Here is a 44,437-nt window from a genome sequence, read left to right on the forward strand (position 1 = left end):
GCAGGCCGTCCTGGCGACCACCGCTTGACACAGGGCTACTCATGCCGGCACTCCGCTTCGCTTCGTGCCGCCATGAGGCACCACCGCACCGAGTCGATGATTCACTCGCTGACGCTCGCTCATGCCGGCACTCCGCTTCGCGTCACGCCGGCGCGGCCGCCGGTCGTCCGGGCGGCGGCGATCATCTCGGTGGTGGAACGCCCGTCGAGGTACGGCACCACCACGGTGTTGCCGCCCCAGCGGCGCAGCATCTCCGCCTCGGGCAGGGCGTCGTCGTCGCCACCGCCGGTGGCGTAGTCCCCGCCCTTGACCCAGATGTCCGGGCGCAGCCAGGACAGCACCGCCGCCGGAGTCGACTCGTCGAAGATCATGACCGCGTCGACGCAGCTGAGCGCGGCCAGCAGCCGGCTGCGGTCGTCCTGCCGGATCACCGGCCGGTCCGGTCCCTTCAGTCCGCTGACGCTGGCGTCGGAGTTGAGGCACACCACCAGGCAGTCGCCGAGTTGCCGGGCGGCCTGGAGGGTCGCCAGGTGACCGGCGTGCAGCAGGTCGAAGCAGCCGCCGGTGGCGACCACGGTGCCCCCGGCGGCGCGGACCTGGGCCACCACGGTCGCGGCCGCGGCCACCCCGACCCGGTCGCCGGCCGCCGCGGCGTGCACCGCCTGCGGGGCCCGGCGCACCGGCGACGGCAGCGCCGTCGCCACGCCCCCGTCCGCCACGTACGCCGACGCCTCGGCCACCGCCTCCTGCACCGCCTCGGAGACCAGCGCGCCGCGGGCCAGGGCAAGGCTTGCGGTGGCGGCGAAGCGGTCCCCCGCACCGCAGGTGTCCCCCTCGGCGGCGACCGGGGCGGGCACCATCAGCGGGGTCGAGCCGGCGTGGCTGAGCAACGCGCCGTCGGCGCCCAGCGTCACCGCGACCGCGCCCGCCCGCCACCGGTGCCGTAGGCGCTGCGCGCCCTGGGTGGCGGTGGCCAGCCGGGTGGCGCCGGTGGGCGCCTCGACCAGGTCCCGCACCTCCGCCTCGTTCGGGGTGGCCAGGTGCACCCCGGGCACCGCTGCCGGCCCGCGCGGGTGCGGGTCCCAGACCACCGGGGCCCGGGTCGCCGCCAGGGCCGCCCGCAGCGCGGGCTGCCGCGCCACCCCCCGGCCGTAGTCGCTGACCAGCACCACCGACGCCCGGTCGATCGCGCGCAGCACCGCCTCGGCCGGCTCCCCCGGCTCGCCGGCACCACCGCCCCGGTCGTGCCGCAGCAGCACCCGGCCGCCGGCCCGCAGCCGGATCTTCTCCGGGGTGGCCCCGGTCAGGCGCAGCGGATACACCTGCACCCCGGCGGCGGCCAGCAGCACGCCCAGCCGGGCCCCGCCCGCGTCGTCGGCCAGCGCGGTGACCAGTACCACCTCGGCGCCCTGTGCCGCCGCGAAAACGGCGGCGAGCCCGGCGCCGCCGGGCCGGTCGACGTGCGCGGTCTCGTCGAGCACCGGCACCGGCGAGTCCGGACAGAGCCGGTTGACCACGCCCTCGACGTCCCGGTCGAGCAGGGTGTCGCCGACCACCACCACGGGTCCCGTCACGGTTGCCTCCTCACGCCTCGACCGGGCGGCCGGCGCCGCCGTCCAGCACCACCTCGACGCCGGCCCGCACCGGGCCCGCGGCCGGCACCGGTGGTTCGAGGTACTCCGGCATCGCCTGTTCGACGTACTCACAGAGCAGGTGGCTGGAGACCAGGTGCAGCTCCTGGACGACCTGGCTGTCCGGGGAGTCCACGGCGAGCGCCTCGTGGCAGGCGTCCGCGAGGGGGTTCGGGGCGGGGCCGGTGAAGGCCCAGCACCGCAGCCCGGCCTCCCGCCCGGCCCGCGCGGCGGCGAGCAGGTTGCCGCTGCCGCCGCTGGTGGACAGCAGCAGCAGTACGTCGTCGGGGCGTCCGTGGGCGCGGACCTGGCGGGCGAAGACCTCCTGGTAGCCGTAGTCGTTGCCGATCGCGGTCAGCGCGGAGGTCTCGGCGTGCAGGGCGATCGCGGACAGCGGCTGGCGGTCGTCGCGCAGCTTGCCGACCAGCTCGGCGGTGAGGTGCTGCGCCTCGGCGGCGCTGCCGCCGTTGCCGGCGACCAGCAGCCGGCCACCGGCGGTGAGCCGCCGGGCCAGCGTCGCACCCCAGCGGGCGAGCAACGGCTCGCACCGCCGGTACGGCGGCAGCGCCGCGGCCAGGTGCGCCAGGTGCGCGTCGAGCGGGGTGCCCGCCGGCATCAGGCCACCACCCGGGTGGGCCGGCGCACGGCGGCCACCTCGTCGTAGACCTCCGCGAGGCGTTCCGCGGTGACCGTCCAGGAGTAGTGCTGGCGGGCCCGGGCCCGGGCCGCGCCCGCGTACGCGAACCGGCGGATCCGGTCGTCGAGCAGGCGCCGCAGCGCTTCGCCCAACGCCCGCGGATCCCGGGCCGGCACCAGGTCCCCGGTCACCCCGTCGACCACCGTGTCACGCAGCCCGCCGACGGCGGTGGCCACCACGGGCACCCCGCAGGCCATCGCCTCCAGCGGGGTGAGGCCGAACGGCTCGTACCAGGGTGCGGCGACCAGGATGTCCGCCGAGCGGTACCAACGACCCATCTCCTCCCTGGGTACCGCACCGACCAGACGGACCCGGTCGGCCACCCCGCAGCTGCCGGCCAGGGCGCGCAGTCGGCGGGCGTACGGGTCGGCCTCCAGCAGGCCGGCCGGTGGCCCACCCACCGCCACGCACTCGGCGTCGGGCACGTGTGCCATGGCCCGCACCACGGTCTGGAAGCCCTTGCGTTCGACCAGCCGGCCCACGGTGAGGATCCGGGCGTGGCCGGGTTCCCGTTCGGTGGCCGGACCCAGCGGGGCGAACGTGTTCAGGTTCACCCCGGACGGGATGACGGTGATCCGGGACCGGGGCACCCCCATCCGGACCAGTTCGCCGACCTCGTCGCGGCACTGGGCGATCACCCGGTCGACCGACCGGCCCAACTGGAGTTCGTAGCCGACCCGCCGGGCCGGGCTGGTGTCCTGCACACCCTGGTAGCGGCGCTTCACCGTGCCGAGCGCGTGGTACGTCTGCACCACCGGTATCCCGGTCTGCCGGCTGGCCTCCAGCGCGGCCAGCCCACTCATCCAGAAGTGCGCGTGGATCACCTCGGGGGCCCAGTCCCCGCCCCGCCAGCGGTCGACCAGCCACGCGCTGAACGGTCGCATGTGCGGCAGCAGCGCGTCCTTGGCCACCGGCTCGGCCGGCCCGGCCGGGACGTGCACCACGTCGTAGCCGTCCGGGCTGCGTACGGTCACCGGCAGGTCGACCGCGTCGCGGCGGGTGTAGACCCGCACGTCGTGCCCGGCGGCGGCGAGCGCGGCGGAGAGTTCCGCGACGTGCGTGTTCTGGCCGCCGGCGTCCTCCCCGCCGAGGATGGCGAGCGGGCTGGCGTGCTCCGAGATCATCGCTATCCGCATACTTCCTCCTCCAGGAGCCGGTCCCAGTCGGCGAGGAAACGGTCGAGGCCGTAGCGTTCGCGGGCGGCGGCGCGGGCCTCGACGCCCACCCGCCGCGCCCACTCCGGTTCCGCGACGAACCGGCCGGCGGCCTCCAGCAGGGTGTCGACCCGGGTGGACAGGGCACCCGCGCCCGGCGGCACCGCCGTCACCGCCTCGGTGGTGGCCAGCGCCACCACCGGCATCCCGATGGCCATCGCCTCGATCAGGCTCAGCCCGAGCGAGGTCCACCGGCACAGGTGCAGGTACGCCCGGCGGCGCGCCAGCTCGGCGTGCATCCGGTGCTGTGGCACGTCGTCGTGGCTGATCAGCCGGTCGGCAGGCAGGCCGAGCTGCTCGGCGAGCCCGGCCACCTTCAGGCCGAAGACGTCCAGCGGGGCGATCTCGGCGAACCGGGGCAGCAGGTCGGTGCCGGTGACCCGCCACCGGCGCACCGGCTCGTTGATCACGACGGCGAGGCGGTCCAGCTCACCGGTGTACGCCGCCGCCGGCGGCACGATGCCGTGATCGACCACGGTGGTCCGGGTCGAGCCGGTGTCCCAGAAGAGCTCGTTGAAGGCGGTCACGTGGGCGATGAGCAGGTCGTCCCGGTCGGCCATCGGGTGGCGGCTGTGCGGGACGTTCCCGTCCTTCGGGGTGTTGTGCTCCACGTAGATCGCCGGCACGTCCCGGCCCGGCCGGCGGCCGAGCCACTCGGTGGCCAGGTCGACCTCCTCGGGGCGTTGCAGGATCACCACGTCGACGTCGGCACCGCGCAGCTGCTCGGGGCTCACCTCGGCCGCGCTGTCCGGCCAGGTGTAGGTGCGGGCCCGGCCGAGGCCGTACGGACCCCGGTCCGGGGTGGCCGGGACCAGGTAGCGGTGCTTGCCGTGCACGAACGAGGTGGTCCACGAGCCGTGCACGTGCCAGAGCAGGACGTTCATCGGCCCCTCCCGCCGCTGGTGGCCACCGCCGGCGCCGCCCGCGACGCCGCGCCGACCAGGGCGACCGGGCGGTGCGGCGACACCCGGTCCGGTGGTACGCCCAGCAGCCGCAGGGCGTCCACGACGGCACCCGGCTCGACCCCACTCAGGCAGGGATGGCCGGGCACCGGGCAGCTCGCGGCGCGGGTGTCGCGGCAGGCGGCGCTGGCGTCACCGAGGCGTACCGTCGGCACCCGCCAGGGGCACCACTGCCCGAACGGGACGGTGGGGGCGAAGAGGCTGACCACCGGCACGCCGTACGCGGCGGCCAGGTGCGCCGGGCCGGTGTTGCCGACCACCACGGCACTGGCACCCGCGACGACGGCGGCCAGCTCGGCCAGTCCGGTCCGGCCGCCGAGGTCCCGGGCGTACCGGCCGGCGACCTGGGCGGTGAGGTCACGCTCCTGCGGGCCGCCGGTGACCACCACCCGGTGACCGGCGACGGCCAACACCCGGACGATCCGCTCGGCCAGCTCGGGCGGGCAGCCCCGGGCCGGTGCGGCCGACCCGGGGTGCAGCACCACGTATCCCGGCTCGCCGGCCTCGGATGGGGGTGGCGGTACCGGACGCAATCGCAGGTGCGGCTCGTCGGTCTGGGGCAGCGGGTAGCCGGCGGCGGCGGCCAGCGACAGGGCGCGTTCGGCCTCCGGGACACCGGACGGCACCCGATGCCGCACGTCGAGCAGCGTCCCCGGGTAGTCGTCGCTGATCGCCGCGATCCGCGCGACGCCGGCCATCCGCAGCAGCAGGGCCAGCGGCAGCGGCGACTGGTGGAAGGAGGTGAAGATGACCGCCTCGTCGGCGGCGACGGCCGCGAGCCGGGTGATCAGGGCGGCCATCTCGGCGGGGTCGACCGGTGCGGGGGCCGGGTCGATCCACGGCAGCCGGTGCTCGACGACCTCGTCGACGCCGGGCAGCAGCTCGGCGGCGGCCCGGCCCCGGGGGCCGCAGAGCAGCACCACCCGGTCCGCCCCGGCCGCCACCGCCCGGATGCCCGGGCCGGTCACCAGCACGTCCCCGGCCGAGTCCGACCGCACCACCAGGACGGTCCGGCCCCGCCCGGCGCGGTCGCCGTCGGGGCCGGGACGGGCGGCCGCGGAGCCGACACCGGCAATGTCAAACCCGGCCGGCGCGGCGCCGTAACTGGTCGTGGCCGGCGGCCGCAGCGACTCCTGGCGGCGCAGGATCTCCGCGACCGCCGAGGGCAGGTCGGCCGCCACCCAGGGAGCGGCGGCGATCTCCTGCGCTCGGGTCACCGGCGTCGGCACCAGGATTCCCGCGGCACCGGCGGCCAGCGCCGCCGTGACGTCCCGGCCGATGTCACCGATCAGCGCGCAGCGGGCGGGCACGGTGCCCAGCGCGTGGGCGGCGGCGTGCACCAGACCCGGTGCCGGCTTGCGGCAGGCGCAGCCGTCCCCGTCGTCGTGCGGGCACACCTGCCAGGAGTCGAACGGGCCCAGCAGGGCCTCGATCCGGCGGTGCACCCGGTGCAGCTGCGTCTCGGTGAACAGGCCCCGGGCCAGCCCGGACTGGTTGGTCACCACGGCGAGCTTCAACCCGGCCGCCCGCAGCCGGTCCAGCGCGGCGCGAGCGCCCGGCATCGGTCGTACCTTGTCCGGATCGCCGTTGTACGGCACGTCCTCGACCAGGGTGCCGTCCCGGTCAAGCAGGACCGCGTCGAACAGGGCCGGACCCGCTCCGGCCCGGTCGGCACCGGCCAGCACCCCGGCTGACCTGCGCTGATCCGGCTCCCCATGGTCCTTTCGCACGGGCGGCGGGTTCCCTGCGCCCCGGGGAGTAAACGTCGGCTGCGACGCGGTGGACGACCGCGTGCGCCAGCGGCACCACGCCGCCGCGCGGTGGCCTTACCCACGCCCCCGGAGAAGCTAACCCTGAGCCGGTCGGGGTGCCTGGTCAGGGAGCCATTTCGCCCCGGAAGGGACAACTAGTTACCCTTCAAGAGACCTGTCCGCTGACCGAGGATGTCCCCCATGATCGAACCCGTCCAGTTGCCCTCGCCGTGGCGGGACGCGCGCGTGACCGTCGTGGTGCCGACCTACAACGAGGCGGGCAACCTGCCGGTGTTGGTCGAGCGGCTCCTCGCCCTGCCGCTGCCCGGCCTGAAGGTGCTGGTCGCCGACGACAACTCCCCGGACGGCACCGGCGAGGTCGCGGACAAGCTCGCGATAGAGCATCCCGAGCGGATCGAGGTGGTGCACCGGCCGGGCAAGGAGGGCCTCGGCCGGGCGTACGTGGACGGGATCAGCCGGGCGCTCGACGGCGGGGCCGAGTACGTGGCCCAGATGGACGCCGACCTGTCCCACCCGCCGGAGGCGTTGCCGGGCATGCTCGGCGCCCTGCTGTCCACCCAGGCCGGTGTGGTGATCGGATCGCGGTACGTGCCCGGCGGCGAGCTGGACGAGAACTGGCCGCTGTACCGGCGGGCGCTCAGCGGCTGGGCGAACCTCTACGTGCACACGCTGCTGCGGGTGCGGATCCGGGACCTGACCGCCGGCTTCAAGATCTGGCGGGCCGACGCGCTGCGGGACATCGGGCTGGAGCGGGTCCAGTCCAACGGCTACAGCTTCCAGGTCGAGATGCACTACCTCGCCACCAAGCTGGGGCACACCATTCTCGAGGTGCCGATCCGGTTCGAGGAGCGGCGGGACGGCGACTCGAAGATGACCACCGCCACCAAGATCGAAAGCGCGTTGATGCCGTTCAAGCTGCGCACCCGGCACCGCAACATCGAGCGCTGACCCGGGGCCCGGCTGAGCCGGTGCAACCCGGCGCCGTCATCCGAGGACGCTACCCACGGGCAAGCGGGCGAAACGTTTGTCCGGCCCCGGCCGGGGCATCCAGCGCCCCATGTACACGGTTGCGCAACTGATCGGTGGGGTGTGGGGCGCCGGCGGGGAGGCCGGCGAACTGGTGGTGCACGACCCGGCCGACGGCAGCCGGGTGACCAGCGCGCCGGTGGCGACGGCCGACGAGGTCGGCAAAGCCGTGGCGGCGGCGCGCGGGGTCGCGACGGAATGGGCGACGACCGCCCCGGCCGAGCGGGCCGCCGCGCTGCACCGCGCGGCCGACGCGTTGGCCGAGGCCGCCGACGACCTCGCCCACGCCACCACCGCTGAGATGGGCAAGCCCCTGGGCGACGCCCGGGGTGGCGTCGAGGCCGGCATCGCGACCCTGCGACAGTACGCCGAACTCGCCCCGGCCCGGGGTGGCCGCACCCTGCACGGCGATCCCGCCGCGATCGACTTCATGACGCCGCAGCCGCGTGGCGTGGTCGCCGTCATCACTCCGTGGAACGACCCGGTCGCCGTCTCGTGCGGGCTGCTCGGCGCGGCCCTGGTCACCGGAAACGTGGTGCTGCACAAGCCCAGCGAGCGCACCCCGGCGACCGGGTGGTTGCTGGCCCGCGCGTTCGACGCCGCGCTGCCGGCGGGAGTGCTGTCGCTGCTGACCGGCGGCCCGGAGACCGGCGCGGCGCTCGCCGCCGCCGAGGTGGACGTGGTGGCGCACGTCGGATCCACCCCCACCGGCCGGGCGATCGCCGCGGCCACCGCCGGCTCCGGCGCGAAGGTGCTGCTGGAAAACGGCGGCAGCGACCCGCTGGTCGTGGACGCCGGCGTCGACCCGGTCTGGGCCGCCGGCCAGGCGGCCCAGGGCGCGTTCGCCAACGCGGGGCAGATCTGCGTCGCGGTGGAGCGGATCTACGTCCACCGGGACATCGCCGAGGACTTCGTGGACGCGCTGGTCGAGCGGGCCCGAGCGCTGCGTACCGGGCCCGGGCGGGACCCGGACACCGAACTCGGCCCACTGGTCGACCGGCGCCATCGCGACCAGGTGCACGGGCAGGTGACCGCCGCGGTGGCCGAGGGCGCGCGGATCCGCACCGGCGGGACGCTTCCGGACGGGCCGGGCTCCTTCTACCCCGCCACGGTGGTGGACGACTGCCGGCACGACATGGCGCTGGTCCGCGAGGAGACCTTCGGTCCGGTCGCGCCGGTGGTGGTGGTCGACTCGTTCAGCGAGGCGCTGCGCTGTGCGGCCGACTCGCCGTACGGGTTGGCCGCGACCGTGCTGACCGGGTCGATGAGCCACGCGCAGCGGGCCTGGCGGGAACTGCCGGTCGGCACCGTCAAGGTGAACTCGGTCTTCGGCGGCGCCCCGGCCGGGGCCGCCCATCCGCGCCGGGGCAGCGGTCAGGGCTTCGGTTACGGACCGGAACTGCTCGACGAGTTCACCGCCACCAAGGCGGTGCACATCGAGGCGCCCGGCGGTCGGCACTGGTGAGCTGATTGCGAGGGTCTGAGTGTCCGGTGAAGAACCAGGTCCGGGTGGTAGATCTGGTCAGGGCTTGAGGAATCCGCATCCGTCTTGAGGCGTCGCTCGGACACTGGGCATGGCCTGGCATCCCGCACCGGCCGTCGTCAACCCGCACCGGTCAGCACCACCTGGCCTGGCTCTTCGCGGCGCTCAAGCGGCCTGGACGGAGCGGATCGAGTTGCCGAAGACGATTCGGTCGATGGCGCTGGTCGCTTCCTTGCCGGGGTTGGTCGAGGCGCCGAGGGTGAGCAGCAGAGGGACGAAGTGGTCGGCGGTGGGGTGGGCGATCCGTGCGCCGGGCGCCTTGAGCCGGTAGTTGAGCAGGGCGTCGATGTCTCCGCGGGTGATGGCGTCGTCGGCCCACTCGTCGAAGGCGGTGATGTGTCCGGCCAGGCCGGGGTTGCGGAAGATCTCGAAGCTGTGGGTCATGAACCCGGAGCCGATGACGAGGATCCCCTCCTCGCGCAACGGGCGCAGGCGCTCGCCGAGTCTGAGCAGGGCGGTCGGGTCGAGGCTGGGCATGCTCAACTGGACGACGGGGACGTCGGCGGCCGGGTACATCGCCATCAGCGGGATGAACGCGCCGTGGTCGAGGCCACGGTCGACGTGCTGATGCAGGGGTGTGGTGTCGGCGAGCGTCCCGGCGACCTGGTGCGCGAGTGCCGTGGCCTGCGGCGTGCGGTACTGCAGGGTGTAGTAGCGGGGATGGAAGCCGCCGAAGTCGTAGTACAGCGGGGTGCCGGCCGACGAGGCGGAGATCGCCAGAGGTGCGTTCTCCCAGTGTGCCGACACCACGACGATCGCGCGTGGCTTGGGCATGGACTGGCTCCAGGCGAACAGGTCGGCGAGCCAGCGGGGGTCGTCGAGGGTCGGCGGAGCGCCGTGGCTGACGAACAGCGCCGGGAGGGGTCCGTCCGAGGGTTCCCAGGCGCGCTGGGCGCGCGCCTGGGCAAGCACCTCGGCGAGGAGGTCGTCGTACGCGCCGGCGGGGATTGGGGGGTTGAACGGGTCCGTCATTGACGTCTCCTCGCGGTATTCGGGTCGGATCGGCGGTCAGAAGGACTGCGGGCCCAACCGCATGATCGCGACGAAGGCGGCCAGGGCAAACAGGAGGACGTTGACGACGATCGCCTGCGATTCCTTGCGGCGCGCGTGGACGGCTGCGGCGAGCAGCATGGTCACGGCGAGGCCGGTCGCGGCCAGCGGGGTCAGGATGGGGGCGATGTGGAGGGCGGCGGGGAGGATCAGGCCCAGCGCGCCGAGGATCTCGACGATGCCGATCAGCTTCACGGTGCCGGCGGAGAAGTCGTCGACCCAGGGCATGTTGGCCGTGAGCTTCTCCTTCGGCTGGGTGGCCTTCATCAGGCCGGCCATGAAGAACAATGCGGCCAGGATGCCGGCGATGATCCACAGGGTGACGTTCACGGGGTGCTCGCTTTCGAGTTGAACTTGAACGTTCAACAACGTAACGCGATGAACTTGAAGCGTCAAGTTCTCAACCGTAGGCTGGTCTCATGAGCACCGAAGAGCCCCGGGTCCGCTGGCTGTCGAGCGAAGAGCGGGCGGCATGGCTGGCCGTGGCCGCGCTCATCGTCAAACTGCCCAGCGCGCTCGATGCCCAGCTGCAGGAGGACGAAGGGCTGAGCTTCTTCGAGTACATGGTTCTGGCGGTGCTGTCCGAGCAGGCCGACCGGACGCTGCAGATGACCGACATCGCCTCGGCCGCCTCGGCGTCGCTGTCCCGGCTTTCCCACACGGTCAAGCGGCTCGAAGCGCAAGGCCTCGTTCGCCGCGACCGCTTGCCCGGTCCAGGGCGGCGCACCACCGCGACCCTGACCGACCTCGGATACCGTAAGGTCGCACGGAGCGCACCGTCACACGTACAGCGGGTCCGGGAGCTGCTCATCGACGCCATCTCGCCCGAGCAGCTCCGAACACTGCGCGACATCGGCGATCGGGTCCTCGAACGGATCGATCCAGACCGCTATTGCCCCACGGTCGACCAAGCCTAAGCGCACACTAAGAACCAGGTCAGGCCCACTGGACCATCGCGGCGCGGTGCTCTGGGTGACGCTCGTGGTCGCGTGCCGACGGGAGCTGATGCGCCCGCCCCCGGCGTGTACGCCGGGGGCGGGGCCGTCGGGGAGCCGCTGACTCAGTCGCCGCGGGCCCTGCGGGTCTGCTTGTCGTTGGCCTTCTGGATGGCCTTGACCAGTTCCGGCTTGGTCATGCTCGACCGCACCGGCACGTCCAACTTGCGGGCCACTTCCATCAGGTGCTCCTTGGGGGCGTTCGCGTCCACCCCGCCGGCGGTGGGTGCCCGTCGGGCCGGGCCGCCGCCCGCGGCCTGCTGGTCGCTCGGGCCCGTGCGGCCCTTCGGCTCCCAGTGGTCGCCCACCTTCTCGAACTGGTGTTTGACGGCGGCGAACGCGGTGCGGTGCGCCCGCTCCCCCTCGCCGTACGTCTCCACCGCGGAATCGTGTGTCTTCTCCCAGGTGCGCTGGGCCTTCTCCGGGGAGCGCCGCAGCGTGCTGGGCAGTACCTCGCGCCCGGGCATCTCGATCCTCCTCCGTTGCGAGCGTTCCGGTTGGCCTTCCCCGACAGGCCGGCGGCAAACGGCCAGCCGGTTTGCCGCCGGTCGGCGCAGGGTACCGGCCGAGCCGTACGCACCGGAGCTGCGCAGCGGGAGGCGGCGATGACGACGAATCCGGACGCCCCGTCCGCCGGCCCGCCGGTGTCGCCGCTGCCCCGCCGGATCCGCCAGTTGCGCTGGCCGACCTGGCGCGGCGTGCTGGTCCGCGGCGGTCGCAACTACCTGCGGGACAACTGCACGGACTCCGCCGCCGCGCTCACCTACTACGGGGTGCTGGCGCTTTTCCCGTCCATCGTCGTGGTGGTCTCCCTGGTCGGTCTCGTCTCCGACGGCGAACGCACCGTGGACACGGTGCTGGACCTGGCCCGGGAGATCGGCGCCGGTTCCGTGGTGGCCAACGAGGGCTTCGTCGACGTGGTCCGGGGGGTGGTGGACCAGCGCAGCTCGGCCGGGGTCCTGCTGAGCTTCGGCCTGCTCGGTGCGCTCTGGTCGGCCTCGAACTTCATCGCGTCGTTCACCCGGGCCGCGAACGCGATCTACGGGGTGGCCGAGGGCCGGCCGGTGTGGAAGCTGCGCCCGTTGCAGATCGGGCTCGCGGCGCTGTCGCTGGTCCTGCTCGCCACGGTCGCCACCGGCCTGATCGTCAGCGGCCCGGTCGCGGACGCGGTCGGCGACTGGCTGGGAGCCGGTGGCGCGACCCGGACGGCGTGGACCGTGACCAAGTGGCCGGCGCTGGCCTTGATCGCGATGCTGCTGTTGTCGCTGTTGTACTGGGCCGCGCCGAACGTCCGCCAGCCCCGGTTCCGCTGGCTCACCCCCGGCGGTGCGGTGGCCTTGGCCGCCTGGGCGCTGGCCTCCTTCGGATTCGGCCTGTTTGTGGCGAACTTCGGCTCGTACGACGCCACCTACGGCAGCCTCGGCGCGGTGATCGCGTTCCTGGTCTGGCTCTACCTGTCCAATTCCGCGCTCATCCTCGGTGTCCAGATCAACGCCGAACTCCAGCGCGGCCGGGTGCTCCAGTCGGGCGTCAGCGACCCCGACGAACCGGTGCTGCCACCCCGGTCACCCGCCGGTTCGTGACGGCTTGCCGGGTTTACCGCCCGGCCCGCCGGGTAGCGCACAGGGCATGGACCGCGGCAACAGCAAGCACGCACCGAGAGTCGACGAGCAGATGGACCAGGAGGTCAGCGGCCTCGTGCAGGGGCCGGGGACCGGCGGCTCGCGGGTCGACGAGTCCCGGGTGCCGGAACCCGCGGGAGAGGACCAGCCGGAGGCCACCACCGCTCCGGCCGGTGACCTGCGCAGCGGCTCTCCCCAGGGCATGACCTCCGAGGACGTCGAGGCCCGCAGCCGGCTCGGACGGTTCATCACGATGACCGCCCTGCCCGGTGACCGGGACACGCTGCTCGCCAACGCGCGCGACAACCAGGCGCCGGCCGACGTGCTCGCCGCGTTGGAGCGCCTGCCGGAGGGCACCCGCTACCAGACGGTGTCCGAGGTGTGGGCGGCGCTCGGCCACAAGAACGAGACCACGCGCTGGTGAGGCTGGCCGCGTCCGGTCCGCCGCCCACGCCGGCCGCAGGAAAGGATGCTGATGAGTGGCGTTACCGAGCATGTCGACGTGGCCGTCCCGGTGCGGACCGCGTACGACCAGTGGACGCAGTTCGAGGAGTTCCCCCACTTCATGGAGGGTGTGGAACAGGTTCGCCAGCTCTCCGACACGATGACCCACTGGACCGTCGAGATCGCCGGGGTGAAGCGCGAGTTCGACGCCGAGATCACCGAACAGCTGCCCGACGAGCGGGTCGCCTGGCGCTCGACCGGCGGCACCCAGCACGCCGGGGTGGTGACGTTTCACCGGCTCGACGAGCACAGCAGCCGGGTCAGCCTCCAACTGGAGTTCGACCCGCACGGCGTGATCGAGCAGGCCGGCGACAAGCTCGGCGTGGTCGACCGCCGGGCAAAGGGCGACCTGCAACGGTTCAAGCAGTTCATCGAGCGGCGCGGGCAGGAGACCGGCGCCTGGCGGGGCAAGGTCGACCGGCCGCAGCCCTGATCCGTACCCGAGCCTGATGACGGCCGCCGGGACACCGGCGGCCGTGCCGTTTGCGGCGATCGGGCCGGGGTACCGCGATGACATGACCGACGACAGGGTGTGGCGGGACGAGGAACGGATCCCGCTGGAGGAGTTGGAGCGGGCCATCGCACGGTCGACGCTCGACGGGCAGGCCGACGACGCCACCGGCAACGACGCCGGCGAGGAGGCCGCCTTCGGGCACGGTCCCGAGGCGGCCGACCGCGGCGGAGAGATCCCCGGCACCGGCCGCGAACCTACCGACCGGGATCGCGCCTACCGCCCCTCCACCACCGGCCGCACCGGCCCCGACACGCTCTAGCCCGGCCCCGCATCCCGCAGTGGGTGGCTGGATGGGTGGGAAATTCGGACAGGTCAGCCAGAATCGGCCGTTCGGCTGACGGCAATGCCGGTGTCCCGAGCAAGACTTTCCGAATGCATCAGGGCTCCGGCTTCCTCACCACGCGTCAGCGTCGCCTGGCATGGCTCGGTTTCCTCCTCGCCGCCGCCCAGGCGCCGGTCTCCGCCAGGCTGGTCGCGGACAGCTCCTGGCTGTTCAGCCTCGTCGTCGCGCTGATGGTGGCGACCGTGATCATCGCCGACGACGCGGCGCGCCGTCGCCCCGCCGGCGCCCCCACCTCCGAATAGGGCCGCTGTCCAAGCCCCGTCGAGCACCAGGTCGGCGTGGTGCGGGCCGTACCCGGGTGGGTGGTTTCCGCCACTCGGTCCCCACTACCCGGTCCGCGCCGACTCGATCCTCACGGGCAACGCCCGGACGACCAGCGGAGGATCCCCGGACCAGCCGACCAGCCGAGGTCACGGCCGGTACGCGTTGGCTAGATTCGTTCTTCATGCGCGTGCCGCCAGATCGGGTCCCCGCCCCCACCGCCGTCGACTCGACGCGATCGACCCTCGTCGCGCTGGCCAACGCCGTGGGTCTCGACGGGCTCGCCGCCGCCAACGCCGAGCCGGGCCTGCTCGCGGTGGTCGACCAGCACGCCGCCGCGGTGCGGGAGAGCCTGCACGGCGACCAGCGTCCGCTGACCGCCGCGGCCCTCGCCGGCTACGCCGAGGGGGTGCGTTCCGCCGCCGGTGAACACGGCTGGTCGCCGCCCACCAGCCCGGTGGACTGGTCGGAGGCGGACTGGGTGCTGGTACGCCTGCTCGCGGTCTGCGCGCTGACCGCCGTGCTGGGCACGCCGGCCCCGCAGCCGCCCACGCTGTGACGTGGACGGGTGCCCGCCGGCGGCGGGCACCCGTCCTCTCGTCGCGCGGATCCGACCGGCCGTCTCGTCACGGACGGAACTGCTCGTTCTCGTCGCCCGTGTTCCCGGACTGGTAGGTGCCCCGTCCCCCGGCCATCGCCTGGGTACGCTCGGCACCCGCCCGGTCGGCCATCTGCCGCTGCATGTCGCCGCGACCGGCCGCGGCGCCCTGCCGCTGATCGCGGACCGTCCGCGACTCCTCGGCCATCCGGTTGAGCCAGCCCTCCCAGCGGTTCTGCATGGGCCGGACCAGACCACCACCGACGCCGACGACCAGGATGCCGGCCACCGTGGCGAGCACCGCGATCAGCACGGGAGTGGTGACAGTGGTGGCGATGCCCACCTGGTTCAGCGCGGCGATCACACCAAGCGCGATGACGAAGACCGCCGCCAGGTCGGCCAGGACCTTGCCGTACGACAGGCCGCCCAGCGCCCCGCTGACGATGTCCCGGATGGCGTTGGCGATAGCGAAGGCGATCACCACGATGACGATCGCCACGAAGGCTCGCGGCAGCCAGGCCACCACACCCGCGATCAGGTTGCTGATCGCGTTGGGACCCCATACCCCGAAGGCGAACTGCAGCGTGAACAGCAGCACGGCGTAGTACGCCAGTTTCGCCAAGATGTCACTGGCGTCGTATCTCGTCCGTTCCAGCGCGCGCTTGATGCCACCCCGTTCGACCGCGCGGTCGAACCCCACCCGTTCCAGGGCCGCGTCCACGATCTTCAGCACCGCTCTGGCGATGAGCCATCCGACCACGAGGATCGCGATGAACGCGATGGCCCTCGGCACGAACAGCAGCACCGACCTCCACATGTCGGCCACGGCGGTACCGATGTTGACCTGCGTGGCCGCGAGGGTTTCCGGCATGATGTCCCTCCTGTCGCATGGACTGCCCCGCGCGCTTACCCCAACGCCCGGGTGGCACGCCGCGCCGGTCGCCTGCTTTTTTCCGACAGACCGCCCCAGAGGCGGCGATCGACCACACCAACCGGACACCACGGTGAACCTTGGTCGACGCCGCACTAGGCTGCGGTCATGCCAGGAACGGTCGGGCGAGTCCCCACGCCAGCAGGCCCCGTCCCGGGTGCACCGGTGCCGGACGCCGCGACCGCGGTCGGCCACCACGAGTGGGACGGCACCACGCTCGGCCCGCACGAGTCCTGGGATCCGGCCGTCCGGGCGGCCGTCGAGCTCGTGCTCGCCTCGCCCGCGCCGATGGCGCTCCACCTCGGCGACGAGCTACTGCTGCTCTACAACGACGCGTACGCCGAGCTGATCGGCGACCGGCATCCACAGGCCGTCGGGCGACCCGCCACCGAGGTCTTCGCCGAGGTCTGGCGGATGCCGGGCGTCGGTGAGGTCGTCGAGCACGCGTACCGCACCGGTCAACCGTTCCTGGAGAAGGAGGTCTCGCTCCCGCTCGGCCACGACGCGGGCGGGCTCGAACCGGCCGTCTACACCCGGGCCTGCTCCCCGGTCCGGGACAGCCTCGGCCGGATCGTCGGCGTGCTGTCCGTGGTCGCCGAGACCAGTCCGGCGACCCGGCAGTTGCAGGGGCTCAGCGAGTTCGCCGCGGCGCTGTCCGGCACGCTCACCCTGGACGACGTGGCGCGGGTCGCGCTGCGCTACGCGATCACGTCGTTCGACGCCGACCGGGTCTCCTTCGCCGTCGACGAGGGCGGCAGCGGCGGCGGCTGGCGGCTGGTCCGGCGGGTCCGGGGCGAACTGGTGGACGAGGCGGACGAGCGACTGCCCCCGCTGTGGCGGCGCGGGCCGGCCGACTGGCCACCCCCGGCGGTGATCAGCGCGCGCAGCGGACGGGCCACTTTCCTCGACGACGGCCAGCCGCTGCGAGAGATCGCCGTCGACCGGCACGATCAGCGGATCCGTGCCCTGGCGGCGGTACCGCTACGGGCATCCGTGGTCCGGGGCGGCCTGACCGTCGGCTTCCGGTCCGCGCACGCCTGGTCCGCGCCGGAGCGGGCGCTGCTGGCTGCCTCGGCGGAACTGATCGGGCAGGCAACAGAGCGGGCCCGCCGGTTCGAGACCCAGCACGGCACCGCCCAGCTGTTGCAGCGCAGCATGCTGCCGGAGAACCTGCCGGGCCTGCCTCGGCTGCGCATCGCGGCGCGCTACGACCCGGGCGTCGACGGCAACGCCGCGGGCGGCGACTTCTACGACGCGTTCGTGCTGCCCACCGGCGACCTGGGCGTGGTGCTCGGCGACGTCGCCGGGCACGACGTGCAGGCCGCCGCCCGGATGGGTCAGGTCCGGGCCGCCCTGCGGGCGCTGGCGCTCAACGACCCCCGGCCCGACCAGGTGCTCATCGGGCTCGACCGCCTGGTGACCAGCCTGGGCGCCGAGGCCGGCACGCACGAGCTGTTCGTCACCGTGGTGTTCGGCGTCATCGACATCGACCGGGAGCAGCTCACGCTGGCCAGCGCCGGCCACCCGGCGCCGCTGGTCCGTCGCTGTGCGCCGACCGGCGAACCGAGGGCCGAGTACGTCCAGGTACCGCTCGGCGCGCCGCTGGGCGTCGGCTACCGCCCCGCCACGCGTACCGTCGCGTTCACGCCCGGCGACACGTTGCTGCTGTTCAGCGACGGCGTGGTGGAGCGCCGGCGGCAGGGGTTGTCGCACGGCCTGGCCCGCCTGGCGGAGTCGGTGGCCGCGGCGCACAGCGGCGACCCCCGGGCGTTGTGCGCCGTGGCCACGGCCGCGGTGAGCGGTGCGACCGAGGACGACGTGGCCGTGCTGGCCGTCGAGTACGCGCTACGGCCGAGCCGGTCGGCACGGATGGAGGTGCCCGCCGAGCCGACCGCGCCGAGCCGGGTCCGGCACTGGATGACCGCCCAGCTCACCGAGTGGCGGGTGGCCGAGTCGGTGATCGGCGCAGCCGTGCTGTGCACCAGCGAGCTGACCACCAACGCCCTGCTGCACGCCGGCACGGCGGCCCGGGTGGAGATCGACCTGAGTCCCGAGCGCCTGCTCGTGTCGGTCGCCGACACGGGTTCCCGTGGCACGGTCACCCGGGCCCGTACGGACACCCTGAGCAGCCGGGGCCGTGGGCTGGGCCTGATCGAGGAGTTGACCGACGCGTGGGGCACCGACCCCACGGTGCGGGGCTCGACGGTCTGGTTCGAGATCCTGACCCCGCCAGCCTGAGCGGTCAGGCCAGCCGGCGGGCCAGGGCCCGCCCGAGGTCACGGCCGGAACGCCACGCGGTCTGCACCCGGGGCTCGCCGAACGCGTCCCCGGCCAGCCCGATCCCGTCGTCGTCGAGATGGAAGCCGGCGTCCGATCGGGAGGTGGGCTTGGCGTACGTCCACCGGTGCACGTGCACGTGGTCGGCCCGGTCGGGCAGGGCGAGCAGGTCGCGTACGGCCGCCTCGACGGCCGGTGCGGCCGCGGTGGGCTGGGCGAGATGCCCGGCGGCGAACTCCGGTGTGGTGTGCGCGACCAGGACGGCAGCGCCGTCGCCGCGCCGGTCCCCGTCGTCGCAGATCAGACTGAGCAGCGGGTGGTCGTTGACGAAGGCGCCCCGGAAGGCGGTCCACCGCCGGGTGGGGAACCGCAGCACCGCCGCCAGCGTCGGCGACCACCGCTGCTGGCGCACCGTCTCGGTGGCGGCGGCGAGGGCCGGGTCGAGCAGCAGTGCGGCCTGCGGCCCGGGCATGGCCAGCACGACGGCCGCGCACTTGCGGCCGTCCACCGCCGGCCCCGGCTCGATCCCGAGCACCAGCCGGTTCACCACCACGGGCAGGTCCCGGGCCAGGTGCTCGACGAGCGAACGCAGCCCGCGGGGTGCGGCCCAGCGCATCGGGCCGGGCATCTCGCGCCGGCCACCGTCGCCGTACGCGACGAAGGTGTCCGTCCACTCGCGGGCCAGCCCGGCGGCCTGCCAGCCGCGTACCACCTCGGCGAAGTCCGGATCACTCACCGTCAGGTAGGCGGCGCCCAGGTCGGCGGGGCGGCTGTCGAAGCGCTTGCTGGCCATCCGGCCGCCGGTCACCCGCCCTCGTTCCCGGATCTCCACCGGTACGCCGGCGCGCCACAGCTCCCCGGCGCACGCCACGCCGGCGATCCCGGCACCGACCACCACCACACCCGCCCGGTCCAGACCCATCCGATGATCGTATGCGCCGCGCCCGCCCGGTCCCCGGTGCCGGCCCGCCGGGACGGCGTGTTGCATCGAGGCGGATAGTTCCGGAAGGTCTTCACAATCCCGCAACCGGCCCGTACCTTGGCGGACATGTGGGAGCGCTTCCACGCATATTTTTCGATGGCTACGAGGAGCAGACCATGAGAACCCGAAGCACGTTGGCCGTGGTCGGCGCCGCGGCGACGGCGCTGACCGTGGCCGCCACCGTCGGCGTGGGCGCGCTGCGGCCGGCGCCCGCCGCGGCCGCCGACTCCGCCTTCTACGTCGATCCGGCGACCAACGCCGCCCGGTGGGTGGCGGCCAACCCCGGCGACCCACGAACCGCCGTGATCCGGGACCGGATCGCCAACGTCCCGCAGGGCCGCTGGTTCACCACCACCAACACCTCGACCGTACGCGCCGAGGTGAACGCCCTGGTCACCGCAGCAGCCGCGGCGGGCAAGGTACCGATCATCGTCGTCTACAACATCCCCAACCGGGACTGCAGCGGCGCCAGCAGCGGCGGCGCGCCCAACCACGCGACCTATCGCCAGTGGGTCGACCAGGTCGCGGCCGGCCTGGCGGGCCGCCCGGCCACCATCGTCCTGGAGCCCGACGTGCTCCCGATCATGACCAACTGCCAGAACGCCAGCCAGCAGGCCGAGACGAGGGCGTCGATGGCGTACGCCGGAAAGGCGCTCAAGGCCGGCTCCGCCGCGGCCCGGGTCTACTTCGACATCGGGCACTCGGCCTGGCTCTCCGCCGGCGAGGCCGCCGCCCGGCTGACCGCGGCGGACATCGCCAACAGCGCCGACGGCATCTCGCTGAACGTGTCGAACTACCGGCGCTCCGCCGACGAGATCGGGTACGCCAAGTCGATCATCGCGGCGACCGGCATCTCCCGGCTGAGGGCGGTCATCGACACCAGCCGCAACGGCAACGGTCCCGCCGGCTCCGAGTGGTGCGACCCGCCGGGGCGGGCGATCGGCACGCCGAGCACCACCGCCACCGGCGATCCATCCATCGACGCCTTCCTCTGGGTGAAGCTGCCCGGCGAGGCGGACGGGTGCATCGCCGGAGCGGGCCAGTTCGTGCCCCAACGGGCGTACGACCTGGCCGTCGCGGCCGGCCCGGTGCCCACCACCGCTCCGCCGACGACCACCCCGCCCACCACCACACCGCCCACCACCACCCCACCGACGACCACCCCGCCCACCACCACGCCACCGACGACCACCCCGCCCACCGGCGGCTGCACGGTGACGTACACCCCGAACGTGTGGACCGGTGGCTTCACCGCCGAGATCCGGGTGACCAACCGCGGCGCCGCCCTCAACGGCTGGCGGCTCACCTTCACCGTCGGCTCCGGGGTACGCCTGACCAACGGCTGGAACGGCGAGTGGAGCCAGTCCGGCGACCGGATCGAGGTCCGCAACGTCGCCTGGAACGGCAGTCTGCCCAGCGGCGGCACGCTCAGCGTCGGCTTCCAGGGCACCTGGACGGGCACCAGCCTGCCGGCACCCGGCGGCTTCGCCCTCAACGGCATCACCTGCGCCTGATCGGCCCGTAGGGGCCCTTGCCACCGCCCGCTGCCGGGCGCGGGGGCAGGGGCCCTACGGGTGGCGACCGCTGGGCACCTGCTCGCCCGGTGACGGGCGCGGCTCGCGGGGCGGCCGGGTCGGGTGAGCGCGAGGTGACCGTCGATCGGCTCGGGATGCGGTGGGCGCGTTATCGCCGCCGTGCGGCGGGAACGCGATCACCGACGAAGGAGGAGACCCATGACCACACAGTCGAGTCCCTCGGCCTGGCAGCCGGGCGTGACGGGCGGCGGCACCCTCCCGTCGGGCCCCGGCGGTCGAACCGCGGCACCCAGTGGTGACGGGCACGGCCCGCAGGCCGGCCCACCGACCGTGACGATCGGTTCGTACCCGGACTATCCGTCGGCTCAGCGGCTGGTGGACTATCTGGCGGACAACCGGTTCCCGGTGGAACGGACCGCCATCGTCGGCACGAACCTGACCCTGGTGGAAACCGTGCTGGGCCGGATGACCACCGGGCGCGCGGCCCTGATCGGTGCCGGTACGGGTGCCTGGTTCGGTCTGTTCATCGGCCTGCTGTTCGGCATCTTCACCATCGCGAACTGGGTCGCGGTGATCCTGGCCGGCCTGGTCATCGGTGCCGTCTGGGGCGCGGTCTTCGGCGCCATCGCGCACGCGATGACGGGCGGTCGGCGGGACTTCACCTCCGCCAGTTCGCTGCGCGCCAGTCAGTACGCGGTGATCGTGGACGCGGACGTGGCCGAACAGGCCCGTCAACTACTGGGCCGGCTGCACCTCGGCGGCCGTACGCCGCAGACCGCGGCCTGACCCGCCGCAGCCCCACGGGCGGTCCCGCCAGGCGGGGCCGCCCGTTGCCGCACGTCTCGGGCAAGGCGAGGCCGACCGGTGCGGGGCAGACGTTCAGTCGGTGGCGAGACGGGCGTGCAGGTGCTCGTCGTAACGGCGGCCGTCGCCGTACCGGTGCGACTGCCGCAGGGTGCCCTCGGCCAGGTAGCCGGCCCGCTCGGCGACCCGACAGGAGGCCGGGTTGGCCACCGCGTGGCACAGTTCGATCCGGTCCAGCCGGAGTTCGACGAACGCCCACGCCGTGAGCCGGACGACCGCCGCCGAGGCGAGCCCGCGGCCCCGGGCGGCGGGCACCGTCCAGTAGCCGATCGAGGCGTCGCCCTCTTGGATCCGGTGCAGCGACACCGAACCGAGCAGCGTGTCCACGTCGGCCGGGTCGACCACCGCCAGCGAGACGTGGCCGCCGCCCGACCAGTCGGCACGCCGCCACACCCAGCGCCGGGCCGCCTGGAGGTCGAGCGCGTCGCCCTGCGGATTCCACTGGGCGATCGCCGGATCGTGGGACGCGTCGAGCACGGCGGGGGCGTCCGCGTCCCGCCAGGGGCGCAACAGCAGGCCGGGGCCGGTGAGTTCCACGACGGGAAAGTCTGGCACAGCCCGTCCAGGCTCGGCTCCGGCCGCGCACCGCGCCGGTTCCCCAGCCCGACCGGTGCACATCCTTCAAAGCTTCATCATCGGCCCCGGACACTGTCAGGAGCCGCCTGTGAGCTGGACCATCGAGTCGTTGTTCAAATTTTGAATACAGTGCTACCATGAGCGCATGACCGAGAGCCTGGACAGCGCCCGCCTGACCGCCTGGCGGGCCTACATCGAGGCCAGCCAGCGGTTGTTCACCCGACTGGAGGAGGATCTGCGCGTCGCCAGCGGGCTGAGCTTCGCCGACTACCACGTGCTGGTGCTGCTCTCCGAGGCACCGGGGCAACGACTGCGGATGGGCGAGCTGGCCGGCCGGTTGGTCTTCTCGCCCAGCCGACTGACGTACCAGGTCTCGTCCATGCAGCGACGCGGCCTGGTCGCCCGGCAGCCCTGTCCGGAGGACGGGCGGGGCAACGAGGCGGTGCTCACCGCCGCCGGGCTGCTGGCCCTGCGCGAGGCCGCACCGCACCACCTGCACTCGGTACGCACACACCTGATGGACGACCTCGACGACGCCGAGGTCGCCTGCCTGACCATGATCTTCACCCGGCTCGGTCGGCGGCTGCAGGGGGTCGACGACACCAACGCCGCCCTCGCCACCGCCCCCAGTGACAGTTGAAGGAGCCCCGATGCCCGCCATCACCGTCGACAACGTCCTCGTCCTGCCCCGGCTGCCGCGGCTCGACGAGTCCACCACGTTCCGGCCGGTCCGCCGGCTGACCACCGCGCCCAGCGGCTACGAGGGCGAGGGCTTCCCGGTGCGCCGGGCCTTCGCCGGGGTGCCGATGAGTGAGCTGGACCCGTTCATCCATCTGGACCAGATGGGCGAGGTCGACTACGCCCCCGGCGAGCCGAAGGGCACCTCGTGGCATCCGCACCGGGGCTTCGAGACCGTCACCTACATCATCGACGGGATCTTCGACCACCAGGACAGCCACGGCGGCGGGGGCACGATCACCAACGGCGACACCCAGTGGATGACGGCCGGCAGCGGCCTGCTGCACATCGAGGCACCGCCGGAGCATCTGGTGGTCAGCGGTGGCCTGTTCCACGGCACGCAGCTGTGGGTCAACCTGCCCAAGGCGGCCAAGATGAACCCGCCGAAGTACCAGGACATCCGCGGCAACCAGGCGGCGCTGCTCACCACGCCCGACGGCGGCGCGCTGATCCGGGTGATCGCCGGCGAGATCGCCGGGCACCAGGGGCCGGGTGCCACGCACACCCCGATCGCCGTCACCCACGTGACGGTCGAGCCCGGGGCGCAGGTCGACCTGCCCTGGCAGCCGGACTTCAACGCCCTGGTCTACGTGCTGGCCGGCCGTGGCACGGTCGGCAAGGATCAGCGCCCGGTGCACACCGGTCAGCTCGCCGTGCACGGGCCGGGCGACGCCCTGCGCTTCGCGGCCGACGCCCGCCAGGACAGCCACACCCCCGCCTTGGAGCTCTACATCATGGGCGGCCAGCCGATCCGGGAGCCGGTGGCGCACTACGGTCCATTCGTGATGAACACCCGGGACGAACTGATCCAGGCGTTCGAGGACTTCCAGGCCGGTCGGCTCGGGGTGATCCCGGCGAAGCGGCTGCCGCACACCGACGGTCAGGGCCCGCGCCCCTGATCGGCGCGACGGCCTCACGTGTGGGGGCGCCCCGGTGCGACCGGGGCGCCCCCACGGGCACCTCAGGAGACGGCGAATATGCCGGCCACGCCGAGGATGACCATCACCAATACGGCCAACAGCGCCCCTCGCTCACCCTCCACCGCCTGTTCACGGCGCTCGGTCACGAAGTTCGTCGTCTCGCCGGGCATGGTGGAGCCTCCTCGCTGATCGGCTAGGGGATCGGGAAGGCGGGAACGTCGAACGCTGTGGTCTCACCGCATCGGAACGTGTGCCAACCCGGTGTCTGTGTTACCCATCTCGACCAGCGGAAACCTCGCCGAGCCACGGATTTCACGAAACCCGGGCAGCTCCCCGGCGGAGCGGACGTCAGCGGGCTACCGGGTGGTCCACGACCCTGACGGCCGACCGCTGCGGCTCCGTGGCCGGCGCGGGCTCCAGCTCGCCGAGCACGGTCAGGCCGCCCGGGTACGCGAAGGAGGAACGCGGGGAGTAGTAGCCCCAGGCGATGGTCAGTGGATTCTCCGGCCGCAACGCGTAGATCGGGTGGTCGGGGTCGAGGAACTCCACCGATTCGATCTCGAAGGAGCTGACCGGTTCGGTGACCACCGGATAGATGCTGCTGACCAGCTGACCGTGCAGCGCGGTGAGGTACCGGTGGTGGCCGTTGCGCATGGCGTGCCCCGTCTCGCCGACGCGGACCCGGGCCCGGATCATCGGGGCGCCGTCGATGCCGGTCCCGGTGACCAGGGTGTCGCCGTGTGCGGTGATCGTGGTGTGGCCGGCCAGCGTGGGGGCGCCCCGGGCGAGGGCGTAGTTGCGGACCCGGTCGCTGGAGGTGACGTAGTGGGTCCACCAGCCACCCGGAGTCACCCCGTCTGGAGCGTCCATGCCGGCGAGGGTCACCCCGAGGTAGGTCAGCGAGTACGAACCGAAGCCGGAGGTCTGGCTCTCGTCGTCCACCACGTACTGGTTCATGAAGACCTGCCGGTCCGGGTGCGGCCGCAGCCCGGCCGGGACCAGCGCCGCCACCGCGTCCGGATCCGCCGGCAGCCAGCTGAAGTACAGCGTCCGGCAGTTCACGACGAGCTGGGGAACGGCAGGGTCGAGCACGGCACCTCCGATCAGGGCTGTACCCGCGACGCTAGGCGCAGTCCCATCGACGGGACAACGACGGAAAGGCGACAGTCGATCAGCGACCTCGCCCGGCACATCAGCCGGTCGGCCGGACGCCGCGCCCATCCGGCCGGACAACGTGGGGCGGGCGGCCATCCAGGCCTTGTCCAAACCGGCCAGCGGCACTGCGAACCAGACTCCGGACGCCCTTGACCATGTCGGCGCGATGACCGCTTTCGCGGCTTTCCATGCGATAAATAACTTAAGTACATCGTCCTTTCGGCTAGATTTTAGGGAGACGATCGGGCTAAGGTGACTCCCGAACGGACTAATTGCACTACACCAAAGCGTCACGTCTTGATCCGCGGACGAGGTGCAGGGAGGACCACCATGACCGCGCCAACGATCAGCGCGCCGGCGACCACACCGGCGACCGCGGCCCCGAAGCTCGATCCGAGGTCGCTCTCCGACAGCGCCACCGACCTGTTGAACGCGATGGCCGCGCTACCCGCCGGGCACCCGTCCCGCGCCGCACTGCGGGACCGCGCGATCGAGGCCTGGCTGCCGCTGGCCAACCACCTCGCCCACCGCTACAGCGGTCGCGGCGAGCCCACCGACGACCTCGCCCAGACCGCGGCCGTCGGCCTCATCAAGGCCATCGACAAGTTCGACCCCTCCCGGGGCGTCGACTTCGCCGGCTACGCGATCCCCACGATCATCGGCGAGCTCAAGCGGCACTTCCGCGACCGGACCTGGGACATTCGCGTCCCCCGACGGTTGCAGGAACTGCGGCTGGCCATCTCCGACGCCAACAGCTCGCTGCTGCAGACCCTGGGTCGCTCGCCGACGGTGGCCGACATCGCCGCCCACCTCAAGATCACCGAGGAAGAGGTCCTGGAGGGCCTGGAGGGCGCCCGCGCCTACAACGCCGTGTCGCTGTCCACCCCGACCGGCGACGGCGAGCGGGCGACCGAACTCGGCGACATGCTCGGCGGCGAGGACGGCGAGTTCGAGCTGGCCGAGTTGCGGGTGGCACTGGGCCCGGCACTGGCCACGCTGGACGAACGCGAGCAGAAGATCCTGACGCTGCGGTTCTACGGCAACCTGACGCAGTCGCAGATCGCCGAGCAGATCGGCGTGTCACAGATGCACGTGTCCCGGCTGCTGGCCCGGGCACTGACCAAGCTGCGGGGGCAGCTCGACGGGACGTACTAGGTAGGGGGTAGCGGCGAGGTGGCCGGGTCCTGAGGACCCGGCCACCTTCAGGCCCTGTGCCTGCGCCGCCTCAGCCGGCGACCGGCTCCCGCCACATCGGCCAGAACGGCGTTCCGTCGGGCAGCCGGAACGGCTCGGACCCCCGGTAGCCGTGCCGCGCGTACAGGGACCGGCTGATCTCGCTGCTCGCCTCCAGGTATCCCGGTACCCCGTTGGCGTCCAGCCAGGCGTGGTGGTGACGCAGCAGCGCCGTGCCGATGCCCTGGCCCTGGCGATCCGGCTGGACCGCCAGCAGCGCCAGATGATGATGATCCTCGTGCGGGTGGTTCGCGGCGAACAGCTCGTCGAGGTGGACGAAGCGCGGCGTCCACTCCCCGCACGCGGCGGCCAGCCGGGCGTCGTAGTCCTCCGGCGGCGGCAGCGGTTCACCGACCGACGGCAGCCAGACCGCCACCCCGGCCCGGTCCTCGGCGCCGAACACCAGACCGTGCCGCAGGGCATGCGCCACGATGATCTCGAAGTTGCCGGCCATCACCGCTTCCCGCTTGGCGTCGTCCGACACCAGCCACCGGGTGGCGTCCAGCACCATGAACGACTCGGCGATCCGCTCGGCCACCCACCGGGCGTCCTCCAGGCCGAGCTGCGTGATCGTCGGCTGGGTCACCGCCGCACCTCCGCGCTGGTCGACAGCGGCCCGGCGCCCGAGGGAGGTGCGACGACCGCCGTGGCACTCTCCGCGCCGAGGCCGATCCGGGCGTACGTGTCGGGCCGATTGCGCCGCAACGCCACCCCCCACAACGCGCCGAGCAGCGCCGCCACCGGGTAGACCGCCGGGAAGAGCCAGCGCAGCGGCGAGTCGGGCTCGACCCCGAGCAGGTTGGCGAAGTTCTGCACCGCCAGCACGATGATCGCGGTCAGCGCGATCGCGGCGATCCCCGGGGCGATCAGCCGCCGCCACAACGTCTCCTGCTCGCCGCTGCGGGCGAAGTACGCGATGATCGCGACCGCGGTGGTGGCGATCATCAGCAGCACCCCGAAGCCGCCACTGGTGCCGAGCCAGAAGAACAGCTGCAGGACCGGATCCCAGCCGTTGACTGCGTACAGCAGGATCACCAACAGGCCGAGCACGCTCTGCGCCAGCGAGGCGGCCCGCGGCGCACCGGTCATCGGCGAGGTCCGCCCGAACACCGCCGGCAGCACCCGCTCCCGGCCCAGCGCGAACGTGTACCGCGCGGTGGTGTTGTGGAACGAGATCATCGCGGCCAGCACCGAGGTCAGGAAAAGTGCCTGGCCGATGGTGAGGACGGTGTCGCCGAGGTGCGCCCCGGCCAGGTTGAAGATCAGCGCGACGCTCTGGGTGCCGGCCTCCTCGACGATGCGGTCCGGTCCGACGGCCACCGTCATGCTCCACGAGGAGAGCGCGTAGACCACGGCGATGATCGCCACGGAGAGGTAGGTGGCCATCGGCACGGTGCGCTTCGGGTCCTTGCTCTCCTCGCTGAACACCACCGAGGCCTCGAAGCCGACGAAGCCGAGGATCGCCAGCACCAGCACCGCACCGACGCCCGGCACGAAGAAGTTGTCCGGCGAGAACGCGGCGAAGCTGACGCTACCGCCGGCCGGGTTGCCCAGTTGGGCGAGGTCGAACACCACGATGACGGCGATCTCGGCGCACAGCAGTACGGCCAGCACCATCCCGTTGATGTCCACCCGGAGCAACCCGAGCACCCCCACCAGCGCCCAGGCCACCAGCGCCACGATCCACCACTGCGGCTGGATGCCGAACAGCCGGTCGAGCACCGGCTCGGCCGCGGCGCCGATGGCACCGTAGAGCCCGACCTGGAGGGCGTTGTAGGCGATCAACGCGACCCACGCGGTGCCCACCCCGGCCGGGCGCCCCAGCCCACGGGTGACGTACGCGTAGAAGGCACCGGCGTTGGCCATCCGGCGGGCCATCGCCACGTAGCCGGCGGAGAACAGGGCCAGCACGGCGGCGACCGCCAGGAAGGCCAGCGGGATGCCGAGCACCCCGATGACCCCGTAGCCGGTGGTGACCACACCGGCGACCACGGTCAGCGGCGCCGCGGCGGAGAGGACGAAGAAGACGACCGAGGGCACGCCGAGCCGGCCACGCGCCAGCGCCTCGGAGACGTTGCTTGGTCGTTCGGTTGTCGCTGTCGAGGACATGGACTGCTCCGGTTTGAGGGAGGGGGAAGGGGGTTACCGGGTCAGGGGATGCCGCGCAGCACGGCCGCACCCACGGCGGACTCCGTGTGCGCCACGAGTTCCTTCAGCGGAGCCGGCAGAGCCGGGATGATCAGGTTGAGCCGGTGGTGGGCGCGGGGGCCGGCGCTCCACAACACCTCGCGGGTCAATCCGGCGGCGGCGACCAGGCCGAGCAGCAGCGCGTCGGGCACGCTGGGCGGCTCCGCCCGCTCCAGCACCGCACGCAGGCGGGTGGCCGGCCAGGCGGCCACGTTGAGGTCGATGGGCAGATACGTGACGGTGGTCCGGAGCAGCCGCCGGTTCTCCTGCCGGCGCAGCACGCCGGCCCGGGCCAGCCGCTCCCCCACCGAGGTCACCGCGGTCTGGGCGAGGAAGCTCAGCCAGGTCCGGACCGCCTGGTGCTGGGCCTCGCCGATCAGCTGGTCCAGCACGGTGTGCGCCAGCGCGTCGGCCGGCGGACGCCGGTCGATCACGGTGACCTGACCCGAGGTGACGGTGATGTGTCCATAGAGGATCAGCTCACCGAGCAGCCCGCCGGCCAGACCGAGGCCGGCCGCTGCCGGATGCAGCTTCGCCTTGCCCCGGGTGTCGTTGTGTGCGATCAGGAAGAACTCGTCGGCGATGAGCAAACGTCCTCCCAGGCCGGCCGTCCATTAGTGATCGCTAACCCGGGAAAGGATGCACCTCCCGCAACTGCAATGCAACTCCCGTTTTTCACGGTTGCACTCCGTGCAGTCGCGACCTGCGCATCTGGCCGTGACAGACTCGGACGGTGACCGCGAGCCCCACCGTCCGCCGCCGCCGCATCGCCCGGGAACTGCGCCAGTTGCGCGAACGCGCCGGGATGACCCTGGATGTCGCCGCCCGGCAACTGGACATGTCCAAGAGCAACCTGTCCCGCATCGAGAACGCCCAGATCGGCATCAAGCCGCGCGACGTACGCGCGGCGCTGGCGCTGTACCAGGTGACCGGCAACGACGCCGAGGCACTCATCGAGATCGCCCGCGGCGCCCAGCAGCGCGGCTGGTGGCAGCACTACAGCGACGTACTGCCGGAGTGGTTCGAGTTCTACGTCGGCCTGGAGGCCGAGGCGGCCACCCTGCGCACGTACGAGGCCGAGGCGGTGCCCGGCCTGCTGCAGACCGAGGCGTACGCCCGGGAGATCTACCGGCGAACGGCGGGCGAGGACGACCTGGATCGCAAGGTGGCCGCCCGGCTGCGCCGGCAGGACGTGCTGCGTAACGAGGACTCCCCAGTGGAGCTGTCGGTCGTGTTGAACGAGGCAGTGTTGCTACGCCCCGTAGGCGGCCGGGCCGTCATGGCTGGGCAGCTCACCCACCTTGAGGCCGTCGCTCATCTACCGAACGTCACCATGCAGGTACTTCCGTTCGAGGCCGGTGGTCATCCCGCGATGAACTCGCCGTATGTGATCCTCACGTTCGCCGACGCGGCCGACGCCGCCGTGGTCTACCTGGAAAATCTCACGACAGGCCTGGCACTGGAGGAGGCCGGACAGGTGCGCTCGTATAGCCTTGTGCACGAGGAGCTGCGCCGGCTGGCGCTCGATCCGGCGGCGTCTTTGGTCCGCCTGAAAGAAGCTGCTCGCTACTTTACGTGACCGCTGCAGCGCGGTCACTCTCGGTATCGACGAAGGGATCGCGATGACCGCGCTCGACCTGTCCCGGGCGGAGTGGCGCACCAGTAGGCGCAGTGTGGGCAACGGCAACTGCGTCGAGGTCGCCACCGTCGACGGTCGGATCGCGGTACGCGACAGCAAGGATCGCCACGGGCCGATCCTGGCCTTCCCTCCGCCGGCCTGGAACGCCTTCGTCGCTGGCCTCGGCGAGGCCCGCACCCGCTGATCCGCCGGCGGGCAGACGCCGGACACACCAAACTGATCCCGGCAGGCCTGCACGGGACGCGTCGACTGGTGGCCGAGGGCCGGTGCGAGACTGGGCCGTGCTTTCCGACGTGCCCATCGACCTGCCAGTCCGACCCGCGCTGCCGTCGTTGGTGGCGGCACTGCGCTCGGTGGGCGCCGCCGTCCTGGTCGCCCCGCCGGGCACCGGCAAGACCACCCTCGCCCCGCTCGCGGTGGCCGACGCGGTCGACGGTCGGGTGATCGTCGCCGAACCGCGCCGGCTGGCCGCCCGCGCGGCGGCTCGCCGGATGGCGGCCCTGCTCGGCGAACGGGTCGGCGACCGGGTCGGGTACGCGGTGCGCGGTGAGCGCCGGGCCGGCCCGCAGACCCGGGTCGAGGTGGTCACCACCGGGCTGCTGGTCCGCCGGCTGCACCACGACCCCGAACTGGCCGGCGTCGGCGCGGTGCTGCTCGACGAGTGCCACGAACGGCAGCTCGACGCCGACCTCGCGCTCGCCTTCGCGGTCGAGTCCCGGGCCGCGCTGCGGCCGGACCTGTGGCTGGCGGCGATGTCCGCGACCCCGCAGGCGGATCGCTTCGCCGCCCTGCTCGGCGGTGCGGCACCCGCGCCGGTCGTCCGGGCGGCGTCGGCGCTGCACCCGGTGACCCGGGTCTGGGCGCCGCCGTCCCGGCCGCTGCCGCCGCCCGGCGCGGGGCCGGTGGACCGGGCCCTGCTGGACCACGTCGCGGCCACCGTCCGGCGGGCCCTGCGGGAACGCGAGGGCGACCTGCTGGTCTTCCTGCCCGGAGTGGGCGAGATCGGCGCCATCGCCGGCCGGCTGGCCGACCTGCGCGACGACGTCGACGTGCTGCGGTTGCACGGCCGTCAGGGCGGCACCGAACAGGACGCCGCCCTGCGGGCGGGGCAACGGCGGCGGGTGGTGCTGGCCACGGCGGTGGCGGAGAGCAGCGTGACCGTGCCGGGCGTGCGGACAGTGGTGGACGCCGGACTGTCCCGGGTGTCCAGACTGGACCTGGCTCGGGGGCTGGGCGCACTGGTCACCGTGCCGGTGTCCCGGGCCGCGGCCACCCAGCGGGCCGGCCGGGCCGGCCGGGAGGCGCCCGGCCACGTCTACCGCTGCTGGTCGCAGGCCGCGCACGAGCGGCTGCCGGCGCAGCCGGAGCCGGAGATCGCCACCGCCGACCTCACCGGGTTCGCCCTGGAGCTGGCCGCCTGGGGTTCCCCCGACGGCATCGGGCTCGCCCTGCCCGACCCGCCCCCGGCGGCGGCGATGACGGTGGCCAGGGAGACGCTGTCCACTCTGGGCGCGCTCGACCCGGACGGCCGGATCACCGCGCGGGGCCGGGCGATCGCCGCCGCCGGAGCGCATCCCCGATTGGCCCGGGCGCTGCTCGACGGAGCCGACCGGGTGGGCGCCGAGCGCGCCGCCGAGGTGGTGGCGCTGCTCGCCGAGGAGACGGTGGCCGGGCCGGGCGACGACCTCGCCGCCGCCTGGCGCCGGCTTCGCGCCGGCACCGACCCGGCCGCCACCGCACGCTGGCGCACCGAGACGCGTCGGCTGCGCGCCGCCCTGCCGGCCGGCGCGCCGCCGCCGGGCACGAGTACCGGGCCGGAGGCCGGTGCACCGGTGCCGCTGCCCGATGACCTCGCTGCCGGGCTGCTGGTCGGGCTGGCGTACCCCGAGCGGCTGGCCCGGGCGCGGCGACCCGGCGGCTCCGCGTACCTGATGAGCGGCGGGACCGCGGCGGAGCTGGCACCGGGGTCGGCGCTGGCCGGTGCCGACTGGCTGGCCGTGGCGGTGGCCGACCGCTCCCCCGGCGCGCCGACCGCTCGGGTCCGGCTCGCCGCCGGCCTTGACGAGGCAACCGCCCGCGAGGCCGGCGGGCCGCTGCTGCGCGCGGACCGGGAGGTCGGCTGGTCGGGTACGGACGTGGTGGCCCGGGAGGTGGTCCGGCTGGGCGCGATCGAGCTGGTCGAGCGCCCGCTGCGCCGGCCCGACCCAGACGAGGTCACCGCGGCCCTGCTGGACGGCCTGCGCAGCACCGGTCTCGACCTGCTGACCTGGACCCCGGCGGCGCGGGCGCTGCGCGAGCGGCTGGCGTTCTGCCGGCACGCGCTCGGCGACGACTGGCCGGATGTCTCCGACGCGGCGCTGCTGGCCGGTGCGGCGGACTGGCTCGGCCCGGAGCTGGCCGCCGCCCGCCGCCGGGCCGACCTGGCCCGGATCGACGTGGCCGGGGCGCTGCGCCGCCAGGTGCCGTGGCCGCTGGCCGGGCGGCTGGACGAGCTGGCCCCGGAACGGATCACCGTGCCCAGCGGTTCCCGGATCAGGGTGGACTACGCCGACCCGGCCGCGCCGGTGCTCGCGGTCCGGCTCCAGGAGACCTTCGGCTGGACGGACGCGCCGCACGTCGCGGGCGGCCGGGTGCCGGTGCTGCTGCACCTGCTCTCCCCGGCGGGCCGGCCGGTGGCGGTCACCGCCGACCTGGCGTCGTTCTGGCGCTCGGGCTATCGGCAGGTCCGGGCCGAGCTGCGCGGGCGCTACCCGCGCCATCCCTGGCCGGAGGATCCGACCACGGCCACGCCCACCCGGCAGGCCGCGCGCCGGCGCTGAGGCGTCAGTCCTCGTCGACCACGTCGGCGACGACCACGGTGATGTTGTCCGGGCCGCCGGCGCGCAGCGCCAGGTCGATCAGCCGCCGCGCGCACGCTTCCCGGTCCGGGTGGTCGGCCAGCACTTCGGCGAGGGTGTCGGCGCGGACGACGTTGGACAGCCCGTCGCTGCACAGCAGCCAGCGGTCGCCGGCCCGGGGCAGCATCGTCGCGTACGTCGGGGAGACCTCGTCGCCCTGCAACGCCTGGGTGACCACGGCCCGGCGGGGGTGGCTGCCGGCCTGGTCGGGGGTGATCAGGCCCTGGTCGACGAGCATCTGCACGAAGGTGTCGTCGCGGGTGATCTGCTTGAGCACGTTCTCGCGGAACAGGTACGCCCGGGAGTCGCCCACGTGGGCCAGTGCCAGGCAGCTGCCGGTACGCGCGAACAGCAACGCGGTCAGCGTGGTGCCCATCCCCTGCCGCTGCGGGTCCTCGGTGACCGCCTCACGAATCCGGGTGGTGGCCAGCTGGATGCCACTCTGCAGCGCGGCGACCAGAGCGTCCTCCGGGGTCGCCAGGTCCAGCGGCGCCACCGCCTCGATGGCGATGGCGCTGGCCAGGTCGCCCGCGGCCATGCCACCCATGCCGTCGGCGACGGCGACCAGCCAGGTGCCGGCGTGCAGGGCATCCTGGTTCCCGCTGCGGATCAGCCCACGGTCGCTCGTCCCGGCGGAACGCAGCTTCAGGGTCATGGCACGCAGCCTGCCAGGCGAAGGGCGCGATTGTCTCTAGGAGATCAGGACGGCTGGGCGTGGCGCGGCGAATCTCACTGCCGGAGGACCCCGATCCCCATCGGACGGGATCGATTGACAGGGTCCGCCGTGCCTGGAAACATGCCCGATATCTGGGAGCGCTCCCAGAATCCCCACCACCACGCACGTCCCGTCCCGCTCGTCGGAAGGACTCCCCCGTGACGCCATCCCGACGTCGTCTCGCGGTGCTCGCCGCGGCGACCACCGTGGCGCTGGCCGGCGCTTCCGCCGGCCCGGCCCACGCCGATCCCCCGGCCGACGCCCCCGAACAGATCACCAACGGCGACTTCAGCGCCGGCGTGTCACCCTGGTTCTCCTACGGCACCGGCCCGCTCGGGGTGACCGACGGCCAGCTCTGCACCACCGTCCCCGGTGGGCTGGCCAACCCCTGGGACGCCGGCATCGGCCAGGACGGCGTCCCGCTGATCGCCGGCGCCGAGTACACCCTCAGCTTCGATGTCACCGCGACCCCCGGCAGCTCGGTCAACGCCGTGCTGCAACTCGGCAACGCCCCCTACACCGGCTACTTCTCCGTCAACGCCGCCGCCACGCCGGCCCAGCAGCGCATCGAGCGGACCTTCGTCGCGCCCAGCGACGACTCCCGCGCCCAGCTGATCTTCCAGGTCGGCGGCAGCGCCGCGGAGCAGACCGTCTGCCTGGACAACGTCTCGCTGCGCGGCGGCAACCCGCCCGAGCCGTACGTGCCGGACACCGGCCCGGCGGTCCGCGTCAACCAGGTCGGCTACCTGCCCGCCGGGCCGAAGAACGCCACCGTGGTCACCGAGGCGACCACGGCCCTGCCCTGGCAGCTGCGCGCCGCCTCCGGCACCGTGCTCGCCAGCGGCACCACCACCCCGCGCGGGGCCGACCCGGCCTCGGCGCAGAACGTGCACTCGGTCGACTTCTCGGCGCACCGCACGCCGGGTCGGGGGCTGACACTGGCCGTGGACGGCGAGGTCAGCCACCCGTTCGACATCTCCGGCACGCTCTACGACCAGCTCCGCTCGGACGCGTTGCAGTTCTTCTACATCCAGCGCAGCGGCATCGCCATCGACGGCAGTCTGGTCGGCGCCGAGTACGCCCGGCCGGCCGGACACCTGGGCGTCGCCCCCAACCAGGGCGACACCGACGTGCCCTGCCAGGCCGGCGTCTGCGACTACCGCCTCGACGTGCGCGGCGGTTGGTACGACGCGGGCGACCACGGCAAGTACGTGGTCAACGGCGGCATCGCCACCTACCAGTTGCTGAGCACCTTCGAGCGGACCAAGAACGCCGCCACCGCCGGACACGGCGCCGCCCTGGCCGACGGCACCCTGCGGGTGCCCGAACGCGACAACGGGGTGCCGGACATCCTCGACGAGGCCCGCTGGGAGCTGGAGTTCCTGCTGCGCATGCAGGTACCGGCCGGCAAGCCGCTGGCCGGAATGGCCCACCACAAGATCCACGACCGGAACTGGACCGGGCTGCCGCTGCAACCCGAGGACGACCCGGAGCCTCGGGAGCTGCACCCGCCGTCCACCGCCGCCACCCTGAACCTGGCCGCCGTCGCCGCCCAGTGCGCCCGACTGTTCGCCCCGTACGACACGGCGTTCGCGCAGCGCTGCGGCACCGCGGCGAAGACCGCGTACGCCGCGGCCAAGGCCAACCCCAACCGGTACGCCAGCGGGGCAGACAGCAACGGCGGCGGTGCGTACGACGACAGCAACGTCACCGACGAGTTCTACTGGGCGGCCGTCGAGCTGTACCTGACCACCGGCGAGCGCAGCTACCTGACCGACCTGACCGCCTCGCCGCACCACACCGGCAACGTGTTCGACGCCCGTGGCTTCGGCTGGCAGAGCGTCGCCGCGCTGGGCCGGCTGGACCTGGCGACCGTGCCCAACGGGCTGCCGGCCGCCGAGCTGACCCGCATCCGGGCCTCGGTCACCGCCGCCGCCGACGGCTACCTCGCCGAGATCCGCCGCCAGGCGTACGGGCTGCCGATGCCCGGCGACGCCGGCAGCTACTTCTGGGGCGGCAACAGCAACGTGATCAACAACGCGATCGTGCTGGCCACCGCCTTCGACCTGACCGGTGCCGCGAAGTACCGGGACGGGGCCGTGCAGGCGATGGACTACCTCCTCGGCCGTAACGCGCTGAACATCTCGTACGTGACCGGGTGGGGCGAGCACGCGGCGGAGAACCAGCACAGCCGGATCTTCGGCCACCAACTCGACCCGAGCCTGCCGAAGCCGCCCGCCGGGTCGCTGGCCGGCGGCCCGAACGCCGACCTGCAGGACCCGTTCGTGCAGCAACTGCTCGCCGGCTGCGCGCCGATGTTCTGCTTCGTCGACGACATCAACTCGTACTCGACCAACGAGGTGGCGATCAACTGGAACTCGGCGCTGGCCTGGATCGCCTCGTTCCTGGCCGACCAGGGCGACGCCCGGGCGGTCCCGCCGCCAACCTGCGCGGTGACCTACACCAACTACGGCTTCTGGCACGGCGGCACCGGCTTCACCGCTCAGGTGACCATCCGCAACACCGGCACGACCACCCTGAACGGTTGGACCGCCCGGTTCGCGTTCACCGGTGACGCGAAGGTGCGCGAGGCGTGGATGGCGAACGTGACGCAGTCCGGTGCCACGGTGACCGCGAAGAACGAGTCGTACAACGCCCGGATCGCCCCGGGCGGCACGGCGATGTTCGGCTTCAACGCCACCACCGCCGGCGGCGCCAACCCGTCCCCGGCCCTGATCACGGTCAACGGCGCTGCCTGCGCCGTCTCCTGATCCCCCGGGTGGGCGCCGTCGGCGACCGGCGCCCACCCGGGCCTCCCCGGCAGTACGGAACTCCGGACTGTCCCCCGGCCCGCTGATAGCGTCGATCGCGGATGCGGAACGGGGGCCACGACGCATGTTCGACGGTTTCGAGGAATTCGACATCCCCACCTCGGGCGCGACGATTCACGGACGCCGCGGTGGCAGCGGACCGCCGGTGCTCCTCCTCCACGGCATTCCGGAAACGCACCTCATGTGGCACCGGGTGGCACCCCACCTCGCCGAGCACTACACGGTGGTCGCCACCGACCTGCGCGGCTACGGTGACAGCGCGAAGCCACCCAGCACTGCCGACCACGAGCCCTACAGCATGCGGGCGACGGCTCGGGACCAGGTCGAACTCATGCGGGCGCTCGGCCACCACCAGTTCCGGGTCGTCGGCCACGACCGCGGGGCACGGTGCGCCTACCGGCTAGCGCTCGACGAGCCCGACGCCGTCATCCGCCTGGCGGTGATGGATGTCATCCCGAGCGGCGATGCCTGGCGCCGCGCCGACCGCAGGTTCAGTCGCTCGTACTGGGTCTGGTCGTTCCTGGCCGCGCCGGAGCCAGTGCCGGAGCAGTTCATCGGCGCCGCGCCGGAGGTACTGGTCAACTTCATGCTCGACCAGTGGCCGGAGGTGAAGGACGCCTTCCCGGCCAAGGTGCGCGCCGCCTACCTGGAAAAGTTCCGCGACCCGGCCACCGTCCACGCGATCTGCGAGGAATTCCGGGCCGCCGCGACCGTGGACTTCCAACAGGACGAAGCGGACCGCGGCAAGCGGAAGATCGCCTGCCCGGTGCTCTTCCTCTGGAGCCAGCGCGGTTCCGTCGCGCAACTCTACGAAGATCCCCTTGCCATCTGGCGAGAGTGGGCCGACGACGTTCGCGGCGGCCCGGTGCCGGTCGGCCACTTCATTCCCGAAGAGGCTCCCGAGGAGACCGCCCGACAGCTGCTGGACTTCCTGCGGTAGCGGGAAGCGGCATGCCGGTCGGCACCCTCGCCGGGCCGCCGGCATCCTCGGTGTAGCAGCATGGCGGCCATGACCGACCAACCGACTTTCCGGCTGCGTCCGGGTGGGCCGGCGGACGCGCCGGCGGTGCTGCGGCTGCTCGACGACGCCACCGCCTGGCTGGTGGCGCGGGGCCGCACCGGCCAGTGGGGCACCGAGCCGGCCTCGACCGATCCGCGCCGCATCGCCCAGGCCGACGCGTGGGCCAGCGGCGGCGGACTCTGGTTGGCGCAGACCGCGGACCGGCCGGTCGGTGCGCTGGTGGTCGGCGCGGCGACGGAGTACGTGCCGCCGGCGACCGAGCCCGAGCTGTACGTGAACCTGCTGGTCACCGGCCGGACGCACGCCGGGGCGGGAATCGGCGGCCGGCTGCTGGCGCACGCCGCCGAGTTGGCCCGGGAGCGCGGCGTGGGGCTGCTCCGGGTGGACTGCTACGCGGGCGACGACGGCGCGCTGGTGCGCTGGTACGAGCGGCAGGATTTCACCGCCACCGACCCGTTCACGGTGGAGCGTCCGGGCCGCCCGCCCTGGCCGGGGCAGGTCCTCGTCCGGCGGCTGGACTGAGCGCGGCTACTCGGCGTGGGCGCCGGCGCCGGCCGAGGCCACGCCCTCGCCGACCCAGACCGTCTTGACGTTGCAGAACTCGTGCATGCCCTGGGCCGACAGTTCCCGGCCGTAGCCGGAGTTCTTCACCCCGCCGAACGGCAGCTCCGGGTAGGACGTGGTCATGCCGTTGATGAAAACGGCCCCCGCCGCCAGGTCGGTGGCGAAGCGCTCCTGCTCCTGCGGGTCGCGCGTCCAGGCGTTCGCCCCGAGGCCGTACGCGGTGCCGTTGGCCAGCTCGATCGCCTCGTCGTACGACGAGACCCGGTACAGCCCGGCGACCGGCCCGAACACCTCCTCGGCCCACATCCGCATCCCCGGGGCCAGGTCGGTCACCACCGTCGGCGGGTAGAACCAGCCCTCGCCGGCCGGCTTGTCCCCGCCGCACAGCACCGAGGCTCCCTTGTCGACCGCGTCGCACACCTGGGCGTCGACCTCGGCGCGACCCCGCTCGGTGGCCAGCGGCCCGACGTCGGTGCTGTCGTCCATCGGGTCGCCTACGCGCAGTGCCGACATCCGGTGCGCGAAAGCCTCGGCGAAGGCTTCGTAGAGGTCGGCGTGCACGATGAACCGCTTGGCCGCGATGCAGGACTGGCCGTTGTTCTGGCAGCGGGCGGTGGTGGCCACCTCGGCGGCCAGTTCCACGTCGGCGGAGGGCATCACCACGAACGGGTCGCTGCCACCCAGTTCCAGCACGGTCTTCTTCAGCTCCCGGCCGGCGATCTGGGCGATCGACCGGCCGGCGGCCTCGCTGCCGGTCAGCGTGGCGGCGCGTACCCGCGGGTCGCGCAGGATCCGGTCCACCGCGTCGGAGCCGACCAGCAGGGTGGTGAACGCACCCTCGGGGAACCCGGCGCGGCGGAACACGTCCTCCAGCAGCAGTGCGGTCTGCGGCACGTTGGAGGCGTGCTTGAGCAGCCCGGTGTTGCCGGCCATCAACGCCGGCGCGGCGAAGCGGATGACCTGCCAGAGCGGGAAGTTCCAGGGCATCACGGCGAGCACCGGCCCGATCGGCTGGTAGCGGACGAACGCCCGGGTGGCGGAGACCGCTCGGGCGTCCGCCGGCTGGTCGGCGAGGAACTCCGCCGCGTGGGCGGCGTAGAAGCGGCAGGCGGCGGCGCACTTGGTGACCTCGGCCTTGGACGCGGCGAACGTCTTGCCCATCTCGGTAGTCATCAGTCGGGCGATCTCGTCCCGCTCCGCCTCCAGCAGGTCGGCCGCCGCGTTCAGCCACCGTCCCCGCTGCTCGATCGTGGTCCCGCGCAGCTGTCGATGCGCCAGGTCGGCCCGTTCGATCGCGCCGTCGATCTGCTCGTCGGACATCGCCCCGTACGTCTTGAGCACCTGCCCGTTGACGGGGTTGGTGGTGGCGATGGTCATGAGGGCTACTCCCGTCACTCGAAGAGCGAGTGCCGCACGCCGGGCTCCTCCCGGCGGCGGGCGGCGCGGCGACGTTGGATGACGGCCAGGTCGACGACGGCGACCACCGCGAAGACGACGCAGACGACGCCCAGCCAGACCAGCGCGGCGCGGAACGCCAGCACCGCGAACACGGTCATGATGACGAGCCCGAAGCTGGCCAGCACGAGCCTCAGATTCAGCGCGCTGTAGGCGTGACCGACCGTGCCGCGGGCACGCCGGGGCTGTGATCTCGTCATCACCCCCACCTACCCCGAGGCGTCGGGGATAACCGTCGACGCCGGGCCCGGATCGCCCCACGGCACGCGGGTGGTGCGTTGCGTTACATCGACCCCTTCTGAGCCGGCCTATCCGGCCACCGGCGGGGAACATGGAGGGCATGACCGTGAGCCACGCAGCGCCGGTGACCGTCGCCGTCGCCCGACGCGCCGACCCCGCCCGCACCGACGAGATGGTGGCGTGGATGCGGGCCGGCACGGCGCTGGCCGAGGCGTTCCCGGGTTTCCTCGGCGCCGGGTGGGTACGCAGCGCCCCGGGGTCGGGCGAGTGGCACATGCTCTACCGCTTCGCGGACCAGGACACGCTGCGTCGCTGGGAGGAGTCGCCGCAACGACACTGGTGGCTGACCTCGGCGCAGGGCATCGTCGAGCACACCCGGATCGAGCGGCGGACCGGCATCGAGGGCTGGTTCGACCCGCCGCGCGAGGAGATCGTCGAGCGGCTCGACGCGGCGCCGACCGTACCGCCGTCGCCGCCGCGCTGGAAGCAGGCGGTCACCATCTGGCTGGCGTTCTTCCCGCTCAGCCTGACCGCCACCCTGCTGACCGGGCGGCTCCTGCCGGGCCTGCCCACCCCGGCGCGGGTGCTGGTCATGACGCTCACCCTGACCCCGCTGATGACGTACCTGGTGCTGCCCCGGATCACCCGGGTCCTGCAATGGTGGCTGCACGGGCAGCGGGCGCCCTGGCGCATATCACGCTGACCGACGCCACGACAGCCCTCTGCCGCATCCCCGACAACAGCGCGTGACCATCAACCAACCCACGCGTAGAGTCACGATGCCGTCGCTCTGCGCTGTGAGGCTGGGGAAGTCATGCCTGGACGCTGGACCACCGCCGTCGTCAGCCTGCTCGCACTGGTCGCGCTGGCCTGCGACGCGGGCGGCGAGGCGGCACCCCGGCCGACCCGCGGCACACCACCGCCCGGCACCCCCAAGGTGGTCGCGGCGCTCGGCGACTCGATCACCTCCGGGTTCGGCTCCTGCCTGGTGCTGACCTCGTGCGAACGCAACTCCTGGTCGACCGGGGACGGGCTGCGGGTCGACAGCCACTACCGCCGGCTACTCGACCGCAACCCGGCGCTGCGCGACAAGGCGTACAACCACGCCCGCCCGGGAGCCCGGGCCGCGGCGCTGCCCGGCCAGGCCGAGGCGGCGGTACGCGACCGCGCCGACTACGTGACCGTGCTGATCGGCGCCAACGACGCCTGCCGGGGCACCATCGACGCGATGACCCCGGTGGCCGAGTTCCGGGCCGAGGTCGACCGGGGGCTGCGGGTGCTGCGCGAGGGCCGCCCGAAGGCCCGCGTCCTGGTCGTCAGCATCCCCGACCTGTACCGGCTGTGGCAGGTCGGCCACGACGACCCGCGTGCGGTGCGGGCCTGGCGGCGTGGCGTCTGCCCGGCGCTGCTGGCCGAGCCGGCCTCCGACGCGCCGGACGACCGGGCCCGCCGGGCGGCGTTCCGGGAACGGATCGACGCCTACAACAGTCAACTGTCGGCCGCCTGCCGGGCGTACGGCTCCCGCTGCCGGTACGACGGGGGCGCCGTGCACCGGGTCCGGTTCGACCTGGACCTGGTCAACGCCCTGGACTACTTCCACCCCAACACCGCCGGCCAGTCCCGCCTCGCCGACGTGACCTGGCGCTCCTCCGGCTACGCCGACTGAGCGGACCGCCGGTCAGGGGCGGCGGGGCGCCGGGATACGGGGGTTGCCGTGCTGGCGGTAGAGGGCCCGGGATCGCTCGGCGAGGTTCCTGGTCGCCGAGGAGTTCGCCCAGGTGCCCAGGATAATCGCCGCGCCGGGGACAACCTTGGCGAAGACCCGCTTCGCCGCGCGTACCCCGGCCATCTGGGCGAGCCGGACGCCGAGCCGCAGCATCACCCGGCCCAGTGGCGCCTGCCCACCGCCGCCGAACAACGCGCCGGCCCGCTCCCGGCCGGCCGCGACCCCCAGCGCCAGCCGGGCGCTCGCGGCGACCTTGTGCACCCGCTGCAGGACCAGCAGATCGGCGGCCCGGTCGGGGTGCACCGGGTCCACCCCGTACGCGGCGGCGATGTGCAGCACCATCCGGGCCTGGGTCCAGGCCAGCACCCCCACGTCGATCACCGCGCCCGGCAGCCCGGCGGCGCCGGACACGGCACCGGAGAGCCGGGCCCGGTTCACGAACCGGCGTACCGCCTGCTCGGCGAGGTTCTCGGCGGTCGCGTCGGGTTGCTCGGCGCGGGCCTGCCGGGCCCACTGCGCCGCCTCCGGCCCGAGCCGACGTACCGCTTCGACCGCGAGGTGCTCGGCAGCGTACTGCGGATCCCGGCGCATCCGGTCCCAGAGCGTGGCCGGCAGTGCCTCGGTGGCCTCGCCGGTCGGCGTGGGTCCGGGCGAGGCAGGGGTGACGGGCTGACCGTCGGCGGCGGTGGGTTCGCTCATCCGTCTCCTTCGCTGGCGCTGCTCCATGTGTACCCCGACGCGGCAACGCCCTTCCCGGTACCGGTACGCACCGGTACCGGGCCGGCCGGCCCGGCGCGGCAGGAATGCATCAGGATGGCGGGTACGTTCTGGCGATCGGGGCCGCCGTCAACCCGGCGACCCGTTACGCACATCCAGGGAGGCCGCACCGGTGCTCGACCCACACGAGCTATACGAACTCACCGACGATCTGCCCGACCTCGGACAACCGGTCATGATCCAGGCGCTCACCGGTTTCGTCGACGCCGGTAACGCGAGCCGGCTGGCCCGCGAACAGCTGTTCACGTCGCTGGAGTCCCGTCCGATCGCCCGCTTCGACCTGGACCAGCTGTTCGACTACCGCTCCCGTCGCCCGGTGATGACCTTCGTGGAGGACCACTGGGAGAGCTACGACGCGCCGGCGCTGGAGCTGCACCTGCTGCACGACGACGACGAGACATCGTTTCTGCTGCTCACCGGGCCCGAGCCGGATCTGCAGTGGGAGCGGTTCGTGGCCGCCGTCGCCGGGCTCGCCGCCCGGCTGGACGTACGGCTCACCGTCGGGCTCAACTCGATCCCGATGGCGGTGCCGCACACCCGCCCGACCGGGGTGACCGCGCACGCCACCCGGCGCGACCTGATTGCCGGTTACGAACCGTGGCTGCAACGGGTCCAGGTCCCCGGCAGCGTGGGCCATCTGCTGGAGTTCCGCCTGGGCGAAGCCGGCCGCGACGCGCTGGGCTTCGCGGCACACGTGCCGCACTACGTGGCGCAGGCCGAGTACCCGGCCGCCGCCGAGGTGCTGCTGGCCTCCGTGTCCCGCAGCACCGGGCTGCTGCTGCCCCGTGACGGGCTGCGTTCGTCCGCCGAGGTGATCCGGGTGGAGATCGACCGTCAGGTCGCGCAGAACGACGAGGCCGCCGCGCTGGTCCTGGCCCTCGAGGAGCAGTACGACGCGTACGCCCGCGGCCGCAGCGGCCAGAACCTGCTCGCCGCGGAGAGCGGCCCGCTGCCCACGGCGGAGGAACTCGGCGCCGAGCTGGAGCGGTTCCTCGCCGAGCAGACCCGCCCCAACAACGACACCCCCTGAGATGCAAGGAGGGGCCCCTTGTTAACGCCTGGTGCATAGCAGGGGCCCCTTGTTAACACCGCACCCCGTCGCGCCGTGCGGCGGCACGCGGACCGGGCTGGGATGCGGCAGGCTGGCAGCATGCGCCTGGCGACCTGGAACGTGAACTCGGTGAAGGCCCGCCTGCCCCGGCTGCTCGACTGGCTGGCCGGCACCGGGCCAGACGTGGTCTGCCTGCAGGAGACCAAGTGCCCCGACGGCGCCTTCCCGGTGGCCGAGGTGGGCGAGCTGGGGTACACGGTGGCCAGCCACAGCGACGGACGGTGGAACGGGGTGGCCATCCTGTCCCGGGTCGGCCTGGCCGACGTCACGGTCGGCTTCCCCGGCGAACCCGGGTTCCCCGAGCCGGAGGCCCGGGCCATCGCGGCCACCTGCGAGGGCCTGCGGGTCTGGTCGGTGTACGTGCCGAACGGCCGTACCCCCGAGGACCCGCACTACGCGTACAAGCTGGCCTGGCTGGCGGCGCTGCGGGACGCGCTGGACGCCGAACTGACCGGCGGACCGGCCCTGGCCGTCTGCGGCGACTTCAACGTCGCCCCGACCGACGCCGACGTGTGGGACCCGGCGCTGTTCGCGACCTCCACGCACGTCACCCCGGCCGAGCGGGCGGCCCTCGCCGCGCTGCGCGACCTCGGCCTCACCGACGTGGTGCCCACCCCGATGAAGGGACCACACCCGTTCACCTACTGGGACTACCGGGCCGGGATGTTCCACCAGAACAAGGGCATGCGGATCGACCTGGTGTACGCCTCGGCGCCGGTGGCCCGCGCGGTCCGCACGGCGTACGTGGACCGGGAGGCCCGCAAGGGCAAGGGCCCGTCGGACCACGCCCCGATCGTGGTCGACGCCGATCTGATCCCGGTGGTCGAGTCGTTCTGACCGACCCGCCGACGTCGTTAGGGTGGAGCCATGGCTGTCGTGAAGATCAACGCGATCGACGTCCCGCCCGGCGCCGGCGAGGAACTGGAGAAGCGGTTCGCCGCCCGAGCCCGCGCCGTGGAGAACTCCCCCGGGTTCCTCGGTTTCGAGCTGCTGCGCCCAGTGGCCGGCGAGAACCGCTACTTCGTGTACACCCGCTGGGAGAGCGAGCAGGCGTACCAGGACTGGGCCGCCGGCCCCGCCCGAGCCGCCCACGCCGCCCCGCCCGGCGCCGAGCAGCGCCCCCCGGTCGCCTCCGGCGCCACCCTGCTCGAATTCGAGGTGGTCCAGCAGGTCCCCTGACCCCACCGCCCGGCGGCGAAAGGTCGGTCAGGGGGTGCGGGTGGTGGTGTGGGTGGCGAAGACGATCACGTTGTCGGCGTAGCCGGTGCGGCCGCCGATCCATTGGCCGCCGCAGGTGATCAGCCGCAGGCCGGCCGGGCCCTCGTGACCGT

Annotated in this window: 46 protein-coding genes and 1 pseudogene; 26 read left to right on the forward strand and 21 right to left on the reverse strand. The window is 73.2% G+C overall.

Annotated features, from left to right (window positions below; translation table 11 throughout):
* Positions 1–119: 119 nt before the first annotated feature.
* The 5 genes from AB0M52_RS02060 to AB0M52_RS02080 are packed head-to-tail and all read right to left on the reverse strand — an operon-like array spanning position 120 to position 6,189.
* Positions 120–1,574 carry a PfkB family carbohydrate kinase gene (locus tag AB0M52_RS02060; RefSeq protein WP_363947625.1) on the reverse strand — a complete coding sequence of 485 codons (1,455 nt, stop codon included), beginning with the start codon at positions 1,572–1,574 and terminating at the stop codon, positions 120–122.
* A 10-nt stretch (positions 1,575–1,584) separates the two neighbouring features.
* Positions 1,585–2,250, reverse strand: coding sequence for an SIS domain-containing protein (locus AB0M52_RS02065; RefSeq protein ID WP_363947736.1), 666 nt, complete (start codon positions 2,248–2,250; stop codon positions 1,585–1,587).
* A complete protein-coding gene (locus AB0M52_RS02070; RefSeq protein WP_363947628.1) occupies positions 2,247–3,464 on the reverse strand; it encodes a glycosyltransferase in 1,218 nt (405 codons plus the stop codon). Before AB0M52_RS02070 ends, AB0M52_RS02065 begins: the two co-directional genes overlap by 4 nt.
* On the reverse strand, positions 3,455–4,426 hold the full coding sequence (locus AB0M52_RS02075) for a glycosyltransferase (protein WP_363947631.1): 972 nt from the start codon (positions 4,424–4,426) through the stop codon (positions 3,455–3,457). The genes AB0M52_RS02070 and AB0M52_RS02075 overlap by 10 nt, the downstream gene beginning before the upstream one ends.
* A complete protein-coding gene (locus AB0M52_RS02080; RefSeq protein ID WP_363947739.1) occupies positions 4,423–6,189 on the reverse strand; it encodes an HAD-IIIA family hydrolase in 1,767 nt (588 codons plus the stop codon). Before AB0M52_RS02080 ends, AB0M52_RS02075 begins: the two co-directional genes overlap by 4 nt.
* Before the next feature lie 267 nt (positions 6,190–6,456).
* Between AB0M52_RS02080 and AB0M52_RS02085 the strand changes: the two genes are divergently transcribed.
* Positions 6,457–7,224 carry a polyprenol monophosphomannose synthase gene (locus AB0M52_RS02085; protein ID WP_363947633.1) on the forward strand — a complete coding sequence of 256 codons (768 nt, stop codon included), beginning with the start codon at positions 6,457–6,459 and terminating at the stop codon, positions 7,222–7,224.
* A gap of 109 nt (positions 7,225–7,333) precedes the next feature.
* On the forward strand, positions 7,334–8,767 hold the full coding sequence (locus tag AB0M52_RS02090; protein WP_363947636.1) for an aldehyde dehydrogenase family protein: 1,434 nt from the start codon (positions 7,334–7,336) through the stop codon (positions 8,765–8,767).
* A 183-nt stretch (positions 8,768–8,950) separates the two neighbouring features.
* Here AB0M52_RS02090 and AB0M52_RS02095 read toward each other — a convergent pair whose 3' ends face one another.
* Both AB0M52_RS02095 and AB0M52_RS02100 read right to left on the reverse strand, forming a co-directional pair.
* Positions 8,951–9,817 (reverse strand): class III extradiol ring-cleavage dioxygenase, encoded by an 867-nt coding sequence (locus AB0M52_RS02095; RefSeq protein WP_363947638.1) that lies wholly within the window; start codon positions 9,815–9,817, stop codon positions 8,951–8,953.
* Positions 9,818–9,853: 36 nt separating this feature from the next.
* Positions 9,854–10,291 carry a DoxX family protein gene (locus tag AB0M52_RS02100; protein ID WP_363947640.1) on the reverse strand — a complete coding sequence of 146 codons (438 nt, stop codon included), beginning with the start codon at positions 10,289–10,291 and terminating at the stop codon, positions 9,854–9,856.
* Positions 10,292–10,314: 23 nt separating this feature from the next.
* On the opposite strand from AB0M52_RS02100, the gene AB0M52_RS02105 reads away from it, so the two are divergent.
* Positions 10,315–10,812, forward strand: a complete 498-nt coding sequence (locus AB0M52_RS02105; protein WP_363947642.1) for a MarR family transcriptional regulator — start codon at positions 10,315–10,317, stop codon at positions 10,810–10,812.
* Between the two features lie 143 nt (positions 10,813–10,955).
* On the opposite strand, the gene AB0M52_RS02110 is transcribed toward AB0M52_RS02105, so the two are convergent.
* Entirely contained in the window at positions 10,956–11,357 is a 402-nt protein-coding gene (locus AB0M52_RS02110; RefSeq protein ID WP_363947645.1) for a ChaB family protein, read from the reverse strand.
* 138 nt (positions 11,358–11,495) lie between these two features.
* Between AB0M52_RS02110 and AB0M52_RS02115 the strand changes: the two genes are divergently transcribed.
* The 6 genes from AB0M52_RS02115 (at position 11,496) to AB0M52_RS02140 (ending at position 14,693) form a co-directional block, all read left to right on the forward strand.
* Positions 11,496–12,473 (forward strand): YihY/virulence factor BrkB family protein, encoded by a 978-nt coding sequence (locus AB0M52_RS02115; protein ID WP_363947648.1) that lies wholly within the window; start codon positions 11,496–11,498, stop codon positions 12,471–12,473.
* A 46-nt stretch (positions 12,474–12,519) separates the two neighbouring features.
* Positions 12,520–12,936 carry a DUF2795 domain-containing protein gene (locus tag AB0M52_RS02120; protein ID WP_363947651.1) on the forward strand — a complete coding sequence of 139 codons (417 nt, stop codon included), beginning with the start codon at positions 12,520–12,522 and terminating at the stop codon, positions 12,934–12,936.
* A gap of 51 nt (positions 12,937–12,987) precedes the next feature.
* Entirely contained in the window at positions 12,988–13,449 is a 462-nt protein-coding gene (locus AB0M52_RS02125) for an SRPBCC family protein (protein ID WP_363947654.1), read from the forward strand.
* A gap of 82 nt (positions 13,450–13,531) precedes the next feature.
* Positions 13,532–13,789, forward strand: coding sequence for a hypothetical protein (locus AB0M52_RS02130; protein ID WP_363947657.1), 258 nt, complete (start codon positions 13,532–13,534; stop codon positions 13,787–13,789).
* Between the two features lie 113 nt (positions 13,790–13,902).
* On the forward strand, positions 13,903–14,115 hold the full coding sequence (locus tag AB0M52_RS02135) for a hypothetical protein (protein ID WP_363947660.1): 213 nt from the start codon (positions 13,903–13,905) through the stop codon (positions 14,113–14,115).
* 203 nt (positions 14,116–14,318) lie between these two features.
* Positions 14,319–14,693 (forward strand): DUF6401 family natural product biosynthesis protein, encoded by a 375-nt coding sequence (locus AB0M52_RS02140; RefSeq protein WP_363947663.1) that lies wholly within the window; start codon positions 14,319–14,321, stop codon positions 14,691–14,693.
* A gap of 67 nt (positions 14,694–14,760) precedes the next feature.
* Here AB0M52_RS02140 and AB0M52_RS02145 read toward each other — a convergent pair whose 3' ends face one another.
* On the reverse strand, positions 14,761–15,603 hold the full coding sequence (locus AB0M52_RS02145) for a hypothetical protein (RefSeq protein ID WP_363947666.1): 843 nt from the start codon (positions 15,601–15,603) through the stop codon (positions 14,761–14,763).
* A 168-nt stretch (positions 15,604–15,771) separates the two neighbouring features.
* On the opposite strand from AB0M52_RS02145, the gene AB0M52_RS02150 reads away from it, so the two are divergent.
* Positions 15,772–17,901: a SpoIIE family protein phosphatase gene (locus AB0M52_RS02150; RefSeq protein WP_363947669.1), complete on the forward strand. Its 2,130-nt coding sequence runs from the start codon at positions 15,772–15,774 to the stop codon at positions 17,899–17,901.
* A 4-nt stretch (positions 17,902–17,905) separates the two neighbouring features.
* Here AB0M52_RS02150 and AB0M52_RS02155 read toward each other — a convergent pair whose 3' ends face one another.
* A complete protein-coding gene (locus AB0M52_RS02155) occupies positions 17,906–18,862 on the reverse strand; it encodes an FAD-dependent oxidoreductase (protein ID WP_363947671.1) in 957 nt (318 codons plus the stop codon).
* Between the two features lie 176 nt (positions 18,863–19,038).
* Here AB0M52_RS02155 and AB0M52_RS02160 point away from each other — a divergent pair, with 176 nt between their 5' ends.
* Positions 19,039–20,436, forward strand: coding sequence for a glycoside hydrolase family 6 protein (locus tag AB0M52_RS02160; RefSeq protein WP_363947673.1), 1,398 nt, complete (start codon positions 19,039–19,041; stop codon positions 20,434–20,436).
* 219 nt (positions 20,437–20,655) lie between these two features.
* Positions 20,656–21,243: a general stress protein gene (locus tag AB0M52_RS02165; protein ID WP_363947675.1), complete on the forward strand. Its 588-nt coding sequence runs from the start codon at positions 20,656–20,658 to the stop codon at positions 21,241–21,243.
* 93 nt (positions 21,244–21,336) lie between these two features.
* Here the strand turns inward: AB0M52_RS02165 and AB0M52_RS02170 are convergent, their stop codons facing one another.
* Positions 21,337–21,858 carry a GNAT family protein gene (locus AB0M52_RS02170; RefSeq protein ID WP_363947678.1) on the reverse strand — a complete coding sequence of 174 codons (522 nt, stop codon included), beginning with the start codon at positions 21,856–21,858 and terminating at the stop codon, positions 21,337–21,339.
* A 184-nt stretch (positions 21,859–22,042) separates the two neighbouring features.
* Here AB0M52_RS02170 and AB0M52_RS02175 point away from each other — a divergent pair, with 184 nt between their 5' ends.
* Together AB0M52_RS02175 and AB0M52_RS02180 are read left to right on the forward strand one after the other, a co-directional pair.
* On the forward strand, positions 22,043–22,537 hold the full coding sequence (locus AB0M52_RS02175; RefSeq protein ID WP_363947680.1) for a MarR family transcriptional regulator: 495 nt from the start codon (positions 22,043–22,045) through the stop codon (positions 22,535–22,537).
* Positions 22,538–22,547: 10 nt separating this feature from the next.
* A complete protein-coding gene (locus tag AB0M52_RS02180) occupies positions 22,548–23,534 on the forward strand; it encodes a pirin family protein (protein WP_363947683.1) in 987 nt (328 codons plus the stop codon).
* A 62-nt stretch (positions 23,535–23,596) separates the two neighbouring features.
* Here the strand turns inward: AB0M52_RS02180 and AB0M52_RS02185 are convergent, their stop codons facing one another.
* The gene (locus AB0M52_RS02185; protein ID WP_267900724.1) at positions 23,597–23,725 is read right to left on the reverse strand and encodes a hypothetical protein; all 129 of its coding nucleotides are present in this window, start codon (positions 23,723–23,725) and stop codon (positions 23,597–23,599) included.
* 178 nt (positions 23,726–23,903) lie between these two features.
* Complete coding sequence (locus AB0M52_RS02190) at positions 23,904–24,647, reverse strand: hypothetical protein (RefSeq protein ID WP_363947686.1); 744 nt, start codon at positions 24,645–24,647, stop codon at positions 23,904–23,906.
* A gap of 393 nt (positions 24,648–25,040) precedes the next feature.
* Here AB0M52_RS02190 and AB0M52_RS02195 point away from each other — a divergent pair, with 393 nt between their 5' ends.
* Positions 25,041–25,865 (forward strand): SigB/SigF/SigG family RNA polymerase sigma factor, encoded by an 825-nt coding sequence (locus tag AB0M52_RS02195; protein WP_363947688.1) that lies wholly within the window; start codon positions 25,041–25,043, stop codon positions 25,863–25,865.
* 70 nt (positions 25,866–25,935) lie between these two features.
* On the opposite strand, the gene AB0M52_RS02200 is transcribed toward AB0M52_RS02195, so the two are convergent.
* From AB0M52_RS02200 to AB0M52_RS02210, 3 genes are read right to left on the reverse strand one after another with little or no spacing between them, the layout of a single operon-like run.
* Positions 25,936–26,529 (reverse strand): GNAT family N-acetyltransferase, encoded by a 594-nt coding sequence (locus tag AB0M52_RS02200; protein WP_363947691.1) that lies wholly within the window; start codon positions 26,527–26,529, stop codon positions 25,936–25,938.
* Positions 26,526–28,052: an APC family permease gene (locus AB0M52_RS02205; protein WP_363947694.1), complete on the reverse strand. Its 1,527-nt coding sequence runs from the start codon at positions 28,050–28,052 to the stop codon at positions 26,526–26,528. Before AB0M52_RS02205 ends, AB0M52_RS02200 begins: the two co-directional genes overlap by 4 nt.
* A 41-nt stretch (positions 28,053–28,093) precedes the next feature.
* Positions 28,094–28,720: a GPP34 family phosphoprotein gene (locus AB0M52_RS02210; protein WP_363947696.1), complete on the reverse strand. Its 627-nt coding sequence runs from the start codon at positions 28,718–28,720 to the stop codon at positions 28,094–28,096.
* 143 nt (positions 28,721–28,863) lie between these two features.
* Between AB0M52_RS02210 and AB0M52_RS02215 the strand changes: the two genes are divergently transcribed.
* The 3 genes from AB0M52_RS02215 to hrpB all read left to right on the forward strand — a co-directional run bounded on the left by AB0M52_RS02215 (position 28,864) and on the right by hrpB (position 32,588).
* Positions 28,864–29,709, forward strand: a complete 846-nt coding sequence (locus AB0M52_RS02215; protein ID WP_363947699.1) for a helix-turn-helix transcriptional regulator — start codon at positions 28,864–28,866, stop codon at positions 29,707–29,709.
* A 43-nt stretch (positions 29,710–29,752) separates the two neighbouring features.
* The gene (locus AB0M52_RS02220; protein ID WP_363947702.1) at positions 29,753–29,953 is read left to right on the forward strand and encodes a DUF397 domain-containing protein; all 201 of its coding nucleotides are present in this window, start codon (positions 29,753–29,755) and stop codon (positions 29,951–29,953) included.
* A 97-nt stretch (positions 29,954–30,050) separates the two neighbouring features.
* On the forward strand, positions 30,051–32,588 hold the full coding sequence (hrpB, locus tag AB0M52_RS02225; protein ID WP_363947742.1) for an ATP-dependent helicase HrpB: 2,538 nt from the start codon (positions 30,051–30,053) through the stop codon (positions 32,586–32,588).
* 4 nt (positions 32,589–32,592) lie between these two features.
* Here the strand turns inward: hrpB and AB0M52_RS02230 are convergent, their stop codons facing one another.
* A complete protein-coding gene (locus AB0M52_RS02230) occupies positions 32,593–33,321 on the reverse strand; it encodes a protein phosphatase 2C domain-containing protein (protein WP_363947705.1) in 729 nt (242 codons plus the stop codon).
* 218 nt (positions 33,322–33,539) lie between these two features.
* Between AB0M52_RS02230 and AB0M52_RS02235 the strand changes: the two genes are divergently transcribed.
* From AB0M52_RS02235 to AB0M52_RS02245, 3 genes are all read left to right on the forward strand, one after another.
* Positions 33,540–36,152, forward strand: coding sequence for a glycoside hydrolase family 9 protein (locus AB0M52_RS02235; protein WP_363947707.1), 2,613 nt, complete (start codon positions 33,540–33,542; stop codon positions 36,150–36,152).
* A 124-nt stretch (positions 36,153–36,276) separates the two neighbouring features.
* Entirely contained in the window at positions 36,277–37,152 is an 876-nt protein-coding gene (locus AB0M52_RS02240) for an alpha/beta hydrolase (protein WP_363947710.1), read from the forward strand.
* 69 nt (positions 37,153–37,221) lie between these two features.
* Complete coding sequence (locus AB0M52_RS02245; protein ID WP_363947713.1) at positions 37,222–37,755, forward strand: GNAT family N-acetyltransferase; 534 nt, start codon at positions 37,222–37,224, stop codon at positions 37,753–37,755.
* A 6-nt stretch (positions 37,756–37,761) separates the two neighbouring features.
* On the opposite strand, the gene AB0M52_RS02250 is transcribed toward AB0M52_RS02245, so the two are convergent.
* Together AB0M52_RS02250 and AB0M52_RS02255 are read right to left on the reverse strand one after the other, a co-directional pair.
* Complete coding sequence (locus AB0M52_RS02250) at positions 37,762–39,174, reverse strand: NADP-dependent succinic semialdehyde dehydrogenase (RefSeq protein WP_363947716.1); 1,413 nt, start codon at positions 39,172–39,174, stop codon at positions 37,762–37,764.
* A 14-nt stretch (positions 39,175–39,188) separates the two neighbouring features.
* On the reverse strand, positions 39,189–39,452 hold the full coding sequence (locus tag AB0M52_RS02255; protein WP_363947719.1) for a DUF6343 family protein: 264 nt from the start codon (positions 39,450–39,452) through the stop codon (positions 39,189–39,191).
* Positions 39,453–39,592: 140 nt separating this feature from the next.
* Here AB0M52_RS02255 and AB0M52_RS02260 point away from each other — a divergent pair, with 140 nt between their 5' ends.
* On the forward strand, positions 39,593–40,195 hold the full coding sequence (locus tag AB0M52_RS02260; RefSeq protein ID WP_363947721.1) for an antibiotic biosynthesis monooxygenase: 603 nt from the start codon (positions 39,593–39,595) through the stop codon (positions 40,193–40,195).
* A 111-nt stretch (positions 40,196–40,306) separates the two neighbouring features.
* Positions 40,307–41,158, forward strand: coding sequence for a GDSL-type esterase/lipase family protein (locus AB0M52_RS02265; RefSeq protein ID WP_363947724.1), 852 nt, complete (start codon positions 40,307–40,309; stop codon positions 41,156–41,158).
* 12 nt (positions 41,159–41,170) lie between these two features.
* Here AB0M52_RS02265 and AB0M52_RS02270 read toward each other — a convergent pair whose 3' ends face one another.
* Positions 41,171–41,917: an EcsC family protein gene (locus AB0M52_RS02270; protein WP_363947726.1), complete on the reverse strand. Its 747-nt coding sequence runs from the start codon at positions 41,915–41,917 to the stop codon at positions 41,171–41,173.
* A gap of 190 nt (positions 41,918–42,107) precedes the next feature.
* Between AB0M52_RS02270 and AB0M52_RS02275 the strand changes: the two genes are divergently transcribed.
* The 3 genes from AB0M52_RS02275 (at position 42,108) to AB0M52_RS02285 (ending at position 44,285) form a co-directional block, all read left to right on the forward strand.
* Complete coding sequence (locus AB0M52_RS02275; RefSeq protein WP_363947729.1) at positions 42,108–43,025, forward strand: PAC2 family protein; 918 nt, start codon at positions 42,108–42,110, stop codon at positions 43,023–43,025.
* A gap of 120 nt (positions 43,026–43,145) precedes the next feature.
* Positions 43,146–43,943: an exodeoxyribonuclease III gene (locus tag AB0M52_RS02280; RefSeq protein ID WP_363947731.1), complete on the forward strand. Its 798-nt coding sequence runs from the start codon at positions 43,146–43,148 to the stop codon at positions 43,941–43,943.
* A 30-nt stretch (positions 43,944–43,973) separates the two neighbouring features.
* Entirely contained in the window at positions 43,974–44,285 is a 312-nt protein-coding gene (locus AB0M52_RS02285) for an antibiotic biosynthesis monooxygenase (RefSeq protein WP_363947734.1), read from the forward strand.
* 27 nt (positions 44,286–44,312) lie between these two features.
* On the opposite strand, the pseudogene AB0M52_RS02290 reads toward AB0M52_RS02285, so the two are convergent.
* Positions 44,313–44,437: pseudogene (locus AB0M52_RS02290) on the reverse strand (class F sortase); the annotation flags it as partial.

Source organism: Micromonospora sp. NPDC051296, assembly GCF_040682255.1.
Taxonomy (GTDB): domain Bacteria; phylum Actinomycetota; class Actinomycetes; order Mycobacteriales; family Micromonosporaceae; genus Micromonospora; species Micromonospora craterilacus.

What these genes read in the sequence shown, in the direction of transcription:
- AB0M52_RS02285 (WP_363947734.1), top strand. Translation starts at nt 43,974, where the DNA reads ATGGCTGTCGTGAAGATCAACGCGATCGACGTCCCGCCCGGCGCCGGC.
- AB0M52_RS02090 (WP_363947636.1), top strand. Translation starts at nt 7,334, where the DNA reads ATGTACACGGTTGCGCAACTGATCGGTGGGGTGTGGGGCGCCGGCGGG.
- AB0M52_RS02130 (WP_363947657.1), top strand. Translation starts at nt 13,532, where the DNA reads ATGACCGACGACAGGGTGTGGCGGGACGAGGAACGGATCCCGCTGGAG.
- AB0M52_RS02280 (WP_363947731.1), top strand. Translation starts at nt 43,146, where the DNA reads ATGCGCCTGGCGACCTGGAACGTGAACTCGGTGAAGGCCCGCCTGCCC.
- AB0M52_RS02145 (WP_363947666.1), bottom strand. Translation starts at nt 15,603, where the DNA reads ATGCCGGAAACCCTCGCGGCCACGCAGGTCAACATCGGTACCGCCGTG.
- AB0M52_RS02195 (WP_363947688.1), top strand. Translation starts at nt 25,041, where the DNA reads ATGACCGCGCCAACGATCAGCGCGCCGGCGACCACACCGGCGACCGCG.
- AB0M52_RS02265 (WP_363947724.1), top strand. Translation starts at nt 40,307, where the DNA reads ATGCCTGGACGCTGGACCACCGCCGTCGTCAGCCTGCTCGCACTGGTC.
- AB0M52_RS02085 (WP_363947633.1), top strand. Translation starts at nt 6,457, where the DNA reads ATGATCGAACCCGTCCAGTTGCCCTCGCCGTGGCGGGACGCGCGCGTG.
- AB0M52_RS02120 (WP_363947651.1), top strand. Translation starts at nt 12,520, where the DNA reads ATGGACCGCGGCAACAGCAAGCACGCACCGAGAGTCGACGAGCAGATG.
- AB0M52_RS02140 (WP_363947663.1), top strand. Translation starts at nt 14,319, where the DNA reads ATGCGCGTGCCGCCAGATCGGGTCCCCGCCCCCACCGCCGTCGACTCG.
- AB0M52_RS02175 (WP_363947680.1), top strand. Translation starts at nt 22,043, where the DNA reads ATGACCGAGAGCCTGGACAGCGCCCGCCTGACCGCCTGGCGGGCCTAC.
- AB0M52_RS02150 (WP_363947669.1), top strand. Translation starts at nt 15,772, where the DNA reads ATGCCAGGAACGGTCGGGCGAGTCCCCACGCCAGCAGGCCCCGTCCCG.
- AB0M52_RS02095 (WP_363947638.1), bottom strand. Translation starts at nt 9,817, where the DNA reads ATGACGGACCCGTTCAACCCCCCAATCCCCGCCGGCGCGTACGACGAC.
- AB0M52_RS02185 (WP_267900724.1), bottom strand. Translation starts at nt 23,725, where the DNA reads ATGCCCGGCGAGACGACGAACTTCGTGACCGAGCGCCGTGAACAGGCG.
- AB0M52_RS02125 (WP_363947654.1), top strand. Translation starts at nt 12,988, where the DNA reads ATGAGTGGCGTTACCGAGCATGTCGACGTGGCCGTCCCGGTGCGGACC.
- AB0M52_RS02155 (WP_363947671.1), bottom strand. Translation starts at nt 18,862, where the DNA reads ATGGGTCTGGACCGGGCGGGTGTGGTGGTGGTCGGTGCCGGGATCGCC.
- AB0M52_RS02070 (WP_363947628.1), bottom strand. Translation starts at nt 3,464, where the DNA reads ATGCGGATAGCGATGATCTCGGAGCACGCCAGCCCGCTCGCCATCCTC.
- AB0M52_RS02105 (WP_363947642.1), top strand. Translation starts at nt 10,315, where the DNA reads ATGAGCACCGAAGAGCCCCGGGTCCGCTGGCTGTCGAGCGAAGAGCGG.
- AB0M52_RS02110 (WP_363947645.1), bottom strand. Translation starts at nt 11,357, where the DNA reads ATGCCCGGGCGCGAGGTACTGCCCAGCACGCTGCGGCGCTCCCCGGAG.
- AB0M52_RS02135 (WP_363947660.1), top strand. Translation starts at nt 13,903, where the DNA reads ATGCATCAGGGCTCCGGCTTCCTCACCACGCGTCAGCGTCGCCTGGCA.
- AB0M52_RS02160 (WP_363947673.1), top strand. Translation starts at nt 19,039, where the DNA reads ATGAGAACCCGAAGCACGTTGGCCGTGGTCGGCGCCGCGGCGACGGCG.
- AB0M52_RS02245 (WP_363947713.1), top strand. Translation starts at nt 37,222, where the DNA reads ATGACCGACCAACCGACTTTCCGGCTGCGTCCGGGTGGGCCGGCGGAC.
- AB0M52_RS02240 (WP_363947710.1), top strand. Translation starts at nt 36,277, where the DNA reads ATGTTCGACGGTTTCGAGGAATTCGACATCCCCACCTCGGGCGCGACG.
- AB0M52_RS02220 (WP_363947702.1), top strand. Translation starts at nt 29,753, where the DNA reads ATGACCGCGCTCGACCTGTCCCGGGCGGAGTGGCGCACCAGTAGGCGC.
- AB0M52_RS02250 (WP_363947716.1), bottom strand. Translation starts at nt 39,174, where the DNA reads ATGACCATCGCCACCACCAACCCCGTCAACGGGCAGGTGCTCAAGACG.
- AB0M52_RS02260 (WP_363947721.1), top strand. Translation starts at nt 39,593, where the DNA reads ATGACCGTGAGCCACGCAGCGCCGGTGACCGTCGCCGTCGCCCGACGC.
- AB0M52_RS02230 (WP_363947705.1), bottom strand. Translation starts at nt 33,321, where the DNA reads ATGACCCTGAAGCTGCGTTCCGCCGGGACGAGCGACCGTGGGCTGATC.
- AB0M52_RS02180 (WP_363947683.1), top strand. Translation starts at nt 22,548, where the DNA reads ATGCCCGCCATCACCGTCGACAACGTCCTCGTCCTGCCCCGGCTGCCG.
- AB0M52_RS02270 (WP_363947726.1), bottom strand. Translation starts at nt 41,917, where the DNA reads ATGAGCGAACCCACCGCCGCCGACGGTCAGCCCGTCACCCCTGCCTCG.
- AB0M52_RS02205 (WP_363947694.1), bottom strand. Translation starts at nt 28,052, where the DNA reads ATGTCCTCGACAGCGACAACCGAACGACCAAGCAACGTCTCCGAGGCG.
- AB0M52_RS02115 (WP_363947648.1), top strand. Translation starts at nt 11,496, where the DNA reads ATGACGACGAATCCGGACGCCCCGTCCGCCGGCCCGCCGGTGTCGCCG.
- AB0M52_RS02075 (WP_363947631.1), bottom strand. Translation starts at nt 4,426, where the DNA reads ATGAACGTCCTGCTCTGGCACGTGCACGGCTCGTGGACCACCTCGTTC.
- AB0M52_RS02255 (WP_363947719.1), bottom strand. Translation starts at nt 39,452, where the DNA reads ATGACGAGATCACAGCCCCGGCGTGCCCGCGGCACGGTCGGTCACGCC.
- AB0M52_RS02165 (WP_363947675.1), top strand. Translation starts at nt 20,656, where the DNA reads ATGACCACACAGTCGAGTCCCTCGGCCTGGCAGCCGGGCGTGACGGGC.